This is a genomic window from Undibacterium sp. RuRC25W (assembly GCF_049339825.1).
Taxonomy (GTDB): Bacteria; Pseudomonadota; Gammaproteobacteria; order Burkholderiales; family Burkholderiaceae_D; genus Undibacterium.
In genome coordinates, this window is record NZ_JBMPPD010000007.1 from 1 (window position 1) to 57,671 (window position 57,671).

The following is a 57,671-nucleotide window of genomic DNA, read 5'->3' on the forward strand; positions in this document are numbered from 1 at the left end:
GCGAGGAACGAACGAAAACACGAATGGATTGATTAGGCAATACTTTCCGAAGAACAGAGATTTCACCACGATTACACAACAGGAGATTGATCACGCCATGAAAAGACTGAATAATCGACCAAGAAAAAGATTAGGATACCTTACACCCAATCAGGTATTCTTCAAAAATACGCTTGCACTTCAAAATTGAACTCGCGAAAGGAAATAAATAAGATGAACAACCTAAAACTGTTTTTACTTTGTTCGTTAAGCACCGCCTTACTGACAGGATGCGGTGGGTCTTTTGAGGGGACTATTGGTGGAGCGGTGACAGGTTTGTCTGGCGGGACGTCTGTCACGCTGCTCAATAACGGCACAGACTCACTGACCGTCAATGCGAACGGTAACTTTACTTTTGCAACAAAAGTGTCAGCTGGCGGCGCCTATAACGTGACTGTGTCAACGCAACCAATTAACGAAACATGTTCTGTCACAAATGGTTCTGGGACGATCAGTAACTTAAATAGTTCGAACGTGACAAACATCGCCGTAAGCTGTCTGGCGAACGTGTCAAGTAGTAACTATGTCTACGGCAATGTCACGGGGCTACAATCAGGGCAGAGTGTGATTTTGCAGAATAATGCTAAGGACAACTATACGAGTACTGGTGGAAGTTTTATATTTCCTACTCCACTGGCTGTCGGGGCAAAATATGTGGTGACTGTCTATACGCAACCAACGAAACAAACCTGTACCGTTAGCAATGGCTCTGGCACAGTTGGTAACGGCGTTATTGCGCAAATTACTTGTCAATAATCTGTACTCTCTGAAAGGTATGCTATTTGCAGATTGTGCCGTATATGGTCAGTCTTTCAGAGAAATATCCTCCTCGATGTCATTGAATGATGTCAGTGAACGAAGGCGTTCAACTGAGAGCGAGTTCTGGTGCGACGAGTGGAATTTCGATATGAACGGTTGTGCCAGCACCAAGTTGGCTCTGGACGTTGATATGCCCCCCTAGAATACCTTCGATCAAGTTATAACAGATACTCATACCTAGCCCATTATTGCCTTTTCCAAGACGGGTAGTAAAAAAAGGATCAAAAATACGTTGCAGCGTTTCCTCAGACATGCCACAACCATCATCGGAAAAACTCAGCCATAACTTATGATGATTACTTTGGGCTGTAATGTGGATCAGTCCCTGATGTTTTCCTTCAAACCCGTGGGTGAGTGCATTGTCAAACAAGATAGCAATGATTTGTTCTATCGTTTCAGGGTAACTGTGAAGAATGATCGTCGGTGCGACGTCAATTTTTATTGCCCAGCGCGACTCTTTATCATTTAATGAGAGTAAGGTGATTGTTGTTTCTATGACTGTTTTAAGATCAAATTTTTTCTTTTCATCAGACTCCTGATCGACGGATATTTTTTTAAAATTTTCTACTAACTCACCGGCACGACCTAGTCCACGAGCAATCATATTCATCGCCTCATGTGTCTGTGCGAGATAGTCAAGCATTTGTCCGCGCTTTAATGGTTCACCACTTTTAATGATCGTTTCAAATGCCTGATTTTTTTCATCCAGTGTCGTGGCAACGGTGAGGCAATTGCCTATTGGCGTGTTGAGTTCGTGGGCCACGACAGCAACGATTCTACCGAGCGCGGCTAATTTTTCAGATTGAATTAACTGGGCTTGGGTTTGTTGCAGACGATCAAGTGTGTTTTGTAACTGATGCGTCGTGTTTTGCAGCTCGTTGGTTTTTTCCCGTAAATTAGTTTCGCGATCATATAAGTGCTGATAATGGCGTACTCGGTTGAGCAGTAAATTATCGTCAATCGGCTTGGTGAGGTAGTCGACAGCGCCGAGGGCATAACCTTGTTGAATAAACGCTTCGCTGCGTAAATGTGCTGTCAGAAAAACGATGGGAATAGTTCGGGTGCGGTCCATCATCTGTAGATGGCGTGCAGTCTCGTATCCATCCATTTTTGGCATCTGGATGTCGAGTAAGATCAGATGAACCTGATGCTGGATGCACAGCAGCAGTGCGTCTTCACCGGAGCTTGCTTCTAGAATTTTGATTCCCGGCAATTTTGTCAATAATAGCTTGAGTGCAAAGATATTATTAACATTATCGTCGACGATCAGTACTAAAAATTCTTCAGTCATTATTCTTCTCGTTGTTCCGACGATAAATTGTCGTCCCCTTAATGAAAGGAGTCAATCCAACCGAGCGTGCCAGAACATCTAAGCCATCCTGGGGACCCAGCACCAGAAAACCATCACTATGCAAAGAAAGAAAAAAACGCTGCAATATTTTTTTTTGTAATTCTGTGTCGAAATAAATTAAGACATTACGACAGATAATAAGCTGAAATTCATTAAAACTTCCATCATTGACCAGCGAGTGTTGATGAAAAGTGGGAAGTTTTTTGTAATTTCCTTTCAAACTCAGATAGCGAGAATTCACATCGACGTAATTGTTAAATTCCCCGGGCCCCTCAGTTTGCAAATAATTGCTCTCCGCTATTACCAGCTCTTCTAATGGATAGCTAGCGGTTGCCGCGATATCGAGTAAGTGCTGGTTGATATCCGTCGCAAAAATCCTGCATTTTTTTTCAATGTGTAATTCGTGGGCCAGAATTGCTAAAGAGTAAGCTTCTTCTCCAGTTGCGCAGCCAGCAGACCAGATACGGATCACCGGAAAACTATTCAGATACGGAAGTACATGTTGTCGTAGTTGGGTAAATTGCGCTGGATGACGAAAAAATTGTGTTACCGCAACGGATATTTCCGCTAACATCCGTTCAAATAAAGAATCGCTGGAAAGAACGGCTAACTGAAAATCAGCAAAGTGGGGAAAATGAAAACGGTCCATCAGATGTTGAATACGACGCGCTAGACTGTCGCGCTGATAGTTTTTAAAATCAAATCCATACTGCAGATCGAGCGCATGTAAAAATCCGCTGAGCGCGTTATCACTCAGGGAGGATGTGTCGTTTTCAAGATAGGCTGCCAAAATACTAGCAATGACTTGATGTCTGAACACGTAATGGTTCTGACTGGCTTTTTTAATAGCATCGGGCATTGCCGTTCCACCAGCGCATTCGGATGAGTCCTCAATAATGACCGTCGCCCCCGCCTCCTTTAACGCTGTACAGCCTGCGACACCATCGCTGCCTAATCCACACAAGACAACCGCCGTTGTTTTGTCACCATATTCCAGCGCCAGTGACTCAAACAACACATCAATTGATGGTCTGGCAAATTGCATTTTTTTATCTTGCGTCAGATAAATGAACCCATGTGCTACTTTCATGTGATGACCGGGTGGAGCAATATAAATCGTCCCAGGGACAACGCGAACCATATGATGTGGCATCACGACAGCGTAATTCGTTTTTACCCGTAGCAGACTATCCAATAAATTAATTTGGTCTTCTAGAACGTGTTGTAAAACAAAGATGCTACTTTTTTCTACTGGTAGTTTCTCGACGATATACATCAGCTTATCGAGACTATTGGCTGATCCAGCGATAGCGAGCACCTGGCATTGCAAACTTCTTTTTACATCCGCTTCTACTATTTTTTGCTGTACTGGCAAATTTAGGCGTAATAAACGCTGACCTAATAAACTGTGATAAGTAACCACTTTAAATTCCGGACGGCGATCTGCGCACTCACGCAGAATCGCTAGCACTTCTGCTGTGAGATGATCAGCATCATAAAAATCGATTTCTAATGATGTCTGCTCAGCAGTTGCATTGATGGCTGACATTAATTCTTGAATGTCGATATCACTTTGAATTTTTCCCAAGACACAAATTCTCTGGGACCTCTCAGACTGTCGAATGAATATGTCCACCTTAACGTTGCCCCTGACGATTAACCCATTTCTTTGACATATTGATCAGGTCATCAAAGTCAACAGGCTTGGACAAATAATCGTTAGCGCCAACGTCAAGAATACGCTGCTTATCCTGCGGCATCGCTTTTGCTGTCAATGCAACGATAGGAATATCGGCCAGCAGATGGTTTTTCCGCACCGCTGCGATGACTTCAAAACCATCCATTTCTGGCATCATAATATCCATCAAAATAAGATCGACCCCTTCTTTTTCTAATATACTTAACGCGAGCCTGCCATTGATTGCACACAGTACTTTTGCCCCGTGTTGTTCCAGCGCAGCTGTCACCGCAAACAGATTCCGTGGGTCATCATCAACAATCAAAATCGCGTGTCCAGCCAATTCTTTCTGATGCGTATCTCGACCACTGTTGATTGGTTTAATCGCAGGTATTTGCTTGAGTTGATTCAAGAATCGTTCAATATTGAGTTGTAATCTTGATTCAGACTGTGGCGTATTGACAATGATGCAGTCAGAATAGCGCTGTAAGCTTGCCTCATCGCTTTCGCCCAGATTGTCTGAACTAAAAAAAATCAGGGCTGTGTCCGTATGATTTTGTTTCGTCGTTAGCGCAATTTCAAGGCCACGCTGAACCGTGATTCCTGTCAGGTCAATAATCGCGATACTCCAGTTACGTTCGGTGGTGATGGTGGAGATATCTTTGTCTGCGTGAACTTCCTCGAGGTGCATTGCATCGTGATCAGGATAAGTCGTGAGTAATCTTTTGACGTCTGCTGTACTAATGCCGCCACTACAGATGGTGAGTACCGATTGCGCGCGCGTGTTATGAACGAATGAGAGCAAGGTCACTTCCGCTTCGATCAACTGACTTTCATTGGCCGGTTTTTGGAGATAACCTATGCTTTGTGTCAACTCTTTGGCTGCGCTGTGATCTCGGGCTGACACAATATAAACTGGGATCGACGCGAGATCCCGTGATGATTTAATTTTTTCCAATACCAACGCACCATCCATATCAGGTAATCCTAGATCGAGTAAGATTCCGGATGGTTGATAGCTACGCGCCATAGCGATACCCTGTGCCGCATTTTCAGCGAGAATTGTCTTGTACCCGAGGCGGCGATTGATTTCCAGTAGCGCCAAACGAAATACAGGATCATCGTCGATCAACAAAATTAGCTTATCACCTTCTTTGATTTGCAGACGGTCATCGATGAGTGGTTGAAGCTCTGCGGCACTCGACAATTTGGCAGCCTGAGTATTACTAACTTTAGCTACCCAGCCAACCGGTTTTTCAGGCAAATAGAGAGAGAAGGTGCTCCCTTCATTTGTCGCACTGTGAATCTCAATGACACCTCCTAATAATGTTGAAATACTCTGACTGATAGTCAGGCCGAGACCAGTACCTCCGAATTCGCGTGATGTTGAGCCATCGGCTTGACGAAAAGCTTCAAAAATTACTTCTTGTTTTTCTTTCGGGATACCTACTCCTGTGTCGATCACACTCAGACAAATAGGTAAGCGGTGGTCTGGTCGTCTACTTAATCGCAGCGTAACACTGCCTTTTTTTGTAAATTTAAACGCATTTGAAAGGAGATTTCTCAGAATCTGTGCCAGCTTATCGTGATCGCTCACAAAGTCGGTTGTTAACTGATTATCGATCACGAACGCTATATTTTTTTCTTCAGCTTGGGCGCTAAACAAATCGTGCAGGTAGGAAGAAAAAGCGCTTGTGGAGATTTCTGAATAAAAGATATCCATATGACCTGCTTCGATCTTAGACAGATCCAACACGTCGTTGATCAACGCTAATAAATCTTTGCCAGATCGCAGGATGACTTCAGCGCGTTTGACATCTTCCGGTGACAGCGATTGATCATTGTTCGTTGACATGATTTTTGATAGCAAAATAATCGCATTAAGTGGTGTGCGTAACTCATGCGACATATTGGCTAAAAACTCGGATTTATATCTGCCTGAATTCTCTAAATCTTTCGCTTTCAGATCAAGTTTAAGTTGGGACTGTTTTAAAGCCTGATTATTTTGTTCCAAAATGAGCTGCTGTTCTTCCATTTGGGAATTTGCCTGACGTAGTTCTTCACTCTGTTGCTGCAGTTGTTGTTGCTGTTCTTCCATTTGTGTATTAGCGAATTGCAGACGTTCACTTTGTTGGCGTGCATCTTGTTCGGTTGTCGTCGCCTTCGTTAATAAAGTGCGGATGTTCTCTCGCTGCCCCGCGATATAGAGGAACGAGGCGATGATTCCACATGCAGTGGATAAAAAATCTAATTCACTAGGTTCAAATTTAATGAAACTCGCTAACTCTACAACCCCCATCAATGCGCCATCTCGCAGCAATGGATAGGTATAGGTAAAGAGTGGCTTGCTGCTGGTGGTGCCTGTCTTGATTGGTGCCGCATCGTGATCAAGGGTAGTGAGAATGATAGGCTTTCGCTCGCGTGCTACCTGACCAATAGCACCTTCTCCAAGCTTGAATCGTGAACCCCGAGGGGCAGCCTCTGAGTACATGTAACTTCCCATCAGATCTAAGGCGTCATCATTGTCTTTGTAGATATAAATGACCGCACGCCCGGCGTTGAGATATCGCCCTAGGATGGCGGCGCTGATGTCTGCTAATTCCTCAATAGAGTAATCGCCCGTTAGCGCACTGGTAAGCTGCCCATTACCGTCTTTGAGCCAGTTACTGGTGTCATTATCTATTTTTGCATCCTGCAGTAAGGCGGTCATGTTATTGATCGATAAACTCAGCTTGTCATGCTCAGATAAAATCTTTACTTTCTTAGAAAAATCACCTTTACCAATCAGATCGGTCTGTACTGCGAGATCGTCGAGATTACGGACCAGTTTTTTGATGTTGCCTAGCAAACTATCTTCGGGTGCTTTATCTACATCTTGACTTAAGTACAGGTCTCCCGTTGCTACACGTTTGACGATCTCAGTGACTTGCTGAGGATCCCCGCCTAAATTACGCAACACAGCACGCGTTAGCAAAAGGCAGATAACGGTAATGATGGCGAGCATTAGGATAGAGATTAGGATGCTCTCGACGAGTGCTTGACTTTTAGATAGTAGCGCTTCACTGGCACTATCATTGCCTAATTTGGCGTTATAAAGAATGATGTCTTGCATGACCAAATTAAACTGGTCAGCTTGTGCGTGGAACCTCTCACCAGATAGTTGACTGTTGGTTGCAATCTTATTTACTTTGTTTTGCGGTGTCAGTAATGTGTCTATTTCAAAGCTAATGTTCTGCCACAGTGTCTTTAGCTGGTTGAGATAGTTTTGATCTTTTTCATCGCTGATACACGTGGCAGCAAGACAACCATTCGTTTCATATGAAGTCAGATTCGTAGTAATAATATTCCGATTCTTTTCGATGTTTTTTTTAATATCGATCAGTTTTTGTGGATCACTGTTAGAAATATATGAACTCACTAGCAATTGCGTTTGATTAAACGCTTTGCGAGCATTGGTTAAAATTATTATGCTACCAACACTGTTTGAATTACCATAGTTGGCTTTATTAAATACTTTATCGAGCTCAAATAAAATAAAGCTGGAAACGCTGGCGAGGCCAATACCCACTACCAGCACAATAAAAAGCATTTTTTGTTTTAACGTCAAATGCATACATTTCTCCGTAGGAGTCTGGTAATGTGAATCGCGAGTTCGATTTGGTCAGCGTAAAACACACATCCAGAACACAAACGACCTACTGAGTGAGTTTGTTGCAGACCCGATTGCAGTCTAATCTGATGCTGATATATGAGGCGGTGGGGGAAGCTTAAACCATTTTAAGCGCAGATAACTTCCTGTTGTATTGTCTTCAAATACCGTTAAGAAAGCAATAACCTATGTTAGGCCTTAGCGGGAGTGTTGTGGCCTTTCTACCATACGATAAAAAATGTGAGGGCCGACGATGACCTTGTCTGTTGTCGAAGGCTAAAAAGTTAACAACGATAGCTTGGACGGTTATTGTCGTCCCTTCATTTCAACGTTACCTACTTCATTCTGGGCGATCAATACCACGATATGGATACTTACAATTTGTATTACTTTTTTACGATAAAAATTTTAAAAAAGATAATTTAATTATCAAAAAAATTATAAATTTAGAATTTTCAATCAAAAAAAAGAAAAATAATTAAAGAATTTCAGGTTTTTGTAACTTTTCTTGTCAACCGGATTCTTGTTGCCATCGTTTTGGATACTAAAGAATCTTTGCCAGCACTTTTGGGGATAGCGAAGATTCCATTCTAAAAGGAGTCTGGAAATGATTTACGAAATTTTAGTTCGCTCTTCCGATAATAAAAAAATGACATCGGATAATTTGATTTGGATTGAAAGTGATCTACCATCGCGTTCCTTCGAAAAATGGCTGCGTGACCGCGCTTTGCTCGACGGTACATTGCAAGCGCCAGTTGTGCGCTGGAGCATCGTTCAGACGACACGTCAGGCGCATTTCAAATTAGCGACCCAAGCGAAAGCGCTGAAAAGCCGTATTTCTGAACTGATGAGTGCGCAACCAGAAGTCCGCGAAGTTCCAGACGCTTCTAAAGCATTGAGTGCGTTTCGCCTCAAAGCACAAAAAAACGAGATGGTTCCGGCTTACCTGTAATCTGTTTTACCAGATAAGCCAATAACAAAAAAGCACAAGCAGTTCATCGCTGCTTGTGCTTTTTTGTCTGCGTTATATCGCATTCAGGTGCGATGACCTTAGAACTCTTCCCAGTCATCGTTATGGCTTGTATTGCCAAGTTGTGCTTTTACGATTGGCTTGCGAGTTGCGGATGCTGTTGCTGGTTTAGGTAACCGAGTTGGTCGTGATGATGTTGGTAACGGTTGCCTTGCTGTGGCAGGTGTAGATGCTAGGCTTGTGTTGAATTGTTCTGCGATTCTGAATTGTGCTACTACATGGGACAGTTTCGATGACTGCTCCCGCATACTCTCTGCAGCCGCAGCTGCCTGCTCAACCAGTGCTGCATTTTGTTGCGTCATCTGGTCCATTTCATTAATGGCAATGTTGACTTGCTCGATGCCTGAACTTTGTTCCTGACTTGCTGAAGTGATCTCTGCCATGATGTCAGCCACATGCTGAACGCTGGTGACAATTTCTTTCATCGTCCTACCTGCCGTATCGACTAATTTATTACCGTAATCGACTTTTTCAACTGAATCATCGATGAGCGATTTAATCTCTTTTGCTGCTGAGGCGCTACGCTGTGCAAGATTACGTACTTCGGAGGCAACAACCGCAAAACCTCGTCCCTGCTCACCCGCGCGGGCGGCTTCTACGGCAGCATTTAATGCCAGAATATTGGTTTGAAATGCAATCCCATCAATAACTGAAATAATATCGACGATTTTGTTTGAGCTCTCTTTAATGGAGCCCATGGTCGTGACGACCTGTTCGACAACATCACCCCCTTTGATTGCAACACCCGTCGCGGTGACGACCAACTGATTAGCCTGACGTGCATTATCGGCATTTTGTTTGACTGTCGAGGTCAACTCTTCCATGGAAGAGGCGGTTTCTTCTAATGAGCCGGCCTGAGATTCAGTACGCGACGATAAGTCCGAATTGCCAGCGGCAATTTCACTTGCCGCCACATGAATCGTTTCGGTTCCTTGTCTGACGTCTGCAATCACGTGGCTCAACCCTTCGCTAATGCCATTAATTGCCTCCACGAGCTCGCCAATCTCATCTTGCCGCCGGATTGTGACTGAATGAGTCAGATCACCTTGCGCCATTTTTTTGGCAATATCGGTTGCATCGATCAATGGCTTAGTGATTGAGCCGGTAATAAGCCAGGCGAGGACCGCGGATAAACTTGCCGCGATGATAGTCAAGATGATCATGACATTGCGACTACTTTCGTAGGTCGCTGCGATATCATCGGCAGTCTGGTCAATCTGTTCGCGCTCAAGCTTGAGTAATTCTTCTATTTTTTTAATGTAATTTACAGAGGCAGGAATGAAAATTTGTTCCAATGCTTGATTCGCCTCATCTGTTTTTTCTTCCTTTTTTAGGGCGATGACTTTTTCTCTGCCATCAAGGTAGGCTTTTCTGGCTTCTAAAATTTCTTTAAACAAGGATTTCTCCTTGTCGGTATTTAAATGTTCTTCGATCGATTTTTGCAACATCCCTGAGGTACGTGTGGATTCGTCCTGATCGGCTTTGAAGAAAGCGGCGAGGGAGGGATCCGTGCTTTTGGCAATGGCAGTTGTACGACGAACCCCAGTATGAATGTTCCGGTACCAATCACTGACCAGGCGTTCAGTGGTTAAAGGATCTTTTAACAACTCTCGTGTTAAATTAGCAACGTTACTCAATCGTGTTAATGCGACTAGCGTAGTAATTAGCGATAGTGCAAGGATCAAGGTAAATCCGAGTCCTAGGCGTTTTCCTACCGATAATTGATTTTTCAGTGAGTTCATCGTTGTCTCGTTATATTGAGTTGTTCTGGATATTCCGTGCAATCGTTTTATCTGACCGGCGGTGGAGCCGAAAGCAAAGAAAGTTTGTGCGCAATACGGATTTTTTTGCACATCAGTTGTTTTAAATCATATTTCCGTGGGATTTTATTATCCCAGAACAAATTGAATTGTTGATGACTTTATCCTGATTTGAAATATTTTATTTAAGCAAAACATCGATATGACGATCAGTTTTATTGGTCAGTCGAGGTAATTTCAATTTTCTGCGAGCCTTCTGTTCTACAATTGAGCTATTTTTGGACCCCACTGTATGGCAAGACTTCCTCGTTTGGTCATTCCACATGCTTTGCATCACGTGATACAGCGCTGTCATGATGGCATCTCATTGTTTAGAGATGATGACGATTACCGAACGTTTCTGGGTTTTTTATTGCAGGCGTCAAAGCAATATCGCGTGGCGATTCACGCCTATGTGCTGATGCCAGATCATGTGCATTTTGCGGTGAGCCCCTCGGATGAGCAGGGGTTAAGTAAGATGATGCAGTTTATTGGACGTTTTTATGTTCCTTACTTCAACAGGAAATATCAACGTTCCGGAAGTTTGTGGCAAGGAAGGTTTAAAGCGACGGTGCTGGAGGCGGAAACTTATTTTCTGCCCTGCAGTGTGTATATGGAGACCAATCCGGTCAGGTCAGGACTGGTGCCTGATGCAGCTCAATATCCGTGGTCAAGTTATCAACATCATGCAGGGCAAAGGTTGGACCCACTGGTTTCTGACCATCCTATTTTTTGGGCTTTGGGTAATACCCCATTTCAACGTGAAGCCAATTACAAAGAAATGATTGCATCATCTGTTTCGTCCAAAGAAATTAAGGTCCTCACGGAAGCGACAGATAAGGGGTGGCTGTTGGGCTCCGCAGGATTCAAAAATGAGATGGCAAAGCTCAGTGAGCGGAGAGTCGAGCCTGCGAAGCCAGGGCGTCCGCGCAAGGACGTGCAGGACTAAGACGCATTGAAGAGGCCTGAGGCGACGACCTCTATCCATGCCCCAAATGAATATAAATTGACTCTGACCCTAGTAAAAATTTACTCCAATTAACGATAAATTTATAGCACTCTGACCCTGAATATTTTAGTTGAACTTTCTTTTGCACTGCACTATTCTCTTTCTCAGACTTTCAATTTTGCTCTCTGGAGATAGCTATGCAAGCCCAAGGTTTATACGATCCATCGAACGAACATGACGCCTGTGGTGTAGGTTTTATCGCGCACATCAAAGGTAAGAAAAATCACGCCATCGTTGAACAAGGCTTGCTGATTTTAAAAAATCTCGATCACCGGGGTGCTGTGGGTGCCGATGCCCTGATGGGCGATGGCGCAGGTGTATTGATTCAGATTCCAGATCAGTACTATCGCGAAGAAATGGCCAAACAGGGCGTGCAATTGCCGCCACCTGGCGAATATGGTGTGGGTATGATTTTCCTGCCTAAAGAACATGCTTCTCGTCTTGCTTGCGAACAGGAAATCGAACGCGCTGTCCGCATAGAGGGTCAGGTCGTTTTGGGTTGGCGTGATGTACCTGTGGATCGCGATATGCCAATGTCGCCGACGGTACGCGAAAAAGAACCAGTGATTCGTCAGATTTTCATCGGTCGTGGTCCAGATATTATGGTGACTGACGCGTTAGAGCGTAAGTTATACGTGATTCGCAAGTCAGCAGTTCATGCGATTGAAGCCTTAAAACTGATTCACGGTAAAGAATACTTCGTACCATCCATGTCTGCCCGTACCATCGTCTACAAAGGCTTGTTGCTGGCCGATCAGGTCGGCGTCTACTACAAAGACTTGCAGGACGAACGCTGCGTTTCTGCGCTGGCGTTAGTGCATCAACGTTTCTCTACTAATACATTCCCAGAATGGCCACTGGCTCACCCGTACCGCATGATCGCGCACAACGGTGAAATCAACACAGTCAAAGGCAACTTCAACTGGATGCGTGCTCGTGAAGGCGTCATGAAGTCTGCCGTTCTGGGTGATGATTTGCAAAAACTGTATCCGTTGATTTTCGAAGGTCAGTCAGATACCGCCAGTTTTGATAATGCGCTTGAATTATTGGTGATGGCGGGTTATCCAATTGCTCAGGCAATGATGATGATGATTCCAGAGGCATGGGAAAACCACGGCATGATGGACGAAAACCGTCGTGCATTCTATGAATACCATGCAGCGATGATGGAACCATGGGATGGTCCAGCGGCAATGGCCTTTACCGATGGTCGTCAGATCGGCGGCACGTTAGATAGAAATGGTCTGCGTCCAGCGCGTTATATCGTGACTGACGATGATCTGGTGGTGATGGCATCGGAATCCGGCGTATTGCCAATTCCAGAATCCAAAATCATCAAAAAATGGCGTCTGCAACCAGGTAAGATGTTCCTCATTGATTTGGAAGCAGGTCGTATTATTGATGATAAAGAGATCAAAGATACCTACGCCAATGCGAAGCCTTACAAGCAATGGATTAGCTCTGTTCGTATTAAGCTCAACGAACTTAAAGGGACAGTCGACGCGCAACCAGAATCGGCTACGATACTCGATCGTCAGCAGGCGTTTGGTTATACCCAGGAAGACATCAAGTTCCTGATGACGCCAATGGCGGTCAGCGGCGAAGAAGCGATTGGTTCTATGGGTAATGATTCGTCATTAGCCGTCATGTCTAACAAACTCAAGCCTCTGTACAACTACTTCAAACAGCTGTTTGCGCAGGTCACTAACCCACCAATCGATCCTATCCGCGAAGCGATGGTGATGTCGCTGGTGTCGTTTATTGGACCAAAACCAAATCTGCTTGATACGAACAATATCAACCCACCAATGCGCCTCGAAGTAGCGCAACCGGTATTGAATTTCGACGATATCGCTAAGTTGCGTAACATCAGCGCCAATACGGGCGGCAAATTTAAATCCTATGAACTCGATATCTGCTATCCGGTCGCATGGGGCAAAGATGGCATTGAAGCGCGTCTGGCATCTATTTGTGCTGAAGTGGTTGATGCGGTTAAATCCGGCCATAACATCATGATCATCACTGATCGTAAGATGGATGCTAATTTTGTCGCCATTCCAGCGTTATTGGCGACATCCACCGTGCATCAGCATTTGGTCAGCAAAGGCTTGCGCACCACAACAGGCCTCGTCGTCGAGACAGGTTCCGCTCGCGAAACGCACCATTTTGCTTTGCTAGCAGGGTACGGTGCTGAGGCTGTTCATCCTTACTTGGCAATGCAAACACTGGCTGAGCTGGCTAACAGTTTGCCAGGCGATATTTCTGCTGAAAAAGCGATTTATAACTACACCAAAGCGGTCGGTAAAGGTCTCATGAAAGTCATGTCCAAAATGGGCATTTCGACTTATATGTCTTACTGTGGTGCCCAGATTTTTGAAGCAATTGGCCTCAATAAATCATTGGTCGACAAATACTTTAAAGGTACTGCATCTAACGTCGAGGGTATTGGCGTTTTTGAAGTCGCTGAAGAAGCATTGCGTTTGCATACATTAGCGTTCAGTGCAGATCCTGTGCTTGAAAATGCGCTTGATGCTGGTGGTGAGTATGCATTCCGTATCCGTGGTGAAGATCACATGTGGACGCCAGATGCGATCGCCAAGTTGCAACACTCGACACGTGCCAATAACTACAATTCGTACAAAGAATATGCGCAGATCATCAACGATCAATCCAAGCGTCATATGACTTTGCGCGGTTTGTTTGAATTCAAAATCGATCCGGCGAAAGCGATCCCACTGGATCAGGTAGAGTCAGCGAAAGAAATCGTTAAACGCTTCGCAACGGGCGCAATGTCACTTGGTTCGATTAGTACTGAAGCGCATGCGACACTAGCGATTGCGATGAACCGTATCGGCGGTAAATCTAACACAGGTGAGGGCGGTGAAGATCCAGCGCGTTACCAGCAAGAACTCAAAGGCATTCCAATTAAGCAAGGTGAAAGTCTCGCATCGGTGATTGGTCGTGAACAGATCGAAGTGGATATCCCTCTGCAAGATGGCGATTCGCTGCGTTCACGTATTAAACAGGTAGCCTCTGGTCGCTTTGGTGTGACTGCTGAATATCTGATTTCTGCTGATCAGATTCAGATCAAAATGGCGCAGGGCGCCAAGCCTGGCGAAGGTGGCCAGCTGCCAGGTCACAAGGTGTCCGAATACATTGCTAAGTTGCGTTTCTCTGTTCCTGGTGTGGGCTTAATTTCGCCACCACCGCATCACGATATTTATTCGATTGAAGATCTGGCGCAGCTGATTCATGACTTGAAAAACGTCAATCCAAAAGCATCGATCTCAGTCAAGTTGGTCTCCGAAGTGGGTGTTGGTACGATTGCAGCGGGTGTATCTAAAGCGAAAGCAGACCACGTTGTGATCGCTGGCCATGATGGTGGTACAGGTGCATCACCGTTGTCGTCGATTAAACATGCAGGTACACCATGGGAGCTGGGCTTGTCCGAGACACAGCAGACCTTGGTACTGAATGGCTTGCGTGGTCGTGTCCGCGTACAAGCTGACGGTCAGATGAAAACCGGTCGTGACGTTGCGATTGCTGCGATGCTCGGCGCGGATGAAATCGGCTTTGCGACAGCACCGCTGGTAGTTGAGGGTTGCATCATGATGCGTAAGTGTCACCTCAATACCTGCCCAGTTGGTGTGGCAACACAAGATCCGGTACTGCGTGCCAAGTTCTCTGGTAAGCCAGAATATGTTGTGAACTACTTTTTCTTCGTTGCAGAAGAAGTACGTCAGATCATGGCGCAACTGGGCGTACGTACGTACGATGAATTGATCGGTCGTGTTGATCTGCTCGATAAATCCAAAGCAGTTTCGCACTGGAAAGCAAAAGGTCTTGATTTTGCGAAGATCTTCCATCAGCCAGAAACCACTGCGCATTCCGATATCCGCCATGTTGATGTACAAGATCATGGCCTCGAAAAAGCACTGGATAACAAACTGATCGCACAAGCGAAGAGCGCGTTAGAAACTGGCGAAAAAGTATCCTTCATTTCGCCAATCAAAAACTTAAACCGTACCGTTGGTGCGATGTTGTCCGGTGAAGTAGCGAAGAAATACGGTCATGCTGGTTTGCCAGACGATACGATTCATATTCAGTTGCAAGGGACAGCAGGTCAGTCAGCTGGCGCATTCTTGGCGCAGGGTGTGACGCTAGATCTGGTGGGCGAAGGTAACGATTACGTCGGTAAAGGTTTGTCTGGTGGTCGCATCATCATTCGTCCAAATACTGAATTCCGTGGTTGGGCTGTTGACAATATCATCTGCGGCAATACCGTTTTGTACGGTGCGATCTCTGGTGAAGCATTTATCAATGGCGTTGCTGGCGAACGTTTTGCTGTCCGTAACTCTGGTGCCGTGACAGTCGTTGAAGGTACTGGCGATCATGGTTGCGAATACATGACTGGTGGTACGGTCATTGTTCTGGGTAATACCGGACGTAACTTTGCAGCGGGTATGTCAGGTGGTATCGCCTACGTGTACGATCCAGACGGTGAATTTGAAGCGAAATGCAATATGTCCATGGTGACACTGGAGCCCGTATTGGCAGGCGATGTTCAGGCAGCGACGATTGACAAAGCTATCTGGCATAGCCGCCTTCGTGGTGGTGAAGGTGAAACGGATGAAGCGATCTTACGCACCTTGATCGAGCGTCATTTCAAGCACACAGGCAGCACACGTTCACGCAATTTGCTGGATGACTGGGCACGCAGCCGCGCCAAATTCGTTAAAGTATTCCCGACTGAATACAAACGAGCATTGGCTGAAATGTATGCCGCTAAACAAGCTGCAACAGTGGTGGTGAAGGCTGCGTAACACCAAGCTTAGCCATGTATTGCCTCTTACGTCTCAGTCTCACTGGCGTAAGAGGAAAAAATGAATTCAGGGCGGCCAGCCCGCAACGATATTGAGGTCAGATTATGGGTAAAGTAACCGGATTTATGGAATACCAGCGCTTGCAAGAAGCCAGCGAAGCGCCACAGTCACGTAAAAAGCATTACAAAGAATTTTTGGTGCATCTCGATGATGCGCAATCTAAGGTGCAAGCTGCACGTTGCATGGATTGTGGTATCCCGTTTTGTAATAACGGTTGCCCAGTCAATAACATCATTCCTGACTGGAATGACCTGGTCTACAACGGCAACGTGAAGCAAGCATTAGAGGTCTTGCATTCAACCAATAACTTCCCAGAATTTACTGGTCGTATTTGTCCAGCACCGTGCGAATCAGCATGTACATTGGGGATTAATGAAGATGCAGTCGGCATTAAATCGATTGAGCATTACATCATCGATAAAGGCTGGGAAAACGGTTGGGTAACAGCAAAAGTACCAACAACCAAAACAGGTAAAAAAATTGCGATTGTTGGCTCGGGTCCTGCTGGTCTGGCCGCGGCACAGCAACTCGCACGTGTCGGACACGACGTCACGGTTTTTGAAAAGAATGACCGTGTCGGTGGTTTGCTGCGTTACGGTATTCCCGATTTTAAAATGGAAAAGTCGCATATCGATCGCCGTGTTGAGCAGATGCAAGCGGAAGGCGTGACTTTCCTTACTGGTGTGTTTGTGGGTAAAGATTTCCCAGCATCCATTACCAACTGGTCAAAAGAAACCATTTCACCAGAACAGTTACAAAAAGAATTTGATGCAGTGATCATCGCCGGTGGTGCAGAAACACCGCGTGATTTGCCAGTGCCAGGGCGCGAGCTCAAAGGCGTGCATTTTGCGATGGATTTTTTGCCTGTGCAAAACAAAGTCAATGCGGGTGACAAGGTCAAAGACCAGATCATGGCAAGCGGCAAGCATGTTGTTGTGATTGGTGGCGGTGATACTGGCTCTGATTGCGTCGGTACGTCAAATCGCCATGGTGCAAAATCTGTTGCGCAATTCGAATTAATGCCACAACCGCCAGAGCAAGAAAATAAACCGATGGTTTGGCCGTACTGGCCAACCAAATTGCGCACATCGTCTTCGCATGAAGAAGGCTGTGAGCGTGATTGGGCGGTAGCAACGAAGCGTCTGGAAGGAAAAGCCGGCAAAGTGGATAAGCTTATCGCTTGCCGCGTCGAATGGAAAGACGGAAAAATGCAAGAAGTGCCGGATTCTGAATTTGAAATGAAAGCGGATCTGGTCTTGCTGGCGATGGGCTTTGTTTCTCCGGTGCAGCAAGTGTTGGATGCGTTTGGTGTCGATAAAGATGCCCGCGGCAATGCTAAAGCGACGACAGATGGTATTGGTTGCTATAAAACCAACGTCGACAAGGTGTTCGCTGCAGGTGATATGCGTCGCGGTCAGTCTCTGGTGGTTTGGGCGATCCGCGAAGGCCGCCAGTGCGCACGCGAAGTTGATGCCTTTTTAATGGGCAATTCGGTATTGCCGCGTTAATCCCTCATCGTGAGCGGTCATCGCTCGCGATTGCACCGCCACATCGAATGACTGATTTCTTCTGAAAAGTTGAAATCAGTCATTTTTTTTAAAAAATTACAAAAATTTATAAAATTAATGACTTTAAATTCATTAATTTTACTTGTTAAATAGCAACAAAATGAATAAATAATGACAAAATACGTCTTTTGTTGCTATTTGTTTTGAAAATAATCCTAAAGGCAAAATTATTGCAATTTTCTTGCATTTTTAATATACTTCTTGTCACAACTTCCTTTGCAGATCTGCATTACAATCTAGTTTTTGTAATCACACATCTCTGACGTGGCAAATCTCGTAGAAATTCGTAATGTAGAGTTTAGTTATGGAGCAAGGACAATTTTGTCCGGGCTGACGATGGATTTTCCGCGCGGTAAAGTAATCGCTGTCATGGGCGGTTCTGGATCGGGAAAAACAACTATTTTGCGTCTGATTGGCGGACAAATTCGCCCTCAGTCCGGTGGCATTAGCGTTGACGAACAGCAAATTCCAGAGTTGGATAACAAAGGCTTGTACGCCATCCGTAGAAAGATGGGCATGTTATTTCAACATGGGGCATTATTCACTGATCTTAGTGTCTTCGATAACGTAGCTTTTCCGATCCGTGAACATACAGATTTGACTGAGGCCATGATCCGCGATCTGGTCATGCTGAAATTACAAGCGGTTGGTTTGCGCAATGCGGCAAATCTGATGCCATCAGAGATTTCTGGTGGTATGGCGCGCCGTGTGGCACTTGCACGCGCCGTCGCACTTGACCCGCAACTGATGATGTACGACGAACCTTTCGCCGGACTTGATCCGATATCGATGGGTGTTACCGCCAATCTGATCCGGAACTTGAACGACGCATTGGGGTCTACAACGATACTGGTATCGCACGACGTTCATGAATCTTTTGCTATTGCGGACTATGTTTATTTCTTGTCCCAAGGAAAAATTGTCGCTAACGGTACACCGGAACAAATGCTTGCATCTGAAGATCCTTACGTTAAACAGTTTGTACACGCAGAGGCGGATGGTCCAGTGCCTTTTCACTATCCAGGTAAATCGTTGTTAGAGGATCTGGGCTTGAAAGGGCAGACATTATGATAGAAAACATAGGTAAATGGGTACGCGAGTCTGCGAGTGATTTGGGTTACGCGACACGTAGCTTCTTTTTAATTTTGCGTAGCGCGTCAGGTTTATGGCGCAGACCTCGACTTATTACTGATCAGATTCATTTTATTGGTAATTATTCGCTGATTATTATCGCGATTTCTGGTTTGTTTGTTGGTTTTGTTCTGGGTTACCAGGGCTATTACACCTTGAATCGGTATGGGTCAGAAGAGGCGTTGGGATTGTTGGTTGCCCTGTCGCTGACGCGCGAATTGGGGCCAGTTGTGACTGCGTTGCTTTTTGCGGGGCGTGCGGGGACATCACTGACGGCAGAAATTGGTCTCATGAAAGCCGGCGAACAGTTGGCTGCCATGGAAATGATGGCGGTCGACCCTATCGAACGGGTTTTGGCGCCACGGTTTATCGCTGGCTTGATATCCATGCCGATTTTGACGGCTATTTTTAACGCAATGGGCATTATCGGTGGTTATATCGTCGGTGTGAAACTGATCGGTGTGGATGAGGGTTCTTTTTGGTCCCAAATGCAGGCCGGCGTTGAAGTCTGGCAGGACATCGGTAACGGCGTTATAAAGAGTATCGTATTTGGTTTTGCAGTAACTTTTGTGGCGCTATTCCAAGGGTATGAAGCACAGCCAACGCCCGAAGGCGTGGCACGGGCGACAACGCGTACCGTCGTGATTTCTTCGCTGTTGGTGCTAGCGCTGGATTTCTTATTAACTGCATGGATGTTTCAGTAAACAGCATTGACGGAACCAATCACTTGATAGCAGGTTTTGATACGGAATGTCACCATTGAGATCAATGGATATTGAACGACAATGAAGGCAAATGACAAAGACTCCCCGCTTTTATTAGGGTGAGAGGATTAAGTTAGGAAATAGAATGCAAAAAAAATCTTTAGACTTCTGGGTTGGTTTGTTCGTTGTACTTGGTGCAGCGGCACTCTTGTTTTTAGCGCTACAGGCTGGAAATATGAGTTCACTTTCTTTGGACAAGACCTACGATGTGGTAAGCCGTTTCGACAATATTGGTGGCCTGAAGCCACGTGCTGCCGTTAAAAGTGCAGGCGTGGTCGTCGGGCGGGTTACGGAGATTAAATTTGATGATAAAACGTTTCAAGCAACGGTGACGTTACGTTTGGATACCCGTTACCACTTTCCTAAAGACAGTTCGGCAAAAATCCTGACGGCAGGTTTGCTAGGAGAGCAATATATTGGTTTAGAGGCCGGTGGAGATACCAATAATCTGGTCGCCGGTGACAGAATTAAGATGACGCAGTCGGCAATCGTTCTTGAAAACCTGATCAGTCAGTTTTTATTTAGCAAGTCGGCAGACAGCAGTTCGGATGAGAAAAAATGAAATATCTTACAAATAAAATGAATCAACCTCGTTTTGGGATGTTGTTAACTCTGGCGGTTAGCTTGTTGACAACAGCATGCACTACTGTCACGGTAGACAAGATCAAGGATAAAGCAGATAAAACGATCGACGCGATCGCGGTTAAGACGAACATTGGTCAAAATCCCCGCGATCCGTTGGAAGGCTTTAATCGCGCAATGTTTAATTTCAATGATAGTGTCGACCAAGCGGTAGTTAAGCCTGTGGCACAGGTATATCACGATGTTTTGCCATCCTTTGTTCAAACTGGGATTGGTAATTTTTTCGGTAATATCGGCGATATCTGGAGCGCTTTCAACAGCTTACTTCAAGGTAAAGGCGGAGACGGAGTGACCGGTATTATGCGGGTTGGTCTGAACACGACCTTTGGTCTGGGTGGTTTGCTCGATATTGGTTCACCTGCTGGTTTGACCAAGCATAAAGAAGATTTTGGACAGACGCTCGGTTACTGGGGTGTCAGATCAGGTCCCTATCTGGTTTTACCGGTTCTTGGACCAACGACAGTACGTGATGCCTTGGCTGAACCGGTCGATTTTTACGGTGATGCCTGGTCTTATTACAGACCGATGTACATCCGTAATACCGGCAGTGTTGTTCGTCTGGTCGATTTGCGTGCAGGCGTTCTTGATGCAGGTTCGCTGATTGAAGATGCCGCATTAGACAAGTACGTGTTTATTCGTGATGCCTATCTTCAGCGCAGAGCCAATGAAATCCATCCGGATGACGAGTAAATTCTATTTAGGTTAAGATGGTTAGGTCGGGCATTTAACGGCCCAAAAGAAAAGTAGCTAAATAAACCAATAACCTGTTTTTTTGGCTTCGCTAGATATGGATCAAAAATGAAATTAATGACATCGGTAAAAAGCTTTATTGCACAGATTTTCCTGTTGGCCTTCGTTGGCGCAATGTTATCTACTCCCGCAGTGGCGGCGGACGAGGCACCTGATCAGTTGGTTAAGCGTATCAGTCAAGAAATCCTTGACCTGGCAAAAAACGATAAAGAAATCCAAGCGGGCAATCAAAAGCGCGTCTACGATCTGGTTGAATCTAAGATTCTTCCGTATATTGATTTTCAACGGATGACGTCGTTGGCTGCAGGCAAAAACTGGCGTGACGCAACGCCTGATCAACAACAACAGTTGACGAAAGAGTTCCGCACATTGCTGGTCTTTACTTATTCTGGTGCGATCTCGCAAATTAAAGATCAGCGAGTCGAATTTAAACCGTTGCGCGCTGCGCCAGATGATACTGAGGTTGAAGTTCGTTCCCAGGTGATCCAGTCCCGTGGTGATCCTATTCAGTTGAACTACCGCCTCGCTAAGTCGGCGACAGGCTGGAAAATTTACGATATTAACGTCCTTGGCGCGTGGTTGGTCGAAACCTACAAGGGGACTTTTACTGAAACAATCAGTAAGTCTGGCATTGATGGTTTGATCAAGACTTTGTCTGAAAAAAATAAAAAGCTTGCTGCAGCACCAAATAAAGCTGCTTCAAAATAATTTTTGATTGAAAGTATTCTGTGTATAAATTAGTCGGCGAACTATCCCAGAATAATGCCCGAAAGCAAGTTTCTGCAGGTAATGCAGCAATTGCTCAAGGGCAGTTGGATTTCGATTTTTCGGATCTGTTACAGATAGACTCCACCGCCGTTACCAGTATGATCGAATGGCAACGTCAGGCGTCGCAACTCAAAAAAACGCTTCACTTTCATTCAGTGCCTGCCAGTCTGGTCAGTTTGATACAGCTTTACGGTCTGACAGGACAATTCCAGCTTTCTCCTGCCGAGCGACATTGACGCTTCTCGTCAGGGGAAGTTTTTTCGCGGCTTTGACCGCGTCTTGTTTCAGTTCAATCTCTGAAAATCCCCTATAATCAAAGGTTTCGTCCTTATTAGCGTATTGACGAAGCAAATGATTCATCATTTTTCCGACTTCTTTAGAGCACTTTAGTGCGAGCACGCCACATGGCAGCCATACAAATTAGCAATATACAAAAACGCTATCAGTCTTTACAGGCTTTAGGTGGCGTCTCGCTTTCTATTGAAGAAGGTGAGTTTTTTGGACTTCTCGGTCCAAATGGTGCAGGTAAGACAACGTTGATTTCGATTCTCGCTGGCTTAAACCGTGCTGACGCCGGTACGATTACTGTCAAGGGACACGATGTTGTTACTGATTATCGTCAAGCGCGCAGTAATCTCGGCGTTGTTCCGCAGGAACTGGTATTTGATCCATTTTTTACCGTTCGTGAAACATTACGGATGCAGTCTGGTTATTTTGGGATCAAAAATAACGATAAATGGATTGATGAGATCATGGAAAATCTTGATCTCACCAATAAAGCCGATACCAATATGCGGGCTTTATCGGGCGGCATGAAACGTCGTGTCTTAGTCGCGCAAGCGCTTGTCCACAAACCGCCAGTGATTGTTCTTGATGAGCCGACCGCTGGTGTTGACGTTGAGTTACGCCAGACGCTATGGAAATTCATCGCACGCTTAAACCGGGAAGGACACACCATCGTCCTGACTACACATTACCTTGAAGAAGCGCAGGCATTATGTAATCGTATTGCGATGCTAAAACAGGGTAAAGTCGTGGCACTCGATAGTACCGCCGCGCTGATCAAGCGCATTTCTGGTTCGCAATTACGAGTGACGTTGCGGCAGGACGGTAATATTGCCTTACCACCTGCATTGCGCAGTAAAATCATCAGCCATGAAACACCATCTGACCCACGTCAGCATATCTTGCGCGTCACAGACTATTCGCAAGTAGAAGCAATGCTGGCTCAATTCCGTCAGGCAGGTTGCTTTATTGAGGACATGCAACTGTTGCAAGCAGATCTGGAAGATGTCTTCCTGCAAATTATGGAAGGCTGAAAATGAGAAACATGACTGGTTTTAATACTCTCTTATACAAAGAAGTCCTGCGCTTCTGGAAAGTAGCGACGCAGACCATTACTGCGCCTATCATGACTGCTTTATTGTATTTGCTGATTTTTGGGCATGTCCTTGAAGATCATGTGCAGGTGTACCCAGGCGTGCGTTATACCGCCTTTCTGGTACCGGGACTGGTGATGATGAGCGTGTTGCAAAATGCTTTTGCTAATTCTTCTTCGTCATTGATCCAGTCCAAAATTACCGGCAATCTGGTGTTCGTGTTGTTACCTCCTTTATCGCACTGGGAAATTTTCAGTGCTTATGTGCTGGCAGCGATTCTGCGTGGACTCGCCGTTGGTTCTGGTGTGTTTATTGTGACGGTGTGGTTTGCAAATCTGAGTTTCGTGTCGCCATTATGGATTTTGTTGTTTGCGCTGTTGGGCGCGGCCATGCTGGGAACGATGGGATTGATTGCGGGTGTCTGGGCAGAGAAATTTGATCAATTGGCTGCATTTCAGAATTTCCTGATTATGCCTGCCACCTTCTTGTCTGGCGTGTTTTACTCGATCCATTCTTTGCCACCATTCTGGCTGACTTTGTCGCGTTTTAATCCGTTTTTCTACATGATTGACGGTTTCCGTTTTGGCTTTTTTGGTAAATCCGATGTAGATCCAGTGCATAGTCTGGTGATCGTTACGGTATTTTTTATTTTGCTGGCGACAATTGCATTGCAAATGTTGAAGCGTGGTTATAAGTTGCGTCACTGAGACCGCATCACTGAGATTGCACGATCGTGTGATTGTGTAATGATGCGAGTTAAAAGACGTCATTCATTTAGTTTTAGAAAGATAAGCTGTGTTTCCTACTCCTGAACAAATTAAAAACTACATTGCAGCTGGTCTGGAATGTACCCACCTTGAAGTTGAAGGTGATGGTCAGCATTTTAATGCTGTGATTGTTTCCGCCGCCTTTGCAGGCAAGCGTCCGATTCAGCGTCATCAACTGGTGTACGCTGTGTTGGGTGACCGCATGCGCGAAGAAATCCATGCTTTATCAATGAAAACCCTGACGCCAGAAGAGTATCAAGCATAATGGATAAATTACTGATTACTGGCGGCACTCGCCTGAATGGGGATATCCGTATCTCCGGTGCAAAAAATGCTGCATTGCCGATTTTATGTGCCGCACTCCTGACGTCGGATGAATTGGTATTGCACAACGTCCCGTCGTTGCAGGACGTCAGCACCATGTTTAAATTGCTGCGCCAGATGGGCGTTAGCGTGACGCAAGAAAACGGCGTCACGACCCTGCGTGGCAATGGGATTGATAAACTGGAAGCACCGTACGACATGGTCAAAACTATGCGCGCTTCCATCTTGGTTCTTGGTCCTTTGGTTGCCCGCTTTGGCGAGGCCAAAGTGTCTTTACCGGGCGGTTGCGGCATTGGTTCACGCCCGGTGGATCAGCACATTAAAGGTTTGCAAGCGATGGGAGCAGACATCACCATCGAAGCTGGTTACATCCATGCCAAAGCATCCCGCCTCAAAGGTACACGCGTGGTGACCGACATGATCACGGTCACGGGTACTGAAAATCTGTTGATGGCGGCAACGCTGGCTGATGGGGTGACGATTCTGGAAAACGCCGCGCGTGAACCGGAAGTTACCGACCTAGCCAACCTGCTCGTCGCGATGGGGGCGAAAATTGAAGGTATCGGTACCGACCGTCTAGTAATTGAAGGTGTTGACCGTCTACATGGCGCGACGCACACAGTAATTTCAGATCGGATTGAAACGGCGACCTTTTTATGTGCTGTTGCTGCTACGGGCGGTGACATTACCGTGACCAACACACGTACAGATATTCTGGATGTGGCGCTGGATAAGTTACGTGAAGCAGGTGTGGTTCTGACGACCGGCCCTGACTGGATCCGCGCGCAAATGAGTGCACGTCCAAAAGCGGTGGGATTCCGTACAACCGAATACCCAGGTTTTCCAACCGATATGCAAGCCCAGTTTATGGCGATGAACTGTATCGCAGAGGGCAATAGCCGTGTTACTGAAACGATTTTCGAAAATCGCTTTATGCACGTGCAAGAACTCAACAGACTCGGTGCGTCAATCGATATTGACGGTCATACCGCCAACGTCAATGGCGTTGATAAACTCATCGGTGCGCCAGTCATGGCGACAGATTTGCGCGCTTCTGCATCGCTAGTGATCGCAGGGATGGTCGCTGAAGGCGAAACCCTGATTGACCGGATTTATCACCTCGACCGCGGCTACGACCGTATTGAAGTGAAATTATCAGCGGTTGGTGCCAATATTCAACGAGTGAAATAATGACGACATCACAGACGACACAACTGACACTGGCTTTATCCAAAGGTCGTATTTTTGAAGAAACCTTGCCGCTGCTTGAGGCTGCTGGTATCCGTGTCATGGAAGATCCGGAAAAATCACGCAAATTGATCCTTGCGACCAATGATCCGGGCGTACGCGTCATCATCGTACGTGCATCTGACGTTCCAACCTATGTGCAGTACGGTGCCGCTGATTTTGGCGTGGCTGGTAAAGACGTATTGCACGAGCATGGTGGCGAAGGGCTGTATCAGCCTATCGATCTCAATATCGCGAAATGCCGCGTATCGGTCGCAGTCTCAGCTGGTTTTGACTACGCCAAAGCGGTACGTCAGGGCGCGCGTTTGCGGGTTGCGACGAAATACACTGAAACAGCCCGTGAGCATTTTGCGAGCAAAGGCGTTCACGTTGATCTGATTAAACTATATGGCTCGATGGAGTTAGCGCCGCTAGTTGGCTTATCAGATGCAATTGTCGATCTGGTCAGTACCGGTAACACCCTCAAGGCAAATAATTTAGTCGAAGTTGAACACATCATGGATATTTCATCGCGACTGGTCGTGAATCAGGCTGCATTGAAATTAAAACGTGAACGGCTACAACCTATCCTAGAAGCATTTGATCGTGCCTCCAAATTAAATCAGTAAATTTTTCAGAGATAAGCATGGCCTCACTTATTACCCGGCTGAATTCAGCGGATGCAGATTTTTCTACCAAATTATCGTCGTTGCTGGCATTTGAAGCGAGTGAAGACGAGGCGATTGATCGCGCTGCTGCGCAAATTTTAGCAAGCGTCAAAGCCAACGGTGATGCCGCCGTGCTGGAAGCAACCAATCGCTTTGATCGTCTGCAGGCAGCCAGTGTAGCTGGTCTCGAAATATCCCAGGACGAAATGCAGGCGGCATTGTCGTCTCTCAGTCCTGAACGTCGCGCAGCACTGGAAACGGCTGCACAGCGAGTCCGTGCTTATCATGAAGTACAAAGAAAAGAATGTGGCTCTGATGGTTTTAGTTATACCGAAGCTGACGGCACCGTATTAGGGCAAAAAGTCACGGCATTAGACCGTGTCGGTATTTATGTACCGGGCGGTAAAGCGGCTTATCCTTCTTCTGTGTTAATGAATGCGATTCCGGCCAAAGTGGCTGGTGTGCAGGAAATTATCATGGTCGTGCCAACGCCGGATGGTGTGAAAAACCCACTGGTTTTGGCAGCTGCTGCCATCGCTGGTGTTGATCGGGTCTTCACGATTGGCGGCGCGCAAGCCGTTGGCGCGTTGGCCTATGGCACGGCAACTATTCCACAAGTTGATAAGATCGTCGGCCCTGGTAACGCCTACGTCGCTGCGGCGAAACGCCGGGTATTTGGTACCGTTGGCATCGATATGATTGCTGGGCCATCCGAAATTCTGGTGCTGTGTGATGGCACCACGAATCCAGATTGGGTGGCAATGGATCTATTTTCTCAGGCTGAGCATGATGAATTAGCGCAATCCATCTTATTGTGCCCTGATGAAACCTATCTGGAAGCAGTACAGGCCAGCATTGTCAAATTGCTGCCAACCATGCCACGCCATGAAGTGATTCGTACCTCACTGGCCAATCGCGGTGCACTCATCAAAGTCGCTGACATGGATGAGGCATGTGAGATTGCTAATAGCATTGCAGCGGAGCATCTGGAAATTTCCGCTGAAAATCCACAGCAATGGGCGGATAAGATTCGCCACGCTGGCGCCATGTTCCTTGGCCGATATTCATCAGAAGCGCTTGGCGATTACTGCGCAGGCCCAAACCATGTTCTGCCAACATCACGTACTGCGAGATTTTCTTCGCCACTAGGTGTGTATGATTTTCAGAAGCGTTCGTCCATCATTTTTGTGAGTGAACAAGGTGCGCAAACTTTAGGTAAAGTCGCTGCTGAGTTGGCTTACGGTGAAGGCTTACAGGCCCACGCGCGTAGTGCTGAACTGCGCTTGAAATGACTGATCGCATGAGCCAAAGCGCATGACTGCTGATTGGAAAAATCAGATTTTCTGTGAGGATGCGCTGCAAGGATTAGCGCGTCTGCCGGATGCGAGTATCGATTTAGTATTAGCGGATCCGCCCTACGGCTTAGGTAAGGATTATGGTAATGATTCCGATAAAATGGAATCGTCTGCTTACCTAGAATGGATGGCGCAATGGATTGATACCGCCTTGCCGAAGCTCAAAGCGAATGGCAGTCTGTACATTTTTTTGACCTGGCGCTACTCGCCGGAGGTGTTTGTTCTACTCAAGCAGCGTATGACGATGATGAATGAAATCATCTGGGATCGGCGTGTGCCATCCATGGGGGGCAGTGTCCGTAAATATTCGTCGGTACACGACACGATTGGTTTTTTTGTGAAAGCCAAAGATTATTATTTTGATCTGGATGCGATACGGATACCGTATGACGCCGCCACCAAAAAAGCGCGCAGCCGAAAAATTTTCGAAGGCGCAAAATGGCTGGAGCTCGGCTTCAACCCCAAGGATGTGTGGAGTGTGTCTCGTTTGCACCGTGAGCATGCAGAACGTGAAGAGCATCCAACGCAAAAACCGCTCGAAATTATCGAGCGTATGATTAAGGCCTCTTGCCCACCCGGCGGCGTGGTACTTGATCCCTTCATGGGCAGCGGTACCACCGCCGTCGCAGCAAAACGTTGTGGGCGTGATTTTGTCGGATTTGAATTAAATTCGGATTATTGCGCCATGATAGAGAAACGCCTTAGTCTGCAAGAACCTGCAGCATCGTCAGCGATATCCGCTTAGACGTTGCGCGGCGAACAGGTGATCTTGATTGCCGATAGTCGCTGGGTTAATGTGTTTTCTGCTTTTGATTTGCCCTACTGCCTGGAGTACAAGGAATGCGTAGTACCAACGTAACAAATATCATTCGCCCTGAAATCGCCAGTTTATCGGCGTATCACGTGCCAGACTCTGCTGGCTTTCTGAAGCTCGATGCGATGGAGAATCCCTTCGCGTTGCCGCCAACGATGCAGCAGGAGTTAGGTCAGCATTTGGCGCAAGTTGCCATGAACCGCTATCCCGTTCCATCGTATGCCAGCCTCAAACACATGATTGCCGACAAGTTAGGCGTACCGGCTGGGCATGACATTATTGTTGGAAATGGCTCCGATGAATTGATCGCTATGATGTCGGTTGCCTGTGCCAAGCTGGGTGCTAAAGTGTTGGCGCCTATCCCTGGCTTTGTGATGTATGCGATGTCAGCTAAATTTGCTGGTCTCGAATTTATTGGCGTCGATCTCAATCCTGATTTCACATTAAACAAAGCCGCAATGCTTGCGGCAATTGCAGAACACCAACCTGCGATCACTTATCTTGCCTACCCAAATAACCCCACCGGTACATTATTTGATGCCGATGATATGGCGGAGATTCTGAACGCGGTTGGCGATAGTGGCGTCGTGGTTGTTGATGAAGCCTACCAGCCATTCGCACCGACCAGCTTTATGTCGCGTTTGGATGAGTTTGATAATCTGGTGGTAATGCGTACCGTGTCTAAACTGGGACTCGCAGGTATCCGTCTGGGTTACATGGCGGGTAACAACGTGTTGATGAACGAGTTTGAAAAAGTTCGCCCACCGTACAATGTCAACGTATTAACACAAGCAGCCGCAGAATTTGTGTTGCAACGGGTCGAAGTACTTGATGCACAGGCAGCCGAATTACGTGCCCAGCGCACCCAGCTCGCTGCGGCTTTGAGTGCAATGGAGGGGGTACAGGTGTTTCCGTCCTCAGCAAATTTTTTGCTGATCCGTGTTGCAAATGCTGAACAACTCTTTGTCAAATTGTTGAATCACAAAATATTAGTTAAAAATGTGGGTAAAATGCATACTTTACTGGAGAATTGTCTGCGGATCACTGTCAGCACCCAGGAAGAGAATGCGCAATTTCTTGCTGCTTTTGCAGCTTCTATGTCATCAAAATGAACAACTTAACTCAACGCATTGCGGCGGTTACACGTAATACCAACGAAACACAAATCCGTGTTTCCATCAACTTGGACGGCACTGGTCAGCAAAAACTCAATACCGGTGTGCCATTTCTGGATCATATGCTTGATCAGATCGCCCGTCATGGACTGATCGATCTCGATATCGAAGCGGTAGGTGATTTGCACATTGATGCGCACCATACCGTTGAAGACGTCGGTATCACGCTGGGTCAGGCATTTGCTAAAGCGATTGGTGACAAAAAGGGTATCCGTCGTTATGGCCACGCCTACGTGCCGCTGGACGAAGCCTTGTCACGCGTTGTCGTTGATTTCTCTGGTCGTCCAGGTCTGGAATATCACATTCCGTTTACCCGCGCCATGATCGGTGGTTTTGACGTCGATTTGACCCGTGAATTTTTTCAAGGATTTGTGAACCATGCACTGGTGACATTGCATATTGATAACTTGCGTGGTGATAACGCGCATCATCAATGCGAAACCGTCTTCAAGGCATTTGGTCGCGCGTTGCGCATGGCCGCAGAGCTTGATGCCCGTGCCGCTGGTACGATTCCATCTACTAAGGGTAGCCTTTAATTATTGATGCCAGACTCTGTCACGACATGAACATGCTGTCTCAGCGGTGCGGTTGATGCGGGGTAAATTATGATGAATAAAATTGTTGTTGTTGATTACGGTATGGGAAATCTGCGCTCCGTAGCGCAGGCGTTACGTGCGGTGGCACCTGAAGCCAATGTGGTTATCTCCGGAGAAGTCGCTGATATCCAGAGCGCAGATCGCATTGTATTGCCAGGTCAAGGCGCGATGCCCGACTGCATGAGCAGCCTGCGGGATTCCGGTGTGCAGGAAGCGGTCTTAGAAGCGGCGCGTAGCAAGCCCCTGTTTGGTGTTTGTGTTGGTGAGCAAATGCTGTTTGACCTGAGTGAAGAAGGTAACACGCCGGGCTTGGGATTATTATCGGGTAAGGTCGTCCGTTTCGCGCTCGATGGTCAGGTGCAAGCTGATGGTTCGCGTTTTAAAGTGCCGCAAATGGGATGGAACCGAGTGCACCAAGCACGGTCGCATACCTTGTGGCAGGATATACCGGATGACGCGTATTTTTATTTTGTGCATAGCTACTATGCCCAGCCTGAGAATGCGCAGCATACCGTCGGATTAACTGATTACGGTCAGCCGTTTGCTTGTGCCGTCGCAAGAGATAATATCTTTGCGACACAATTCCACCCGGAAAAGAGTGCACAAACTGGCTTGCAACTATATAAAAACTTTGTACACTGGAAGCCCTGATCTTGCACACGCGCCTTGAAGAGGCGCATGATTGCTCTTACTCGTGTCAGGTTTACCTGAATTTGGTATTTTGATTTTTTACTGTCTTTTAGACGCTTATATTTCTTTTACATCATGTTGCTCATCCCTGCTATCGACCTGAAAGATGGTCACTGCGTACGCCTCAAACAAGGTGATATGGACCAAGCCACCGTGTTTTCTGAGGATCCGGCTCAAACTGCTCGACATTGGCTCAAGCAAGGCGCACGCCGCCTGCATTTGGTCGATCTCAATGGTGCCTTTGCAGGTAAACCAAAAAATGAAGCGGCAGTAAAAGCGATCATTCAGGCAGTACGCGATTATGCTGAAGAAACCGGTACTGAAGAAATTCCAGTGCAGTTAGGTGGCGGTATTCGCGATCTTGATACGATTGAACGTTATCTCGATGATGGTTTGTCTTACATCATTATTGGTACTGCAGCGGTAAAAAATCCTGGTTTTCTGGCGGATGCCTGCAGCGCATTCCCTGGTCAGATTATCGTTGGCATTGATGCCAAGGATGGCAAAGTCGCGACGGATGGCTGGAGTAAATTGTCCGGTCATGAAGTGATTGACCTTGCTCAAAAATTTGAAGGCTATGGCGTTGAAGCAATTATTTATACGGATATCGGCCGTGACGGCATGATGGGCGGTGTCAACATTGATGCCACTGTCAAACTGGCGCAGGCGGTCACTATTCCTGTCATCGCTTCCGGTGGCGTGCATAATCTGGCGGACGTCGAAGCCTTGTGTGAAGTGCAAGGCGAGGGTATCGAAGGAGTTATTTGTGGCCGCTCGATCTACGAAGGAACCTTAGATTTGTTGACAGCACAGGAACGTGCTGATGAACTCAGTGACGATGGTTCTACGTACTACACCGAAGAAGAGACCGAATGACTTTAGCTAAACGCATTATTCCCTGTCTGGATGTCACTGCGGGTCGGGTCGTCAAGGGGATCAATTTTCAGGAGTTACGTGATGCTGGCGATCCTGTAGAAATCGCGCGTCGTTATGATGCCCAGGGTGCGGATGAAATTACCTTCCTTGATATCACTGCCTCCTCGGATGGTCGTGATTTGATTCTGCCAATTATTGAGGCGGTTGCATCACAGGTATTTATTCCGCTGACTGTCGGCGGTGGTGTTCGTACGGTGGCGGATGTACGTCGTCTGCTCAATGCGGGCGCCGATAAGGTGGGGATTAATACTTCTGCTGTTACTAATCCGCAATTGGTCGCTGATGCAGCCCACAAATATGGATCACAATGTATCGTGGTCGCGATCGATGCTAAAAACGTCGCACCCGGAAAATGGGAAGTATTCACGCATGGTGGGCGCAACGCCACAGGTCTGGATGCTGTCGAATGGGCGCAGCATATGGCCAAACTGGGGGCGGGCGAGATTTTATTGACGAGTATGGATAAAGACGGTACCCGTTCTGGATTTGACCTCGGTTTGACCCGCGCGATTTCGGATGCAGTATCGATTCCTGTGGTTGCCTCTGGTGGTGTCGGTAGTCTGCAAGACTTGGCTGATGGCATCAAAATAGGTGGCGCAGATGCCGTACTGGCCGCCAGTATTTTTCATTATGGTCAACACACTGTTGGCGAAGCAAAGCAATTTATGGCAGCGCAACATATTCCTATGAGGTTGGTATGAGTGCCGCTAAGTGGTTAAATAAAGTGAAGTGGGACGATCAGGGTCTGGTACCGGTGATCGCGCAAGAAGCAAGCAGCAATGATGTGCTGATGTTTGCTTGGATGAATCGTGAAGCGCTGACCAGAACCGTAGAACTGGGTGAGGCCGTTTATTGGAGCCGTTCACGCAAAAAATTATGGCACAAAGGCGAAGAGTCTGGTCACGTGCAAAAAATCAAAGAAATCCGCCTCGATTGCGATGAAGATGTGATCTTGCTGAAAATCGAGCAGACAGACAGCATCGCTTGCCACACAGGACGTCACTCCTGCTTCTTTCAGAAGTTTGAAGGTAGCCTCAATGATGGCGACTGGCAGGCCGTTGATCCGGTATTGAAAGATCCTGAAAGTATTTATAAATGAGTATTTCCCAAGAACAGGTCTTGCAACGTCTTGCCGATATCATTGAAAGTCGCAAGTTGGCGAATGGTGGCGATCCTGACAAATCCTATGTTGCTCGTTTATTTTCTAAGGGCGATGACGCCATACTGAAAAAAATTGGCGAAGAAGCGACTGAAACCGTCATGGCAGCCAAAGACGCCCGCATCTCTGGCGACCATTCCAAAGTCTTATACGAATGTGCTGATTTATGGTTTCATTCGCTTGTCATGTTGGCTCAGTATGATCTGCGCCCACAGCAAGTATTGGATGAGTTGGCCAGACGTGAAGGTCTTTCTGGTCTGGATGAAAAAGCCGCCCGTTCAGAAAAATAAGCTGATCGTCGCCTGTAGCTAATCAACATTAAGTTCCAGGCGGATTGACCTCAGCTTCGAGGTGCACCCTAGTCAAGATAAAGCTTCTTTGTTTATGAGAAACGGATAAAACGTGGATAATTGCATTTTCTGTAAAATTGCCTCAAAGCAAATACCATCAACGATTGTCTATGAAGATGACGAATTGCTGGCCTTTAAAGATATTAATCCCGCAGCGCCGGTACATTTGCTGGTTATTCCGAAAATACATTTAGACACCTTGTCATCAGCGTTGCCTGAGCATCATGTGATGTTGGGAAAAATGCTGGGTTTAGCGCCGCAATTAGCCGTTGAGCATGGTTGTGGGCCAGTCAGACAGGCTGACGGTCAATATACAGGCGGCTATAAAACGTTGATTAATACGGGCGCAGATGGCGGGCAAGAGGTGTATCATTTGCATATGCACGTCATTGGTGGTCCAAAACTATGGCGTGGACAAAGCTAATATAATGGGACTGAGGCAAAGACGCTGATTGACTGTATATAGTCATACTGCTGATGCTATTTTGTAAAGTCATATCATTTTTCTGAGAGTGCAGCTCTCATCAGGGGTAGATCATGGGTTCATTTAGTGGTTTGCATTGGCTAGTTGTTCTGGTCATTGTTATTTTGGTTTTTGGTACCAAAAAGTTAGGTAATATCGGTAGCGATTTGGGTAAAGCAGTTAAAGGTTTTAAAGACGGCATTAAAGGTGAAGAAGACAAGGCACCCGTCGCACAAGCGAATGCAGAAAAAACCATTGATGTTGATGCCAAAGAGAAATCAAAACAGTGATTTGTTCCGTCGTGATGATATTCGTAGCGGGCGAGTGTAATGATTGATTTAGGAATCAGCAAACTCGCCCTGATCGGTGTAGTTGCCTTAATCGTCATTGGGCCTGAAAAACTGCCTCGTGTTGCCCGTATGGCGGGAACGTTGCTCGGCAGAGCACAGCGTTATATTAATGACGTCAAAGCCGAAGTATCGAAAGAAATTGAGCTCGATGAACTGCGCAAGATGCAAAAAGACGTGCAAGAAGCAGCCCATCATGTTGAGCAATCCGTATCGCAATCTTGGAACGAGACCACCGAAGAATTGCAGTCCATCGCTCAGGAACCGTCCACTCTCTATAGCACGACCTATGTCAGCAGCGACCAATTGGCGCGTAAAGCCAAGGATTTCCGTCGCAAAAAGTTAGCCAAAACGTCCGCAGTCCCTGCTTGGTACAAAAATCGTCACGGTCAGCGCAATCATATTGTTTCAGGTTCGGCGCGCATGGCACGACATCGCGCTAAGTCTCGCCCACCTGTCAGTTTCTATTAATTTTTCTATGTCCCGACGTTCTCTTTTTAGGGTGGTCTTCGCATGAGCGATAAAATCGAACCCGGCGTTGAAGAAACGTTCATTTCTCATCTGGTGGAATTGCGTGATCGCTTGGTTAAGGCTTGCTATGGCTTAGCTATCGCGACAATCTTGCTCATGATCTGGCCAGGTCCTTCTGCTATCTACGATTTTCTGGCCGAGCCGATGCTAGAGTCGCTGCCGGTCGGCTCGCAAATGATCGCCACTGGCGTGATTTCGCCCTTTATGGTGCCAATGAAAGTCACGATGTTGCTCGCGGTGATGCTGGCTTTGCCTTGGATTCTTTATCAGGTGTGGGCTTTTATTGCGCCAGGGTTGTATGCCCATGAAAAACGCTTAGTTGCACCGTTGGTGATTTCTTCTTCTGTTTTATTTCTGTCTGGGGTGGCTTTTTGCTATTTCATTGTGTTCAGACGCGTTTTTAAGTTTATCAATGCATTTTCCCCGACGTCTATTCATATGGCACCGGATATTGAAAATTATCTGGATTTTATTATGTCCATGTGCCTGGCGTTTGGCGTGACGTTTGAAGTGCCAGTTGTGGTTGTCGTGCTCGTACGTATGGGGTTGGTCACGGTCGAGAAGCTACGTTCTATTCGTCCTTATGTGATTGTGGGGGCATTTGTCATTGCAGCAGTCGTGACGCCGCCAGATCTGGTGAGTCAGTTTTCGCTGGCGCTACCGATGTGCTTGCTCTATGAGCTTGGTTTGCTTGTTGCACCGTTGTTTGTGCGCGTTACACAGGCGCCAGAGAGCCCATAAGCTCCTATTCCAAGCGGGATGTAGGTTTCTCACATCCCGCCTTTATTTTACGTCTTGAAGGTCTCAGCACCGCGCAGCCATTGCACTAGCGGTAAGGCACTCTTGTATGCGGTGAATAAGGTTTCTTTCACCTCTTCGCTACTGAGACCCTGATAAGGACATTCTGTCCAGATCATAAAATTCTTCAACTTCAGGTACTCGATATGCTTGAGGTCGGCGTCGTAGCCCTTTGGTGGACGTTTGAGCTTGCCTTCTTCTTGCAGTTCACCAAAATATTGTTTCAGTTTCTTATCCTTGAGCAGCTTTTCAAAACTAACTTCATCATTGATGATGTGTTCACGAATCGCTTTCAGGCGATCTGCAGGTGGCATGTATTCGCCACATGCAAAAAATAATCTACCCTGCGCATCTAACTGAAAATAGTAAGCCGGACCTCCGCCTTCACTTGGCTTTTTGCGTCCACTGGGTAAAATAGAGGAAGAAAAAGTCGTCTTGTAGGGCGACTTATCATGCCCGAAGCGTACATCTCGGTTAATCCGAAATAGTGCTTTTTTAGGCTCGCAGCCTGCAATAGCTGGATCAAATTGCTGGATGCCAGTGATCAGTTCTGAGACCAGCTCTAAAAACTCAGCGCGTAAAATGTCGTAGCGCGGCTTGTTCATGACAAACCACGCACGATTGTTGTTGTCAGCTAGCTCAGATAAAAAAGCTTGTAAATCAATCAGATGCATTTGGGTTTTACTCTTCGCGACGTGATGGCGGACGCTTACCGATCAGGACTTGAAGGGTAGGCTCTTGATTGTTTCTGAGGACTGTAATTTTCGCTTTTTCGCCTGGGGTGAGTTGAGCGATCAGGTTCAGCATTTCCATCGTGCCACTGACTGTTTTACCTTCAATTGATACGAGGATGTCACCAGGTTTCATGCCAGCTTTATCGGCTGGACCACCACGTATCACGCCAGCGATAATCGCTCCCGATTTCTGTTTGATGCCAAAGCTTTCAGCTAGTTCAGGCGTGATATCTTGCGGTTCCACGCCGATCCAGCCACGGACGACTTGGCCTTGCTTGATGATCGATTCCATGACTGCTTTAACCGTCGAGATCGGTGTGGCAAAGCCGATGCCGACCGAACCGCCCGTTTGTGAGTATATGGCAGTATTAATGCCGAGCAGATTGCCGTTCACATCCACCAGCGCACCACCGGAGTTGCCAGGATTAATCGCTGCGTCGGTCTGGATAAAATTTTGAAACGCATTTTCAGTTAAATTATTGCGTCCTAGCGCCGAGACGATGCCCATCGTCACAGTCTGCCCAACACCAAACGGGTTGCCGATTGCCAGAACGACATCGCCGACCTGTGCGTCATCCGCATGCCCCAGAGTGATCGCAGGTAAATCAGATAAGTCGATTTTGATGACTGCCAGATCGGTTTCTGGATCAGTGCCAACTACCTTGGCCACTGCTGTCCGACCATCTGCCAACGCCACATCAATTTCATCGGCTGACTCGACGACATGATTATTGGTCAGAATATAGCCTTCTGGACTCACAATGACACCTGAGCCCAGACTAGACTGACGTTCTGCTTTTGGCCCCGTCTGCTCGCCGAAGAAGCGGCGTAAGGCAGGATCATTCAATAAGGGGTTGCGGGATCGCTGCACCTCTTTTGATGTATAAATATTGACCACGGATGGCATCGCTTTCTGCGCCGCCAAACGATATGAGCCCTGTGCCGGGGTACTCTGAGCAGGTGCCTCAGTCGTTTTAAAAGTCGGAGATAGCACAGATCGACGACTATTATTCAAGGCGTTTGATGCCCAGTCGGGTTTGAGGGTGGTTACAATAAACCAAATCGCCAGACCAACTGTTACAGTCTGGGCAAACAATAACCAAAGACGTCGCATAGGGTAAATGATGAGTAAAAATACGATAAATAGGGGCCAACTGGCAACATACCTTGACACCGAGTTACAAGTGGCACGTGTTCGTGATTATTGCCCAAATGGTCTGCAGGTGGAAGGGCGAAATGAGATCGCATGTATTGTCACCGGCGTTACCGCCAGCATTGCCCTTCTCGAAGCAGCAATTGAACTACAGGCCGATGCCGTTATGGTACACCATGGATACTTCTGGCGTGGCGAAGACATGCGTATCATTGGTCACAAGCAGCGGCGACTGAAGCTGCTCTTACAAAACGATATCTCATTATTTGGCTACCACTTGCCGTTAGATATGCATCCGACACTCGGTAATAATGCGCGATTGGCAGAAGTCTTAGGCCTGCGCGCAGATGGTCGCTTTGGTGAAGATGGACTTGGTTGGCTTGGAAGTATGAATGTTCCCGGTGTCGCGACCATGCATGATGTGGAAACGCATGTAGCGGACAGGCTTGGAAGAAAACCTTTACTGATCGGTGATCCGGCACAACTCGTCGGAAAAGTCGCCTGGTGTACTGGCGCGGCACAAGGCATGCTCGACCAGGCAATTGCGGCTGGGGCAACGGTGTTTTTGAGCGGCGAAATTTCAGAACCGACCGTACATCTGGCTCGCGAGGCGGGCGTCGCTTATCTAGCGTGTGGTCATCACGCCACAGAACGTTACGGAATTGCGGCACTTGGCGAGCATCTTTCCCTTCAATGGGGCATTGAGCACCACTTTGTGGATATCGATAATCCTGTCTGAGGAGGTAAAAAAATCTGTGGTGATGAGCAGGTGAATGCTATAACGCTGAGTTCAACTGCGGCAATATTACAACATCATTGAAATAACAACGCCCCCTCTGCAATGTCGTTAATGTAGAGGGGGCGTTGCCGTTTTGCTGCTCTTTTATTTTTTCAGCGAATCGCGAATCTCTCTGAGGAGGATCACATCTTCAGGGGTTGGTGCTGGTGCTGCGACTGGTGCTGGTTCGTTTTTACGGAACTTATTGACCAGTCTCACCATTTGGAAAATCACAAATGCCAGAATGATGAAATTGACTGTGACGGTGATGAAATTACCGTAGGCCAAAACCCCACCCAATTTCTTAGCTTCGACCAGTGTCAATTGGACACTCTGGCCATTGAGCGGTAAATAGTAGTTCGAGAAGTCCAAACCGCCGAACAGTTTGCCGATGACAGGCATCACAACGTCGCCAACTAAGGAGTCAACAATTTTTCCAAATGCACCGCCGATGATGACACCGACCGCGAGATCGACTACATTTCCTTTTGTGGCAAATGTTTTGAATTCTTCCATCATGCTCATTATGTATCTCCTGATATGTAGTTGGCATAATTGCCGTAAGTTGGATTGTCTGTATTTTAATGTGCAAAGCGGTTAATTTGGCACTTTACTTTGTCAATTATCTTTACACAAAATCATTTATTTTAATTAATAGGCATAAATTTTCAGGCGCCAATATGAACTATGTCAAATAGTGGCGGATTTGTAAAAATAAAGAGTAAGTGTTGCTGTTTGGGGTGCTTTTTGCTTTAAAACCATAAATAGCTACTTTATAATTAAATGTTGCTAGATGCGGGTTTGAGCTTCATCGAGTTTCGATTTTTGACAGATTGGGGTTGGTATGAGTAATGAAAAGCAGGTCGATTCCGGCCGTCGCGGTTTGCTCGTCGCCACTTGCGCGGCGGGTGGTGTAGCAGGGTTAGCAACGGCAGGGGCACTCGTCAGTACCTTTCAGCCGTCAGAGCGGGCTAAAGCAGCTGGCGCTCCGGTTGAAGTAGATATTTCCGCTTTAAAGCCAGGTGAAATGACCACCGTCGAGTGGCGTGGTAAGCCAGTATGGATTCTGAAGCGGACGCCTGAGATGTTGTCTAGCTTAGCAAAAACAGAAGATAAGGTTGCTGATCCAGAATCAAAAAAACCTTACACCATGGAATTGCCAGAGTACTGTGATAAACAAACCCGTTCTCGTAAAGAACATGGTGATCTGCTAATTGCAGTCGGTATTTGCTCTCATCTTGGATGTTCCCCAGGTTCTAAATTCCAGCCCGGCCCACAACCATCATTACCAGATGACTGGCAAGGTGGATTCTTATGTCCTTGCCACGGATCGACCTTCGATCTCGCTGGTCGCGTGTATAAAAACAAACCAGCTCCACAAAATCTGGATGTGCCACGTCACATGTTTTTATCGGATACCAAAATTATCATCGGTAAAGATGAGAAAGGTGAGGCGTAATCATGGCGTTTGTTGAGAAAAAACTCCCGGCGGATGCACCTGTCGTTGATAAAGCCCTGAATTGGGTTGATTCCCGTTTTCCACTGACCAAATTGTGGAACGATCAATGGGGAAAATACTACGCACCAAAGAATTTTAATTTCTGGTACATCTTTGGCTCATTAGCAATGCTAGTGTTAGTCATTCAGATCGTGACCGGTATTTTCTTGGTCATGCACTACAAACCAGATGCGACGCTGGCGTTTGCCTCAGTCGAGTACATCATGCGTGACGTACCTTGGGGTTGGTTAGTGCGTTACATGCACTCCACAGGCGCTTCTGCCTTCTTCATCGTGATTTATCTGCATATGGCACGTGCCTTTATGTACGGCTCTTATCGCAAGCCACGTGAACTGATCTGGTTGTTCGGTTTCGCGATTTTCCTGTGCCTGATGGCTGAAGCTTTCTTTGGCTACTTGCTGCCATGGGGTCAGATGTCTTACTGGGGTGCACAGGTTATCGTCAACTTGTTTGGCGCGATTCCATTCATTGGCCCAGATTTGTCGTTGTGGATCCGTGGTGACTATGTGGTTTCCGATGCGACACTGAACCGTTTCTTCTCTTTCCACGTCATTGCCATCCCTCTGGTATTACTTGGTCTGGTCATGGCTCACTTAATTGCATTGCATGAAGTGGGTTCTAACAATCCTGACGGTATTGAGATCAAAGAAAACTTAGGTCCTGATGGACATCCTCTGGATGGCGTTCCTTCGCACCCTTACTACACATTCCATGATATTTTTGGTGTGACTGTGTTCTTGACCTTGTTTAGTGCAGTGATCTTTTTTGCGCCGGAAATGGGCGGTTATTTCCTAGAATACAATAACTTTATTCCTGCGGATTCCCTGAAAACACCACCGCACATCGCACCAACTTGGTATTTCACGCCGTTCTATTCGATTTTGCGTGCGACGACATCCGAGTTCTTGTTCGTCATCCAGGCCGGTATTGCTGCTTATGTCGGGTTAATTTTCCTCACAACGAAATTGCCACAGATGATTAAGTTTGCCATTGCTGGCGCAGCATTGTTGGCGATCGCTGGCATGATGCCTGGTGCACTGGATGCGAAATTCTGGGGTGTTGTGTTGTTTGGTGGCTCAGTCGTGATTCTGGCTTTCTTGCCTTGGATTGATCTTTCCCCAGTAAAATCCATTCGTTATCGTCCTGATTGGCACAAATTGGTATATATCGTTTTCGCGATCACTTTCGTCACTTTGGGCTATCTGGGTGTGCAACCTCCATCACCAATTCGTGAACGTATCTCTCAGGTTTGCGCAATCATCTACTTCAGCTTCTTCCTGTTGATGCCTTGGTGGAGTGCGATGGGTACCTTTAAACCAGTACCGAAGCGTGTAACTTTTACGCCACATTGAGCAAATAAAGCGAGGAAGAATAAGCATGAAATTACTTAAAAAACTGATCGCGACGCTGGCCTTTGTTCCGGCTATGGTGATGGCAAATGAAGGCGGTTTTCCTCTGGATCACGCGCCGGATCGCTCAACCGATATGGCTGCGTTGCAAAATGGCGCAAAATTGTTTGTCAATTATTGCCTCAATTGCCACTCCGCTTCTGCAATGCGTTACAACCGTCTGCGTGACATTGGTCTAACTGAAGATCAGATTAGAACCAATCTGTTATTTACTGGTGAAAAAGTTGGTGATCTGATGAAAACTACCATGGCTCCGAAGGATGCCAAGGCTTGGTTTGGAGCGGTTCCGCCGGATTTATCAGTGATCGCTCGTGCTAAAGCCTCCGAGGCTGGTTCGGGTGCTGACTGGATTTACACTTATCTACGTACTTACTACAAAGATGAGTCCCGTCCAACAGGTTGGAACAATATGGTTTTCCCGAACGTTGGTATGCCGCATGTGTTGTGGCAATTGCAAGGTGTTCGCACTGCCAAATTTGTTGAAGAGAAAGATCCGCATGACGAATCGAAAACAATTCACAAGTTTGAAGGCTTCGAAAAAGTTTCCGATGGTACATTAACTAAAGCAGAATATGACAACGCAGTGGGTGATCTGGTAGCATATCTACAGTGGATGGGCGAACCAGCGCAGTCAACTCGTAAGCGTTTAGGTGCTATAGTTGTGATATTCATGGCGTTTTTAGCGACACTTGCGTGGCGTTTGAATGCGTCCTACTGGAAGGAAGTTAAGTAAAAGTAATGTTTCTGTCTTGCGAATTGAGATATTAACAAGTCAGAATTTTCTCAGATCGCCCGTTTTTCTCCGTCGTAAACGGGCGAGTAATCCCTAGGGTGAGGTGCGCAAAATTGGCACCTCGCCCTGATCGTTTTTAAGGAACTATAAAAATGATGGTTCTCTACTCGGGCACAACCTGCCCATTTTCTCAACGTTGCCGTTTGGTATTGTTTGAAAAAGGCATGGATTTTGAAATCCGTGATGTTGATTTATTCAACAAACCTGAAGATATTTCGACTATGAACCCGTATGGTCAAGTACCAATTCTGGTCGAACGCGAATTGATCTTGTACGAATCCAACATCATCAATGAATACATTGACGAGCGTTTTCCGCATCCACAGTTGATGCCTGCTGATCCGCTGCAACGCGCACGTGCACGTCTGATGTTATTCAACTTTGAAAAAGAGTTGTTCGTTCACGTTCATACGTTGGAAAATGACAAAAACACCAGCACAGCGAAAGTACTGGACAAAGCGCGCGCAGAAATTCGCGATCGTCTGACACAGCTTGCCCCATTGTTTATTAAAAATAAATACATGCTAGGCGACGAGTTCTCCATGTTGGACGTAGCGGTTGCGCCGCTATTGTGGCGTCTTGATCACTATGGTATTGAGTTGTCCAAAACGGCAGCGCCTATCATGAAATATGCAGAACGTATTTTCTCTCGTCCTGCCTACATTGAAGCGCTGACACCGTCAGAAAAAGTAATGCGTCGTTAATCTGCTGGCTTATTTCACAGATTGACTCTTGCAGTGCATAACGAGGCTGACTAGCTCCATCAGGTCAGCCTTGTTGTTTTATGCGCCGCGATCTATGCTTAATTATTGATACGTTTGAGTACCCCTTATGCAAGAAACATCTACCAAGCCTTATTTCATGCGCGCTATCTACGAATGGTGTACAGATAACGGCTATACACCCTACATGGCAGTCAAAGTCGGTGGCGCTGCACAAGTCCCGATGGAATTTGTCAGAAACGGCGAAATCGTCCTCAATATCAGTTTTGGTGCTACCAGTAGCCTTAAGATGGATAATGAAGCAGTGACCTTTAAAGCCCGGTTCGGTGGTGTTTCGCGCGATATTTCCGTTCCTGTGGAAAACGTGATGGCAGTCTATGCCAGCGAAAATGGCCAGGGCATGGCATTTGAAGTCGATTTAACAGAATCCATTTCCGAACCAGGAGTCACTTCAGCGCCACCCGAACAAAAAAGCAAACCTAGCCTCGGTTTAGCAGCAGTCAGCAGCGCTACGACAGGAAGCTTGACAGAGGGGATTCAACAAAATTCTGAAAAAGAACAAAAAAAATCAGAAAAGCCCTCGCTAAAAATAATAAAGTAGACTATACTCTTGGTCTTTGGAAGTGCTTAAGAAATTAAGTGCGAACGATAAGATTTCCGCCGGCTTAGCTCACTTGGTAGAGCAGTTGACTTGTAATCATCAGGTAGCCAGTTCGATTCCGGCAGCCGGCACCAGTAAGACTAAGGGCTCACAGCAATGTGAGCCCTTTTTTATTTATCGAGCGAAAATTCATTCACCTTTATGTCGGCGACAAACGCGGCGCATTACTACAGCGCCGCTACCTGATTAGATCAGATGCCGCAGTGGCTTGTTTCTGGGCTTTGTGGATTTTCATGCTGTAGCTTGCCTGTTCCTACTTCGGTGGCAAGCGATTCAGGAATACCATTTTTGACAGCAACGATTTGCGCCATGATGGAGAGGGCGATTTCTGCCGGGGTTTTGCTGCCGATGTAGAGGCCAGCGGGGCCGTGCAGAGATTGCAGGCTGTGTTCAGGGATGTCGAAGTGGGTGCGTAGGCGTTCGCGGCGGTGTTCACTATTGCGGCGTGAGCCAATGGCGCCGACGTAAAAGGCTTGCGACTGTAAGGCGTCGATCAGTGCTAGATCATCAAGTTTAGGATCATGGGTGAGGGCGATGATGGCAGTGCGCGCGTCTGGCTGGAGGCGTAGTATCAGATCATCCGGCATTTCTTCTGAGACCGTAACGCCGCTTAATTGCCAACTGGCGCGATATTCTTCACGCGGATCGCACACAATCACTTCAAATCCCAGGCTTAATGCAAACTGACACAAAAAGCGTGACAGATCACTGGCGCCGATAACGATTAGGCGGACTTGCGGGCCCAAGTAAGTAATGAGTTCATTGTCATTTAAGACGGGGACGCCACCCCTGTTACCAGCGCGCAGTTCTGCTTCGCCGGTTTGCAGATGGAGATGGCGTTCTATATTGCGTCGCTGTTCACACGCCAGCAATAATTCATCTAAGTGACTGCGATCGGTAATGGGTTCCAGTACCAGTTCAATGGTACCGCCGCAAGGTAGTCCAAAACGATGCGCCTGATCGGCCGAAATACCATAGCGTTGTACGTGGGGCCGTGCATCCGCACAGACGGCTTGTACGCCTTCTTCACGGATGCGGCTGATCAGGTCATCTTCGATACAACCACCAGAGATCGAACCAATAGTCTCTCCGCGTTCATTAATCGCCAGCAACGAGCCGGGTGGCCGTGGGGACGAACCCCACGTGCGGGCGACGGTCACTAAGATCACGGGCAGCCCTTGCTGTTGCCAGTGGCGGGCTGTCCGTAAAACGATCGTATCAAGATCTTCCATGCGCTTTCTTTAGACGTTATTTAGACATTAAACGGCAACTGACGGATTGGTTTGCCAGTCAGTTTGTAGACGGCATTGGCAAATGCTGGTGCCAACGGTGGCAAGCCTGGCTCGCCCATCCCGGTTGGAGGTTCTGCACTTGGCACGATAAAGACGGCAATCTCAGGCATCTCGGTAATACGAGGTACCACGAAATCACTGAAATTACTTTGCTCAACCACACCATCTTTGAACGTGATTGCCGCGCCTGGTAAGCACATCGACAAGCCCATCAGTGCTGCACCCTGAACTTGGGTTTCGATCGTACGTGGGTTGACGGCCAGATTGCAATGAACACCAGCCGTTGCACGGTGCATAACCGGTTTGCCGTTTTTGAGGGACGCCTCAACGACATAAGCCACCACGGTCTGGAACGATTCATGTACTGCAACGCCCCAAGCGTGACCTTTCGGTAGTGCTTTTTTACCGTAACCACTTTGCTCAACCGCCAACTGCAATGCAGCGCGATGACGCAAATGCTTGTCGCCATAGGCTTCTAAGCGATACGCAACCGGATCTTTTTTGCTGGCGTGCGCGATCTCGTCGATCAGCGTTTCCATCACAAAGGCGGTATGGGTCGAGCCGACACTGCGCCACCACAAGACAGGCACATTCAGTTTAGGATGGTGAACGGTCAGTTTCATTGGCAAATCGTACGGTTCGCGCATACCTTCTACGGCCGTATTGTCGATGCCATTTTTAATCATGAAGCCTTCGAATGCTGTACCCGCTGTGATCGACTGACCGACGATAACGTGATCCCACGCTAACACTTTACCGTGCGCATCCAGACCGATGCTGGCTTGATGCAATTGCGCAGGGCGATAGTAACCACCACGGATATCATCTTCACGGCTCCACATGGTGCGTACAGGCACATCCAAGCCTGCTGTTTTAACAGCCTTGGCAATCGAGCATGCTTCAAAGACGTAGTCACTGGTGGCGATCGCGCGTCGGCCAAATCCGCCGCCGGCCATTTGTACATTGACTTTGACTTGTTCTGGCTTGAGCCCCAATACACGTGCCGCCATCATGCCATCAAGACCAGGCATCTGGCTTCCGAGCCAGAGTTCAGCGGAGTCGCTATTGAACTTAACGGTGCAGTTCAGTGGCTCCATTGGCGCGTGAGCCAAGTAAGGGAAAGTAAATTCGGCATGAATTTTTTTTGCGGCGGTGCTGATTGGCGTTACATCCGCGTCAAAATACTTATTGCCTGCTTGCTTTGCCAGTTGGCGGTACTGCGCAAATTGTTTCTTGGTGTCGACTTTTTCTACACCAGACGTATCCCACGTGACTTTTACTGCATCACGTCCTTGTTTGGCAGACCAGTAGCCATCACCAATAATCGCAACGCCTTCTGCGCCACGATCAAGCGGAACGCGCAGCACCGCTTTGACGCCATGCACACCACGTGCTGCGCTGTCATCGAGCGTGGCGATTTTTGCGCCAAAAACGGGTGGACGCAACACAACAGCGGCTAATTGACCTGGCAAATGCGTGTCAATGCCATAGCTTTGTTGTCCGCTGCTCTTTGCTACAGAGTCCAAGCGGTTGGTTGGTTTTCCAATGAGACGGAAATCTTTAGGGTCTTTTAGTTTGACAGTTTCCGGTACTGCTTGCGCCATCGCCGATTGTGCTAACTCACCGTAGCCGAGTTTGCGGCCATCAGGAGCAATCACTTCGCCTGCAGTAGTACGGAGCTGCGCTGGATCGAGATTCCATTGTTTGGCAGCGGCCGCGATCAACATCGCACGTGCGCGCGCACCGAGTTCACGGTACTGCGTGAAACTGTTTTTGATGGAGTTGGAGCCGCCTGTCAAATGCAAGCCCATTACCGGATCCACATAGGCGCCGTCGCTATTTCCATGCTTGCTATGGACCTTGGCCCAGTCGGCATCGAGTTCTTCAGCAAGGATCATCGGCAGCGCGGTTTGTACACCTTGTCCAAAGTCGAGACGGTTAATCGTGACGGTGACGGTGCCATCGGCTGCTATCTCAACGAATGCTGATGGTTGTTGTGTTGGTCCCAGTGGTTTTGCAGCATTGGTACTTTGCGCCAAAACCATACCCGGAAATGCGCCGAGCGCAAACCCACTAATGCCCGCCATTTTTAGAAAGCTGCGGCGTGATGGCGTTGCTGGTACATCTGGATTGTCACGGTTCAGAATATGCTGCAAAGCACGTGGCAGTTCGCTGTAATCAATATTTGGTAGCATGGTCTTATCCTTAGGCAATGGCTTTAGCCGCATCAGCGATGGCAGCGCGGATACGGGTATAGGTACCACAGCGACATATATTGCCTGCCATGGCCGAATCAATCTCTGCGACGGTCGGCTGTTTGCCATTTGGCAGCGATTTTAAGAACGCTGTTGCGCTCATGATCTGACCACTCTGACAGTAGCCACATTGCGCCACATCGTGTTTTACCCAAGCAGCATGCACTGCATTGCCAACTTTATCGTCACCGCCCGTTGCAGCTTCGATCGTCGTAATTTTTTTGCCTTGCGCGACTGAAATAGGTGTCACGCAGGAGCGGATCGCTTGTCCATCAAGATGCACCGTGCACGCGCCGCACAATGCTGCGCCGCAACCAAATTTAGTGCCAGTCAAGCCCAGAGCGTCGCGCAGCGTCCATAAGATGGGTGTATCGGGTGGGACATCCACGTCGGTATTTTTACCGTTAATAATCGTGTTGATCATGACAACCTCCAGTTGGGGATAGGGGAGAGGAAAAGCGAAGCCAAGGAATAATAGTATTAAATCCCGGTAAGCGTGCCGAAAAATTTTAATAAAAAGCATTGTCTGTCGGGATGCACTAAATCCGCTTGCCTAATTCGCGGTATTTTTTGCCTATTTCAATGATTCCTTGTAAGGTGTGGAAAACATCTCTTTGAAAATGTTACGCTGCAGATATTCAATTTATGCTCACTGCGTAGATAGAAAAATCTAATTCATTCTTTCAATCATCTCTTATATTGTCGAAGTGTCATGCTTGCTCAACTGATTAGTGAAATTGCCCAATTCGATGGCGATCACGTTACCGCTATACCTGGCCTGACCATCTATCGACGCAGTAAAACGACCGAGCCCATGCATTGTATTTACGGTCTTGGACTAGGGTTGACTGTTCAGGGGCGCAAGCGCCTCACGTTGGGAGAAGAGATATTTGACTACGCTCCGGGACAATCGTTGGTGACATCACTTGATTTGCCGGTCGTGTCGCATGTTACCCGCGCCAGTGTAGATGAGCCTTTTCTTGGTATCGGCTTGGCGCTGGATGCGCGCACTATCGCGCAGTGTGCAGCGGAGATGCACTTCTCAGTGCCGCTGCGTAATGTGACATCGTTGGCAATGTCCGTTGTCACGCTCGATGAGGGCTTATACGGCACGATGACCCGACTGGTTCAGCTATTAAAGGAACCAGCGTTGATCGCCATGATTGCGCCGTTAATTAAGCAGGAAATCATTGTGCGCTTGCTGAGTGGAGAACATGGACCTACCTTGCGTAATTTAATCACAGTTGGTTCGCAAGGTCAGCAAATTGCCCGCATCATCACTTGGCTCAAGCAGCACTACGTCGAGGACATTTCTATGGATGACCTTGCAGGTAAAGCGCACATGAGTCCCTCGACCTTCAGGCAGCATTTTCGTGCCGTCGCGGGTCTGAGCCCACTACAGTACCTTAAGCAATTACGTTTGCAGGGGGCCAGACAGTTGATGTTGAGCGACAACATCGATGCCACCAGTGCCGCACTGCGCGTCGGTTACGAAAGTCCCTCGCAGTTCAGTCGTGAGTACACCCGTTTGTTTGGTTCGCCACCTTTGCGCGATGTGCGTCGCGTGAGACTAGTGGGAGGATAGAAGTGACGTATGAATTCCTAGACCCCCTGGCATGTCGCAGAACACCGTTGGACGCTGAACGGGAGTAAAAATATCGTTGAGACCATTGTGTCTGTTTCATCAAAAATTGTGGTCGGTAATTGGTTGCAACCAATGGCGTGCAACCCAGCCATGTTCGCCATCAGCGGTGATCGTTACCCAATTTCCACGCGTTTCATGAATGTGGCATTCGACAACTTGACCTTCGTTAAGTTTTTTTAATAAACGTGACTTGATATCTGGCCCTGTTCGTAAAGCCAGGTCTTTGAGTAGCACGCGATAGAGGTTTTTTTCGCTATTGCTGAATGTGGCGGCACTTATGCTGCTACTGTGATGAGAAAAGATGGTCTCATCACGTTCGATTTTTGCGTCTGAGTAACTCGCCGTAATGACCCCTAGTTGATCTGAGAGATCAGGGATAGCGAAACTGGAATGACGTTGTTGTGGTTGATCGTATGATTCCAGACCAGAAGCTAATACCCATCCTTTGATACTTCCTGAGATGACATTTTTCCAGAGGATATCCCCTGAAAATTGTGATTCTTCCGTTCCCAATTTTACTGTTGAATGAAGTACAAGTTCAAGAATAATCACCCCATGCTCGTACGGTGTATCACGTAGCATAAGTCCATCGGTAATCACACGCATTGTATAGTTTTGTACGACGGATTGCTGCCATGTTTTCGTCGTTAAAGGGCTTCGCAAATGATCGGGAATCGATGTGTTTGATGTTAGTCCTACCGTTGCATTGGGGGATATTTTTTTTGTCGTTGGTTTAAATGCCACGTTGTCCTCATTCTTTTTTTAATCGGATCACTAGTTGTGTTGAAGTCATTCGATTTTTTTTGTTATTAGGGTATTGTTTGAACAAGGGTTAAAAACAGTGTTGAGCTGTTTTATAGAAAATTCGGGCACTGAGATGGCGGCAGTGCGGCGTATTTTCTGGGTTGAGGATCAGCTTTAAGTCCGTGATCATCTGCGTGCTCTACCATTATTTTTGGTGGTGAAAGAGATGGCTTTTTTGCTTGTGTAATATTTCCGAAACCAATGCTGATCAACAGCAGGCATAGCAAGCTGAAGTCGATGAGGATGTGTCCTTTTTCCTTCGACCCCATTATTTGTTTTTCGTAGATGATGTTGCGAGATTGCACGTTCGTCACTTGTCCCTTTGCTGGAAGATCGGGACAGTCGATAAAGTCTTTTGATACAGGTTCGTTGGATGATCGTAGACATTGCTCATTCCCCAGCGCAGAATAGGCCGAGTAGAGTGACCAAATGGCAACGAAAGCGGCACAGATGGCGAGTACTTTTTCGGATTTGAGGATTGTGTTGAGTTTATTTTTGACGAACAAGAAAATATGGACATTCATAGCTGTGTTTCCAGTTGCTTCTGTTGGTTACTTCACGTTCATTGTGAAAATTTCCTACCAGCTCTGGTTAGGCAGGAGGCAAATAATTGGCATCGCTTATTTGGCTATCCGCGCAATCCCTTTTAATCTAAAAAACGATACGCTCCCTGCCACGATCAGCACTGAAAAATGCTGGTGGTGCCAAGCTAAATAACAATAGAGCGTTCTTACTTTTACTTTTTCCGTCGCGGATGCGGGAAAATTTGCTGGAGAATTTTTAGTTGCTTTTTTATTCAGGAACGAGATAGTTCATGTGAATTACTATTTTTATTTTGTATGTCGTGAATCGGATTCATTAGCTTACAAATTCTACCGATCACTTTTTTTTTCAGGCAGGCTGAAATGTAAGTAAATGTAATGCTTTTAATGGGTACCCTTCATTGCATAAATGAACATATTTTATTTGTATTAATTTCTGCGCCGAGAAAGTTTAGAGCAGGTATTTTTCATTTCTTTTTTGTTGATTCTTCGATATCGATAGATATATCTATTTTCCGTCGAAGTGGACGCCGTCATGATCGTAATAGATTTCTAATTTGTTGATCGATTTAGCTAGGTATTAGCGACAACTTTGCTTAAAAAAAAGGCAAAGTGATGTGTGTAATCAGTATTTGGTGATGTCTGCATTATTGAGTTTCATATAACTTAAATCAGGTCGTCATGACGAATTTAATAGGCAGTGCAATGCCTGTCGTACTACCCGTTGCGTTCATTAATTTTTATTTTTTTGTTTCGGTGAAATATAAAAAAATATGCAAAGAAATGATCTCTTCATTATCTTTTTAATCGTTTGAAATATTTTGTTACAAAGTCTTTTTTTATGTTGTTGGGCTTCTTTTTGCAATGAATTCTGAGCAAAAAAATCATAAAAAATATCACGATTCATCGTGGTGTATTTGCTACCTACATCGCTTTTGGCGTCGCCGCAGATTGATGAGGATAAACGTATTCCATTACATTATTTCTTCAAAAATTTTCCTGAACCTCTTTTTATATATGTAGTCATAATGACGGCGTCAAATCGCTTGATGTGGTTTGTTATAAAAAAAATGAAATTTTGGGGGAATGGATGAATAAGCGTTGGGGGCGGTGTATTTTGTCGTTGTGCTTAATGGGCGCAGGGCAGGCAATAGCAAATGATGGGCAACTGAGTCTTGAGATGCTGTACCACCCATTAAAAAAAGAGAACTTCACGACGGCGCCACTCACGCACTTGTCCTGGGATGCACAAAACCGTCTTATTGAGACACAGATCAATGACAGTCAAGTCCGATTGTTTGTCGTTGATCCGAAGACTTGGGAGAAGCAGGCGTTGACGGCGGATACGCAGATACTCATGTTGCTACAAAAAGCAGACATACCTTTACTGCAGGCAAAGACGCTGACAGAAAAGCTGGCTCCACAGATTAAACCTGAGGTATCGACTTATCTATTCACCTACAATAAGGATTTATGGCTCCTTGATTTCAAGAATGCGAAGGCAAGAGAATTAACCCATAGTCCATCTGAAAGTAAGGACGAGGCGCTACTCTCTCCAGATGCAAAGTCGGTTGCTTACTTGAAGGGAAACGATCTCTATGTGACCGATATTGCGACCGCGACTGAGCGACGTTTAACCTATGATGGTACTGATACCAATCTGAATGGGCGTCTGGACTGGGTCTATATGGAAGAAATCTATGGCCGTGGCGTATTAAGGGCTTTTTGGTGGTCCCCCAGTGCTGACAAACTGGCATTTCTCAATTTCGATGAAAGCAAGGTTCCCGTTTATACCCTGAGCGGCGATCATGTTCAGCCAGAACAAACAAATCGTACCCATTACCCTAAAGCTGGTGATCCAAATCCTACAGTCAGACTAGGTGTGGTGGATCTGAACGGCAAGCTGAATTGGACCGAAAACCCGTATCAAGGAAAAGAAACGCTGATCGTCCAGGTGGGCTGGACGCCCGACGGTCACTTATTATCCGCCTGGCAGGACCGTGTGCAGACTTGGCTTGATTTGCGGTTATATGATCAGACGATGCAGGGTAGCAAGGTGATGGTACATGAAAGTAGTCCCGCTTGGACTGAGCGCCTACCGTTTCCGGTTTTTTTAAAAGAGGGTGGATTTGTCTGGGAATCTGATCGTACTGGTCATCGGCATTTTTACCGTTATAACAACGACTATCAGTTGCAGGGGCCGATCACCCAAGGTAATTGGGATGTTCGCACAGCATACGGTGTGGATGAAGAGCATGGACGGATTTTGTTTTCTGCCGATGAACGCAATCCTATCGGTAACGATGTGTACGCGGTCAATCTGGATGGTAGCGACTTGCATCGCCTAACAACGGAAAGCGGTACGCATTCAGTTCGCTGGAACAGTAATTACACCTATTTCCTAGATAGCTGGAGCAGCCTGAGGCAACCGCCACGCCAGGCTTTATTTGACGACAAGGGTGCACAGCTGAAGTTAGTCGATGACGCTGGTGTACCTAAAAAAATGAAAGCCTTGCAGCTGGCAACGGTGAAACAGCAGCAAATTATGTCGCGTGATGGTTTTCCGTTAGAGAGTCTGCTATATCTTCCGCCCGACTTTGATGCGTATAAAAAATATCCAGTTTATCAGCATTTGTATGCAGGTCCTATGGCGCCATCGGTGGTTGATCGTTGGACGAACGACCTCTACTACCACTTCTTGGCGCAGCAAGGATACGTAGTTTGGATTCTGGATAACCGCAGTGCGAGTAATAAAGGCGTTGCCAGTGCCTGGCCGATTCATAAAAAATTAGGTCAGCTGGAATTGCAGGATCAACTTGATGGTCTGGCATGGTTGCGTCAGCAAGGATGGGCCGATATGGACAGAGTCTCTCTGGACGGCTGGAGTTATGGCGGGTATTTTACGTCGTATGCCATGACGCATAACGATGCCTGGAAAGTCGGATTTATTGGCGCCCCAGTCACTGATTGGCGTTTGTATGACAGTGTCTATACCGAACGTTATATGGGCTTGCCAGCAGAGAATCAAGAAGGCTATAACAACAGCAGCGTACAAAAAGCGGCTAAAAATTTACATGGCAAAATTCTACTCATGCATGGAACGATGGATGACAATGTGCATCCACAAAATACGACGATGCTCATTGATGAATTGATCAAAGCGGATAAAAGTTATAGTTTGCAGCTCTATCCGGGACAAGCACACGGCCCTCGCGGCGATTGGATTATTTGGTCTCTACAAAAAACGAAATGGGAGTTTTTGAAAAATAATCTGTGAAGGTCGTTGTTTTGACTTGAGGTAGTCTGTGGTAAAACGCCTCTGACTCCTCGACTTTCGCGGAGGATTCAGAGGCGCAGGTGCCATGCGTTGATGTTTCTCGTCTACTTCATTCCTTGCCAACGGGGTGTCATCTGATGCGGAACGGCGAACATATCAAGGACGCGACCAACCGTGTGATCGACCATCTCAGCGATTGATTGAGGGCGCTGATAAAATCCAGGAAGTGGTGGGAAGATGATGCCACCCATTTCTGTGACGGCCGTCATGTTACGTAAATGCGCTAGATTGAAGGGTGTTTCTCTGACCATGAGCACGAGTCGCCGACGTTCTTTGAGCACCACATCAGCTGCTCGCGTAATCAGATTGTCTGACATCCCATGAGCCACCGAGGCCAGCGTTTTCATGGAGCAGGGGGCGATAATCATCCCGTCTGACAGGAAAGACCCACTGGCAATGCTGGCGCCCACATCGCGCACGTTATGGACGACATCAGCTAAGGCTTCAACGTCTTTACGTTTGAAATCCATCTCCTGATGTAGATTGAGCACACCTGCTTCAGAGACCATCAGGTGTGTTTCTATGTCAGGTAATTCGCGCAATACTTCGAGCAGGCGCACGCCATACACCGATCCAGTTGCGCCAGTAATGGCGATAATTAGGCGTTTTGGTGTGGTGTTCGCTTGCATAAAGCGTTGATTAGTCTTTTAGCAAAGCGAGCAATTCGCCGCTGTCGAACATTTCATTCATGATGTCAGAGCCGCCGATAAACTCGCCTTTGACATACAATTGTGGAATGGTTGGCCAGTTAGAAAACTCTTTGATGCCTTGGCGAACCTCTGGATCTTCCAGAACGTTGATAGTGACCAAGCTTTGTACACCGCAAGCTTTTAAGACTTGTACGGCGCGACCAGAAAAGCCACATTGTGGGAATTGGGCAGTTCCCTTCATGAACAGCACAACAGGGTTTTTGGTTACGGTTTCTTTAATCCAACTTTGAACGTCGCTCATGGCACTCTTCCTTATAAAACGAATCCCATCATTATAGAGGAAAGCCAAATTCGATGTCGTTACCTGCTGCAAACTAAGGCAATAAGTCTGCAAAAAACGATGTCGATCAAGACAAGTTAGATTAATTGTTGCTTAAATTATATTAATGCAGAAATACCCGCAGACCCGACAAACTGCGTAGAAACAGTGGTACATTAACTGACTGTCATGCGCCAGAGAGCGTAAAAATAGACGCAATAATAAACGCAACAACAAACGCAACAACAAACGCAAACGGCATTCACAACCTGAGATGCTCCAGCATAGGAGCACTATTGCCTGGGAGACATCGATGCAGCATCTGGCAAGCCATCCGGCGCCCAATGAGTTGGCGCAACCTCTGGGTGTCAATTTATCATCCATTTCACCACTGATAGATGCACGTACGCAGATTTTGCAGGCCCATGAACGCTCCGCCGCCTACGGCGTCACGCGTGACGCCACACCGGACTATCAGCCTGCAGGCAAAGAAGCATTTTCATTGTTAATAGAGCAAAATCGCCTGTTGCACAGCCACGCAGTGCCTGTCATGGAAAATCTCTATGAGCAGATCATCAATACGCATCACATGATCGTACTGACGGATACCCAGGGAAAAATTTTACACACCCTTGGGGATGCGGACTTCTTAGCCAAGGCCGATCAGGTCGCACTTAGTCTGGGTGTGGCATGGTCGGAACAAAGTAAGGGGACCAATGCCATCGGTACGGCGATTGCCAGCGCTTGTCCGACCGTCGTGCATGCCGACCAGCATTACATGCTGGCGAATAATTTTTTGACTTGTTCAGCGGCACCAATTTTTGATGCCCGTGGGGCGATGATTGGGGTCTTGGATGTGACTGGCGATCAACACCATTTCCAGCGGCACACCCTAGCGCTGGTACGGATGTCGGCGCAGATGATCGAAAATCAGTTATTTAATGAAGCGTTTCAAGGTGCGATCAAGATCCATTTTCATAGTCGTCCAGAATTTCTTGGCACGCTTATGGAAGGCATTGTCTGTTTTACGCCGGATGGTCGGTTTATCTCTGCCAGTCGCAGTGGCTTATTTCAGATCGGTATGTCTGCCTCGGCGCTGCAAGCCCACACCTTTAGTTCTTTGTTCGGGATGCCAATCTCGGCTTGTATTGATCACCACCGGACAGCGACACCAGGTCTGTTGCAATTGTGTCTGCACAATGGCGTCAAGGTTTATGCAAAATGTAGCGATATCCGTCCACCTGCATCCGTGTTTCAGCATACGTTACACAATGTCAGACCCGCCGCACCAGCACCTGAACAGGAGCAAAAATCTAACCCTCGCTTTTCGAGTTTAAATTATTTGAATACGGGTGATCATCAGGTGGCGCGTAGCATCGACAAATTGCGTAAAGTAATCGGGCGCGGTATTTCTATTTTGATTACCGGCGAAACAGGTACTGGCAAAGAGTTGCTGGCGCAGGCGATCCATAATGATTCTCCGCGGCATGCAGCACCGTTTGTGGCACTCAATTGCGCATCTATCCCTGAGACATTGATCGAGTCAGAATTATTTGGCTACGAAGAAGGTGCGTTTACGGGCGCGCGTAAAAAAGGCAACGTCGGCAAAATTTTACAAGCCAATGGCGGCACCTTATTTTTAGATGAAATCGGCGATATGCCATTTAGTCTGCAAGCCCGTTTACTACGGGTATTGCAAGAACGCATGGTGACACCATTAGGAAGTAGTAAATCGATTCCTGTCAATGTGGACGTGATCTGTGCAACAAACCGGCATCTGCGTGACATGATTGCGCGTGGTGAATTCAGAGACGATTTATATTATCGCCTCAACGGTCTGGTGGTCCGCTTGCCTGCGTTGCGGGAGCGCAATGATTTAGATATCGTCGTCGCTAAAATATTGCAGACAGAAAGCAATGGCGTCAGCTACACATTGCATCCTGAGGTCATGACGTTATTCCGTGCGCACAACTGGCCGGGTAATTTCCGGCAATTGAGTAACTTGCTCAGAACAGCGATTCTGATGGCAGGAGAAGAGCGCGAGATCAAAATGGAACATTTACCCGATGATTTTCTGGATGATATTGTCGATATGGTGCCAGATAGCAATCAGTCCGACTTGTCTTCGCTATCGCCTCAACCTATCGCCGTAACGATGACTGAAATCGAGCATGACGTCATTCAACGCGCACTGGCCGCACACGATGGCAACGTTTCCGCGACAGCCCGTGCATTGGGCGTATCACGTAACACGATTTATCGTAAAAAACTTAATTGATGAAGCAGCATCGATCAGATTGCAGTCATCGCACTGACCGCATTCATCGCTTCTAACTTCGCGTATTCTTCATCCGCAAACAAACGTGAACGGGTTAGAAAGCGTTTGCCAGTGCCGTTATCCAACGAGAACATACCGCCCATGCCATCGACTAGATCGATAATTAATTGTGTATGTTTCCAATATTCAAATTGTTCTGGACTCATATAAAAAGGCGCACCGCTGATTTCTCCCAGCAAGATGTCATGGTCGCTAATCTGGAAGTCATTTTGCGCGTAGCACAGGGGAGCACTACCATCGCAACATCCACCCGACTGAAAAAATAACAGCGCGCCATGTTGCGCTTGTAGTTTTTGCAGAAACGCGATCGCCTCTGGTGTGCCAAGGACACGGGGTAATTCCGGATGCAATATGGGTTGTGTCATGGTGCATTCATTTAGATTAAACAATAAAAAACTTCCGGCACAACGCTAAGGCTGTGACGGAAGTTTACCTCTACCTATAATCAGAAAAAGCCAAGTGCGTTCGGGCTGTAACTGACCAGCAGATTTTTTGTCTGTTGGTAGTGATCCAACATCATCTTATGATTTTCACGTCCGATACCGGATTGTTTGTAACCACCGAAGGCCGCATGCGCTGGATACAGGTGGTAGCAGTTTGTCCATACCCGACCTGCCTGAATGCCACGTCCAACGCGGAACGCACGTGATCCGTCGCGGGTCCAGACGCCTGCACCGAGACCATATAAGGTGTCATTGGCAATCGCCAGCGCTTCCGCCTCATCTTTAAACGTCGTCACTGACACCACAGGGCCAAAAATCTCTTCTTGGAAGATCCGCATTTTGTTGTGACCTTTGAAAATCGTTGGTTGCACATAGAAGCCGGTTTCCAGATCGCCTTCCATGTCTTTGCGCGCACCACCGATCAATACTTCAGCACCTTCTTGTTTGCCGATATCGAGATACGATAGAATTTTTTCTAGTTGTTCGTGCGACGCTTGTGCTCCAATCATCGTGTTGGCATCGAGCGGGCTACCTTGTTTGATGGCAGCGACACGTTTGATCGCACGTTCAATGAAGCGCTCGTAGATGGATTCCTGAATTAAGACGCGGGAAGGGCAGGTGCAGACCTCACCTTGATTGAGCGCGAACATCGAGAAACCTTCCAGACATTTATCAAAGAAGGCATCGTCTTTATCCATCACATCTTCAAAGAAAATATTCGGTGATTTGCCACCTAACTCTAGCGTAACAGGAATCAGATTCTGTGCAGCATATTGCATGATAAGGCGGCCAGTGCCTGTCTCACCCGTAAATGCGAT

General features: G+C 47.0%; 55 protein-coding genes and 1 tRNA gene (1 of these 56 running past the window's edge). 40 read left to right on the plus strand and 16 right to left on the minus strand.

The genetic code is table 11. The features are described from left to right. Together ACO0KV_RS05055 and ACO0KV_RS05060 are read left to right on the plus strand one after the other, a co-directional pair. Window positions 1–190: transposase (locus tag ACO0KV_RS05055; RefSeq protein ID WP_423040534.1), on the plus strand; the 190-nt coding region annotated here is incomplete at its 5' end. A gap of 23 nt (window positions 191–213) precedes the next feature. Further along, complete coding sequence (locus ACO0KV_RS05060) at window positions 214–795, plus strand: hypothetical protein (RefSeq protein ID WP_423040536.1); 582 nt, start codon at window positions 214–216, stop codon at window positions 793–795. A 109-nt stretch (window positions 796–904) separates the two neighbouring features. On the opposite strand, the gene ACO0KV_RS05065 is transcribed toward ACO0KV_RS05060, so the two are convergent. The 3 genes from ACO0KV_RS05065 to ACO0KV_RS05075 are packed head-to-tail and all read right to left on the minus strand — an operon-like array spanning window position 905 to window position 7,500. Next, window positions 905–2,149, minus strand: a complete 1,245-nt coding sequence (locus tag ACO0KV_RS05065; protein WP_423040538.1) for a response regulator — start codon at window positions 2,147–2,149, stop codon at window positions 905–907. After that, the gene (locus ACO0KV_RS05070; RefSeq protein WP_423040540.1) at window positions 2,142–3,797 is read right to left on the minus strand and encodes a CheR family methyltransferase; all 1,656 of its coding nucleotides are present in this window, start codon (window positions 3,795–3,797) and stop codon (window positions 2,142–2,144) included. The genes ACO0KV_RS05065 and ACO0KV_RS05070 overlap by 8 nt, the downstream gene beginning before the upstream one ends. A gap of 49 nt (window positions 3,798–3,846) precedes the next feature. Further along, complete coding sequence (locus ACO0KV_RS05075; protein WP_423040542.1) at window positions 3,847–7,500, minus strand: response regulator; 3,654 nt, start codon at window positions 7,498–7,500, stop codon at window positions 3,847–3,849. A 643-nt stretch (window positions 7,501–8,143) separates the two neighbouring features. On the opposite strand from ACO0KV_RS05075, the gene ACO0KV_RS05080 reads away from it, so the two are divergent. After that, on the plus strand, window positions 8,144–8,488 hold the full coding sequence (locus ACO0KV_RS05080) for a hypothetical protein (RefSeq protein WP_423040544.1): 345 nt from the start codon (window positions 8,144–8,146) through the stop codon (window positions 8,486–8,488). Window positions 8,489–8,586: 98 nt separating this feature from the next. Here ACO0KV_RS05080 and ACO0KV_RS05085 read toward each other — a convergent pair whose 3' ends face one another. Beyond that, window positions 8,587–10,308, minus strand: coding sequence for a methyl-accepting chemotaxis protein (locus ACO0KV_RS05085; RefSeq protein WP_423040545.1), 1,722 nt, complete (start codon window positions 10,306–10,308; stop codon window positions 8,587–8,589). 310 nt (window positions 10,309–10,618) lie between these two features. Between ACO0KV_RS05085 and ACO0KV_RS05090 the strand changes: the two genes are divergently transcribed. The 27 genes from ACO0KV_RS05090 to tatC all read left to right on the plus strand — a co-directional run bounded on the left by ACO0KV_RS05090 (window position 10,619) and on the right by tatC (window position 35,402). Continuing rightward, a complete protein-coding gene (locus ACO0KV_RS05090) occupies window positions 10,619–11,314 on the plus strand; it encodes a transposase (protein ID WP_423040547.1) in 696 nt (231 codons plus the stop codon). A 197-nt stretch (window positions 11,315–11,511) separates the two neighbouring features. Next, window positions 11,512–16,197 (plus strand): glutamate synthase-related protein, encoded by a 4,686-nt coding sequence (locus ACO0KV_RS05095; protein ID WP_423040549.1) that lies wholly within the window; start codon window positions 11,512–11,514, stop codon window positions 16,195–16,197. 104 nt (window positions 16,198–16,301) lie between these two features. Next, window positions 16,302–17,765: a glutamate synthase subunit beta gene (locus ACO0KV_RS05100; protein ID WP_423040551.1), complete on the plus strand. Its 1,464-nt coding sequence runs from the start codon at window positions 16,302–16,304 to the stop codon at window positions 17,763–17,765. A gap of 324 nt (window positions 17,766–18,089) precedes the next feature. Next, window positions 18,090–18,896 (plus strand): ABC transporter ATP-binding protein, encoded by an 807-nt coding sequence (locus ACO0KV_RS05105; protein WP_423040553.1) that lies wholly within the window; start codon window positions 18,090–18,092, stop codon window positions 18,894–18,896. Continuing rightward, the gene (gene mlaE, locus ACO0KV_RS05110) at window positions 18,893–19,660 is read left to right on the plus strand and encodes a lipid asymmetry maintenance ABC transporter permease subunit MlaE (protein WP_423040555.1); all 768 of its coding nucleotides are present in this window, start codon (window positions 18,893–18,895) and stop codon (window positions 19,658–19,660) included. The genes ACO0KV_RS05105 and mlaE overlap by 4 nt, the downstream gene beginning before the upstream one ends. A 145-nt stretch (window positions 19,661–19,805) precedes the next feature. Beyond that, window positions 19,806–20,282: an outer membrane lipid asymmetry maintenance protein MlaD gene (gene mlaD / locus ACO0KV_RS05115; RefSeq protein WP_423040557.1), complete on the plus strand. Its 477-nt coding sequence runs from the start codon at window positions 19,806–19,808 to the stop codon at window positions 20,280–20,282. Continuing rightward, window positions 20,279–21,052: an MlaA family lipoprotein gene (locus tag ACO0KV_RS05120; protein ID WP_423040559.1), complete on the plus strand. Its 774-nt coding sequence runs from the start codon at window positions 20,279–20,281 to the stop codon at window positions 21,050–21,052. The genes mlaD and ACO0KV_RS05120 overlap by 4 nt, the downstream gene beginning before the upstream one ends. Window positions 21,053–21,160: 108 nt before the next feature. Continuing rightward, the gene (locus tag ACO0KV_RS05125) at window positions 21,161–21,820 is read left to right on the plus strand and encodes an MlaC/ttg2D family ABC transporter substrate-binding protein (RefSeq protein WP_423040561.1); all 660 of its coding nucleotides are present in this window, start codon (window positions 21,161–21,163) and stop codon (window positions 21,818–21,820) included. A 20-nt stretch (window positions 21,821–21,840) separates the two neighbouring features. Continuing rightward, window positions 21,841–22,116, plus strand: coding sequence for an STAS domain-containing protein (locus ACO0KV_RS05130; protein WP_423040563.1), 276 nt, complete (start codon window positions 21,841–21,843; stop codon window positions 22,114–22,116). 168 nt (window positions 22,117–22,284) lie between these two features. Further along, window positions 22,285–23,199, plus strand: a complete 915-nt coding sequence (locus tag ACO0KV_RS05135; protein ID WP_423040565.1) for an ABC transporter ATP-binding protein — start codon at window positions 22,285–22,287, stop codon at window positions 23,197–23,199. A gap of 11 nt (window positions 23,200–23,210) precedes the next feature. Continuing rightward, complete coding sequence (locus ACO0KV_RS05140) at window positions 23,211–23,966, plus strand: ABC transporter permease (protein WP_423040724.1); 756 nt, start codon at window positions 23,211–23,213, stop codon at window positions 23,964–23,966. Window positions 23,967–24,054: 88 nt separating this feature from the next. Continuing rightward, a complete protein-coding gene (locus tag ACO0KV_RS05145) occupies window positions 24,055–24,291 on the plus strand; it encodes a BolA/IbaG family iron-sulfur metabolism protein (RefSeq protein WP_186913030.1) in 237 nt (78 codons plus the stop codon). After that, window positions 24,291–25,541, plus strand: a complete 1,251-nt coding sequence (murA, locus tag ACO0KV_RS05150; protein ID WP_423040567.1) for a UDP-N-acetylglucosamine 1-carboxyvinyltransferase — start codon at window positions 24,291–24,293, stop codon at window positions 25,539–25,541. The genes ACO0KV_RS05145 and murA overlap by 1 nt, the downstream gene beginning before the upstream one ends. Continuing rightward, the gene (gene hisG / locus ACO0KV_RS05155) at window positions 25,541–26,206 is read left to right on the plus strand and encodes an ATP phosphoribosyltransferase (RefSeq protein WP_423040569.1); all 666 of its coding nucleotides are present in this window, start codon (window positions 25,541–25,543) and stop codon (window positions 26,204–26,206) included. The genes murA and hisG overlap by 1 nt, the downstream gene beginning before the upstream one ends. 17 nt (window positions 26,207–26,223) lie before the next feature. Next, the gene (gene hisD, locus ACO0KV_RS05160) at window positions 26,224–27,537 is read left to right on the plus strand and encodes a histidinol dehydrogenase (RefSeq protein ID WP_423040571.1); all 1,314 of its coding nucleotides are present in this window, start codon (window positions 26,224–26,226) and stop codon (window positions 27,535–27,537) included. A gap of 22 nt (window positions 27,538–27,559) precedes the next feature. Next, on the plus strand, window positions 27,560–28,345 hold the full coding sequence (locus tag ACO0KV_RS05165) for a DNA-methyltransferase (RefSeq protein WP_423040573.1): 786 nt from the start codon (window positions 27,560–27,562) through the stop codon (window positions 28,343–28,345). Between the two features lie 95 nt (window positions 28,346–28,440). Next, window positions 28,441–29,526, plus strand: a complete 1,086-nt coding sequence (gene hisC, locus ACO0KV_RS05170; protein WP_423040575.1) for a histidinol-phosphate transaminase — start codon at window positions 28,441–28,443, stop codon at window positions 29,524–29,526. Beyond that, window positions 29,523–30,125 carry an imidazoleglycerol-phosphate dehydratase HisB gene (gene hisB, locus ACO0KV_RS05175; RefSeq protein WP_423040577.1) on the plus strand — a complete coding sequence of 201 codons (603 nt, stop codon included), beginning with the start codon at window positions 29,523–29,525 and terminating at the stop codon, window positions 30,123–30,125. Before hisC ends, hisB begins: the two co-directional genes overlap by 4 nt. Before the next feature lie 72 nt (window positions 30,126–30,197). Further along, window positions 30,198–30,836 carry an imidazole glycerol phosphate synthase subunit HisH gene (gene hisH, locus ACO0KV_RS05180; protein WP_423040726.1) on the plus strand — a complete coding sequence of 213 codons (639 nt, stop codon included), beginning with the start codon at window positions 30,198–30,200 and terminating at the stop codon, window positions 30,834–30,836. 114 nt (window positions 30,837–30,950) lie between these two features. Next, complete coding sequence (hisA, locus tag ACO0KV_RS05185; RefSeq protein ID WP_423040579.1) at window positions 30,951–31,751, plus strand: 1-(5-phosphoribosyl)-5-[(5-phosphoribosylamino)methylideneamino]imidazole-4-carboxamide isomerase; 801 nt, start codon at window positions 30,951–30,953, stop codon at window positions 31,749–31,751. After that, entirely contained in the window at window positions 31,748–32,512 is a 765-nt protein-coding gene (hisF, locus tag ACO0KV_RS05190; protein WP_423040581.1) for an imidazole glycerol phosphate synthase subunit HisF, read from the plus strand. Before hisA ends, hisF begins: the two co-directional genes overlap by 4 nt. After that, on the plus strand, window positions 32,509–32,910 hold the full coding sequence (hisI, locus tag ACO0KV_RS05195; RefSeq protein ID WP_423040583.1) for a phosphoribosyl-AMP cyclohydrolase: 402 nt from the start codon (window positions 32,509–32,511) through the stop codon (window positions 32,908–32,910). The genes hisF and hisI overlap by 4 nt, the downstream gene beginning before the upstream one ends. Further along, entirely contained in the window at window positions 32,907–33,260 is a 354-nt protein-coding gene (locus tag ACO0KV_RS05200) for a phosphoribosyl-ATP diphosphatase (RefSeq protein ID WP_423040585.1), read from the plus strand. Before hisI ends, ACO0KV_RS05200 begins: the two co-directional genes overlap by 4 nt. Window positions 33,261–33,372: 112 nt before the next feature. After that, complete coding sequence (locus ACO0KV_RS05205) at window positions 33,373–33,744, plus strand: histidine triad nucleotide-binding protein (RefSeq protein WP_423040587.1); 372 nt, start codon at window positions 33,373–33,375, stop codon at window positions 33,742–33,744. Window positions 33,745–33,857: 113 nt separating this feature from the next. Next, a complete protein-coding gene (gene tatA, locus ACO0KV_RS05210; RefSeq protein WP_423040589.1) occupies window positions 33,858–34,073 on the plus strand; it encodes a Sec-independent protein translocase subunit TatA in 216 nt (71 codons plus the stop codon). A 39-nt stretch (window positions 34,074–34,112) separates the two neighbouring features. Continuing rightward, the gene (gene tatB, locus ACO0KV_RS05215) at window positions 34,113–34,601 is read left to right on the plus strand and encodes a Sec-independent protein translocase protein TatB (RefSeq protein WP_423040591.1); all 489 of its coding nucleotides are present in this window, start codon (window positions 34,113–34,115) and stop codon (window positions 34,599–34,601) included. Between the two features lie 42 nt (window positions 34,602–34,643). Continuing rightward, complete coding sequence (gene tatC, locus ACO0KV_RS05220) at window positions 34,644–35,402, plus strand: twin-arginine translocase subunit TatC (RefSeq protein ID WP_423040593.1); 759 nt, start codon at window positions 34,644–34,646, stop codon at window positions 35,400–35,402. Window positions 35,403–35,449: 47 nt separating this feature from the next. Here tatC and ACO0KV_RS05225 read toward each other — a convergent pair whose 3' ends face one another. Beyond that, on the minus strand, window positions 35,450–36,133 hold the full coding sequence (locus ACO0KV_RS05225; RefSeq protein WP_423040595.1) for a DUF2461 domain-containing protein: 684 nt from the start codon (window positions 36,131–36,133) through the stop codon (window positions 35,450–35,452). A gap of 7 nt (window positions 36,134–36,140) precedes the next feature. Next, a complete protein-coding gene (locus ACO0KV_RS05230; RefSeq protein ID WP_423040597.1) occupies window positions 36,141–37,307 on the minus strand; it encodes a Do family serine endopeptidase in 1,167 nt (388 codons plus the stop codon). A 10-nt stretch (window positions 37,308–37,317) separates the two neighbouring features. Here ACO0KV_RS05230 and ACO0KV_RS05235 point away from each other — a divergent pair, with 10 nt between their 5' ends. Further along, entirely contained in the window at window positions 37,318–38,085 is a 768-nt protein-coding gene (locus tag ACO0KV_RS05235; RefSeq protein ID WP_423040728.1) for a Nif3-like dinuclear metal center hexameric protein, read from the plus strand. Between the two features lie 144 nt (window positions 38,086–38,229). Here ACO0KV_RS05235 and mscL read toward each other — a convergent pair whose 3' ends face one another. Further along, on the minus strand, window positions 38,230–38,649 hold the full coding sequence (mscL, locus tag ACO0KV_RS05240; protein ID WP_423040599.1) for a large conductance mechanosensitive channel protein MscL: 420 nt from the start codon (window positions 38,647–38,649) through the stop codon (window positions 38,230–38,232). Between the two features lie 319 nt (window positions 38,650–38,968). Between mscL and petA the strand changes: the two genes are divergently transcribed. The 6 genes from petA to ACO0KV_RS05270 all read left to right on the plus strand — a co-directional run bounded on the left by petA (window position 38,969) and on the right by ACO0KV_RS05270 (window position 43,302). Next, on the plus strand, window positions 38,969–39,583 hold the full coding sequence (petA, locus tag ACO0KV_RS05245) for a ubiquinol-cytochrome c reductase iron-sulfur subunit (RefSeq protein WP_423040601.1): 615 nt from the start codon (window positions 38,969–38,971) through the stop codon (window positions 39,581–39,583). After that, window positions 39,583–40,995, plus strand: a complete 1,413-nt coding sequence (locus ACO0KV_RS05250; protein ID WP_423040730.1) for a cytochrome b — start codon at window positions 39,583–39,585, stop codon at window positions 40,993–40,995. The genes petA and ACO0KV_RS05250 overlap by 1 nt, the downstream gene beginning before the upstream one ends. A gap of 25 nt (window positions 40,996–41,020) precedes the next feature. Then, a complete protein-coding gene (locus ACO0KV_RS05255) occupies window positions 41,021–41,785 on the plus strand; it encodes a cytochrome c1 (protein ID WP_423040603.1) in 765 nt (254 codons plus the stop codon). 152 nt (window positions 41,786–41,937) lie between these two features. Beyond that, the gene (locus ACO0KV_RS05260; protein WP_423040605.1) at window positions 41,938–42,549 is read left to right on the plus strand and encodes a glutathione S-transferase N-terminal domain-containing protein; all 612 of its coding nucleotides are present in this window, start codon (window positions 41,938–41,940) and stop codon (window positions 42,547–42,549) included. A 127-nt stretch (window positions 42,550–42,676) separates the two neighbouring features. Then, window positions 42,677–43,168 (plus strand): ClpXP protease specificity-enhancing factor, encoded by a 492-nt coding sequence (locus tag ACO0KV_RS05265; protein ID WP_423040607.1) that lies wholly within the window; start codon window positions 42,677–42,679, stop codon window positions 43,166–43,168. A 58-nt stretch (window positions 43,169–43,226) separates the two neighbouring features. Beyond that, a tRNA-Thr gene (locus tag ACO0KV_RS05270) sits at window positions 43,227–43,302 on the plus strand. A gap of 117 nt (window positions 43,303–43,419) precedes the next feature. Here the strand turns inward: ACO0KV_RS05270 and ACO0KV_RS05275 are convergent. Genes ACO0KV_RS05275 through ACO0KV_RS05285 form a run of 3 tightly spaced genes read right to left on the minus strand, consistent with a single transcriptional unit; the run spans window position 43,420 to window position 47,199 of the window. After that, a complete protein-coding gene (locus tag ACO0KV_RS05275) occupies window positions 43,420–44,460 on the minus strand; it encodes an XdhC family protein (RefSeq protein ID WP_423040609.1) in 1,041 nt (346 codons plus the stop codon). 20 nt (window positions 44,461–44,480) lie between these two features. Then, window positions 44,481–46,715 (minus strand): molybdopterin cofactor-binding domain-containing protein, encoded by a 2,235-nt coding sequence (locus ACO0KV_RS05280; protein WP_423040611.1) that lies wholly within the window; start codon window positions 46,713–46,715, stop codon window positions 44,481–44,483. Between the two features lie 10 nt (window positions 46,716–46,725). Further along, window positions 46,726–47,199, minus strand: a complete 474-nt coding sequence (locus tag ACO0KV_RS05285; protein WP_423040613.1) for a (2Fe-2S)-binding protein — start codon at window positions 47,197–47,199, stop codon at window positions 46,726–46,728. A 288-nt stretch (window positions 47,200–47,487) separates the two neighbouring features. Between ACO0KV_RS05285 and ACO0KV_RS05290 the strand changes: the two genes are divergently transcribed. Further along, the gene (locus tag ACO0KV_RS05290) at window positions 47,488–48,360 is read left to right on the plus strand and encodes an AraC family transcriptional regulator N-terminal domain-containing protein (RefSeq protein ID WP_423040615.1); all 873 of its coding nucleotides are present in this window, start codon (window positions 47,488–47,490) and stop codon (window positions 48,358–48,360) included. Window positions 48,361–48,459: 99 nt separating this feature from the next. Here ACO0KV_RS05290 and ACO0KV_RS05295 read toward each other — a convergent pair whose 3' ends face one another. Together ACO0KV_RS05295 and ACO0KV_RS05300 are read right to left on the minus strand one after the other, a co-directional pair. Beyond that, a complete protein-coding gene (locus ACO0KV_RS05295; protein WP_423040617.1) occupies window positions 48,460–49,164 on the minus strand; it encodes an SH3 domain-containing protein in 705 nt (234 codons plus the stop codon). Window positions 49,165–49,274: 110 nt separating this feature from the next. Then, entirely contained in the window at window positions 49,275–49,748 is a 474-nt protein-coding gene (locus ACO0KV_RS05300) for a hypothetical protein (protein WP_423040619.1), read from the minus strand. A gap of 1,108 nt (window positions 49,749–50,856) precedes the next feature. Here ACO0KV_RS05300 and ACO0KV_RS05305 point away from each other — a divergent pair. Beyond that, window positions 50,857–53,043 carry a DPP IV N-terminal domain-containing protein gene (locus ACO0KV_RS05305; RefSeq protein ID WP_423040621.1) on the plus strand — a complete coding sequence of 729 codons (2,187 nt, stop codon included), beginning with the start codon at window positions 50,857–50,859 and terminating at the stop codon, window positions 53,041–53,043. A gap of 104 nt (window positions 53,044–53,147) precedes the next feature. Here ACO0KV_RS05305 and ACO0KV_RS05310 read toward each other — a convergent pair whose 3' ends face one another. Next, window positions 53,148–53,732 carry a UbiX family flavin prenyltransferase gene (locus ACO0KV_RS05310; RefSeq protein ID WP_423040623.1) on the minus strand — a complete coding sequence of 195 codons (585 nt, stop codon included), beginning with the start codon at window positions 53,730–53,732 and terminating at the stop codon, window positions 53,148–53,150. Window positions 53,733–53,742: 10 nt separating this feature from the next. Next, window positions 53,743–54,054, minus strand: a complete 312-nt coding sequence (gene grxD, locus ACO0KV_RS05315) for a Grx4 family monothiol glutaredoxin (protein WP_423040625.1) — start codon at window positions 54,052–54,054, stop codon at window positions 53,743–53,745. Window positions 54,055–54,385: 331 nt separating this feature from the next. Between grxD and ACO0KV_RS05320 the strand changes: the two genes are divergently transcribed. Next, the gene (locus ACO0KV_RS05320; RefSeq protein WP_423040627.1) at window positions 54,386–56,350 is read left to right on the plus strand and encodes a sigma-54-dependent Fis family transcriptional regulator; all 1,965 of its coding nucleotides are present in this window, start codon (window positions 54,386–54,388) and stop codon (window positions 56,348–56,350) included. A 14-nt stretch (window positions 56,351–56,364) separates the two neighbouring features. Here ACO0KV_RS05320 and ACO0KV_RS05325 read toward each other — a convergent pair whose 3' ends face one another. Further along, the gene (locus ACO0KV_RS05325; protein ID WP_423040629.1) at window positions 56,365–56,775 is read right to left on the minus strand and encodes a DUF779 domain-containing protein; all 411 of its coding nucleotides are present in this window, start codon (window positions 56,773–56,775) and stop codon (window positions 56,365–56,367) included. 80 nt (window positions 56,776–56,855) lie between these two features. Continuing rightward, window positions 56,856–57,671: the 3' portion of an aldehyde dehydrogenase gene (gene adh, locus ACO0KV_RS05330; protein ID WP_423040631.1), read on the minus strand. The gene runs 705 nt beyond the window's last position; only the last 816 of its 1,521 coding nucleotides appear in the window; its start codon lies beyond the right edge, outside the window; the stop codon is at window positions 56,856–56,858.

Excerpts from the sequence above, each read along its gene's own strand:
- hisG (WP_423040569.1), top strand. The coding sequence starts at position 25,541 with ATGACGACATCACAGACGACACAACTGACACTGGCTTTATCCAAAGGT.
- ACO0KV_RS05140 (WP_423040724.1), top strand. The coding sequence starts at position 23,211 with ATGACTGGTTTTAATACTCTCTTATACAAAGAAGTCCTGCGCTTCTGG.
- ACO0KV_RS05090 (WP_423040547.1), top strand. The coding sequence starts at position 10,619 with ATGGCAAGACTTCCTCGTTTGGTCATTCCACATGCTTTGCATCACGTG.
- tatB (WP_423040591.1), top strand. The coding sequence starts at position 34,113 with ATGATTGATTTAGGAATCAGCAAACTCGCCCTGATCGGTGTAGTTGCC.
- ACO0KV_RS05320 (WP_423040627.1), top strand. The coding sequence starts at position 54,386 with ATGCAGCATCTGGCAAGCCATCCGGCGCCCAATGAGTTGGCGCAACCT.
- mscL (WP_423040599.1), bottom strand. The coding sequence starts at position 38,649 with ATGAGCATGATGGAAGAATTCAAAACATTTGCCACAAAAGGAAATGTA.
- murA (WP_423040567.1), top strand. The coding sequence starts at position 24,291 with ATGGATAAATTACTGATTACTGGCGGCACTCGCCTGAATGGGGATATC.
- hisA (WP_423040579.1), top strand. The coding sequence starts at position 30,951 with ATGTTGCTCATCCCTGCTATCGACCTGAAAGATGGTCACTGCGTACGC.
- ACO0KV_RS05275 (WP_423040609.1), bottom strand. The coding sequence starts at position 44,460 with ATGGAAGATCTTGATACGATCGTTTTACGGACAGCCCGCCACTGGCAA.
- ACO0KV_RS05235 (WP_423040728.1), top strand. The coding sequence starts at position 37,318 with ATGAGTAAAAATACGATAAATAGGGGCCAACTGGCAACATACCTTGAC.
- hisC (WP_423040575.1), top strand. The coding sequence starts at position 28,441 with ATGCGTAGTACCAACGTAACAAATATCATTCGCCCTGAAATCGCCAGT.
- ACO0KV_RS05080 (WP_423040544.1), top strand. The coding sequence starts at position 8,144 with ATGATTTACGAAATTTTAGTTCGCTCTTCCGATAATAAAAAAATGACA.
- tatA (WP_423040589.1), top strand. The coding sequence starts at position 33,858 with ATGGGTTCATTTAGTGGTTTGCATTGGCTAGTTGTTCTGGTCATTGTT.
- ACO0KV_RS05225 (WP_423040595.1), bottom strand. The coding sequence starts at position 36,133 with ATGCATCTGATTGATTTACAAGCTTTTTTATCTGAGCTAGCTGACAAC.
- ACO0KV_RS05255 (WP_423040603.1), top strand. The coding sequence starts at position 41,021 with ATGAAATTACTTAAAAAACTGATCGCGACGCTGGCCTTTGTTCCGGCT.
- mlaE (WP_423040555.1), top strand. The coding sequence starts at position 18,893 with ATGATAGAAAACATAGGTAAATGGGTACGCGAGTCTGCGAGTGATTTG.
- ACO0KV_RS05075 (WP_423040542.1), bottom strand. The coding sequence starts at position 7,500 with ATGCATTTGACGTTAAAACAAAAAATGCTTTTTATTGTGCTGGTAGTG.
- ACO0KV_RS05165 (WP_423040573.1), top strand. The coding sequence starts at position 27,560 with ATGACTGCTGATTGGAAAAATCAGATTTTCTGTGAGGATGCGCTGCAA.
- ACO0KV_RS05310 (WP_423040623.1), bottom strand. The coding sequence starts at position 53,732 with ATGCAAGCGAACACCACACCAAAACGCCTAATTATCGCCATTACTGGC.
- hisF (WP_423040581.1), top strand. The coding sequence starts at position 31,748 with ATGACTTTAGCTAAACGCATTATTCCCTGTCTGGATGTCACTGCGGGT.
- hisI (WP_423040583.1), top strand. The coding sequence starts at position 32,509 with ATGAGTGCCGCTAAGTGGTTAAATAAAGTGAAGTGGGACGATCAGGGT.
- ACO0KV_RS05125 (WP_423040561.1), top strand. The coding sequence starts at position 21,161 with ATGAAATTAATGACATCGGTAAAAAGCTTTATTGCACAGATTTTCCTG.
- mlaD (WP_423040557.1), top strand. The coding sequence starts at position 19,806 with ATGCAAAAAAAATCTTTAGACTTCTGGGTTGGTTTGTTCGTTGTACTT.
- ACO0KV_RS05100 (WP_423040551.1), top strand. The coding sequence starts at position 16,302 with ATGGGTAAAGTAACCGGATTTATGGAATACCAGCGCTTGCAAGAAGCC.
- ACO0KV_RS05200 (WP_423040585.1), top strand. The coding sequence starts at position 32,907 with ATGAGTATTTCCCAAGAACAGGTCTTGCAACGTCTTGCCGATATCATT.
- tatC (WP_423040593.1), top strand. The coding sequence starts at position 34,644 with ATGAGCGATAAAATCGAACCCGGCGTTGAAGAAACGTTCATTTCTCAT.
- ACO0KV_RS05260 (WP_423040605.1), top strand. The coding sequence starts at position 41,938 with ATGATGGTTCTCTACTCGGGCACAACCTGCCCATTTTCTCAACGTTGC.
- ACO0KV_RS05095 (WP_423040549.1), top strand. The coding sequence starts at position 11,512 with ATGCAAGCCCAAGGTTTATACGATCCATCGAACGAACATGACGCCTGT.
- ACO0KV_RS05285 (WP_423040613.1), bottom strand. The coding sequence starts at position 47,199 with ATGATCAACACGATTATTAACGGTAAAAATACCGACGTGGATGTCCCA.
- ACO0KV_RS05300 (WP_423040619.1), bottom strand. The coding sequence starts at position 49,748 with ATGAATGTCCATATTTTCTTGTTCGTCAAAAATAAACTCAACACAATC.
- ACO0KV_RS05280 (WP_423040611.1), bottom strand. The coding sequence starts at position 46,715 with ATGCTACCAAATATTGATTACAGCGAACTGCCACGTGCTTTGCAGCAT.
- ACO0KV_RS05085 (WP_423040545.1), bottom strand. The coding sequence starts at position 10,308 with ATGAACTCACTGAAAAATCAATTATCGGTAGGAAAACGCCTAGGACTC.
- ACO0KV_RS05060 (WP_423040536.1), top strand. The coding sequence starts at position 214 with ATGAACAACCTAAAACTGTTTTTACTTTGTTCGTTAAGCACCGCCTTA.
- ACO0KV_RS05065 (WP_423040538.1), bottom strand. The coding sequence starts at position 2,149 with ATGACTGAAGAATTTTTAGTACTGATCGTCGACGATAATGTTAATAAT.
- hisD (WP_423040571.1), top strand. The coding sequence starts at position 26,224 with ATGGCCTCACTTATTACCCGGCTGAATTCAGCGGATGCAGATTTTTCT.
- ACO0KV_RS05325 (WP_423040629.1), bottom strand. The coding sequence starts at position 56,775 with ATGACACAACCCATATTGCATCCGGAATTACCCCGTGTCCTTGGCACA.
- ACO0KV_RS05265 (WP_423040607.1), top strand. The coding sequence starts at position 42,677 with ATGCAAGAAACATCTACCAAGCCTTATTTCATGCGCGCTATCTACGAA.
- hisH (WP_423040726.1), top strand. The coding sequence starts at position 30,198 with ATGAATAAAATTGTTGTTGTTGATTACGGTATGGGAAATCTGCGCTCC.
- grxD (WP_423040625.1), bottom strand. The coding sequence starts at position 54,054 with ATGAGCGACGTTCAAAGTTGGATTAAAGAAACCGTAACCAAAAACCCT.
- ACO0KV_RS05305 (WP_423040621.1), top strand. The coding sequence starts at position 50,857 with ATGAATAAGCGTTGGGGGCGGTGTATTTTGTCGTTGTGCTTAATGGGC.
- ACO0KV_RS05135 (WP_423040565.1), top strand. The coding sequence starts at position 22,285 with ATGGCAGCCATACAAATTAGCAATATACAAAAACGCTATCAGTCTTTA.
- ACO0KV_RS05120 (WP_423040559.1), top strand. The coding sequence starts at position 20,279 with ATGAAATATCTTACAAATAAAATGAATCAACCTCGTTTTGGGATGTTG.
- ACO0KV_RS05290 (WP_423040615.1), top strand. The coding sequence starts at position 47,488 with ATGCTTGCTCAACTGATTAGTGAAATTGCCCAATTCGATGGCGATCAC.
- hisB (WP_423040577.1), top strand. The coding sequence starts at position 29,523 with ATGAACAACTTAACTCAACGCATTGCGGCGGTTACACGTAATACCAAC.
- ACO0KV_RS05230 (WP_423040597.1), bottom strand. The coding sequence starts at position 37,307 with ATGCGACGTCTTTGGTTATTGTTTGCCCAGACTGTAACAGTTGGTCTG.
- petA (WP_423040601.1), top strand. The coding sequence starts at position 38,969 with ATGAGTAATGAAAAGCAGGTCGATTCCGGCCGTCGCGGTTTGCTCGTC.